Raw genomic sequence first — 51,891 nt, forward strand, 5'->3', positions numbered from 1 at the left:
CCTTACCGGATGCTTACCAGTAGGTCAGAGTACCGATTGATATTACGTTCTGACAATGCCGACCAACGCTTGACACCCTTGGGACGAGAAATTGGTTTAATCGACGATCGCCGCTGGGATCTATTTACCCAAAAACAAGCCAATATTACCACAGAAAAACAAAGATTGCAAGCCACACGAGTCAAAGAACATGATGAAATGGGCATAGCGATTGCATCTAATACCCAGCAAGCAATCAAAGGTTCAATTACCCTGAATGACTTGCTGCGGCGTCCGGGATTCCATTACGTTGACCTCGACAGGTTCGGACTGGGTAACCCCAACCTCAACCGTGCCGAGAAAGAAGGCGCAGAAATTGATATCAAGTATTCTGGCTATCTCGCTAGGCAACAAAATCAGATTGACCAAATTGCCCGCCAAGCGCACCGCCACTTACCTGGGGATTTAGATTACACAACAATTGATACTCTTTCTAAAGAGGCACGGGAAAAGCTGACTCACGTAAAACCACTCACTCTTGGTCAAGCTGCACGTATAGGTGGTGTAAACCCAGCGGATATTAACGCCTTATTATTATATCTAGAATTGCGTAGAGCTAAGAGCCAGTGGGAGTTTCCAGCGTTAGCTTAACATAAACTTGATAAAGACTGAGTATAGTAGTAGGGAGGGAGATTGGTATGATAGATGACATAAATATTAGTAATGCCATCATTAACAATTCCTAGATGAAAGTTGAGTTTAATACCAACGCTCAATCAACTCGTCTCAATAGGGCGGGGGATTGGATGTTTCATTAATAATCCTGATTTCCAGGCAGTAGGGGCGGCGTTTTCCCGTCCTAGCAACAAAGAGAGAACGTCTATGTTACAAGAAGCCAGCACCCGTCTCATAGTACCGGAACCATCAGAAGACCTAATCGCCAACGAGCCTTGGTTGATAGAAAACTATGCTGATGGCCTAATGGATGAACTCTTTGCTGATATCGACTACATTCTCGATGTTAGTAGTAATCTGCCTTATCAGACCGTTAGGCACAGTAGTCAGAACAAATCGCAATCTGTTGCTGGGGTTTCCCCCCAATCTCAACGCCAGTCGCCTCCAGAAAACGTGCTGCAAACAGTTACGATACCGCAGATTATCTTACCGAACACACTGAACCAACCAGTACAGTCAGTTGCTCAAGATAACCACAGGCAATTGAATACCGTTGTGTTTGACTCCGCCACCGTTAAACCAGTTAGTAGAAAGCGTCAGAAAAGTAGTCGTACTTTGGGCAAACTGCTGATTGTGGGAACAACTTTAGGCGTGGCGATCGCTGGTATTATTTACCTGGTACAGTCTGGAGTCATATATCTTTTAAATACCAAATTGCCTGAGTCAGCTCTTCTAGTGCCGCAATCGCAGTTACAGTTGCCTGGAAAAACAGAAATTGAGGCAGAGTTAGTTGACTACATGCTCGAAGCGCTGGCAGTTATAGATAAGCAAGGAGCAAAAAGCAATCAAAAATCTCTCAGCCCGCGATTCTTCAGTCAGACAAATACTAACCAAATAGCCCTTGCTCCTGAGCAAACAATTGGTAATCTACCAGCACTTCCACTTCTAGCTAACAATACACTACCAGCTCCTAACCGTTCTGGAAGCGTTATTGAGCGCATCTACGTTCCGGTTTATCGAGCGCCGTCGCCAATGCGCTACGCGCTCCCGGCTATTCCTGGTACTCCCAGACTTTTACCACAAGTTGCGAGTATGTTGCAGGGTTCTCAACCTAATGTTGTGAAAACTGCCCTGAATACAGTGCGACAAGCTGGCAAGCCTGTAACCGTCAACATGTTAGCTGCGGCTGTACGAGCAGAACTCCAACCTGTGGCTGCGAAAACTGCACCTATTACCGTGCGGCAAACACCCAACCCTCTGCCTGCATTACCAGTAGTTCCATTACGTGCAGCACTCGAACCATCAGAACCAACTATTACCCAGGAACAAGTATATCCGCCAACTGCGATCGCAGATGCTCCTAGTAATACCTTAGAGGGGTTGCTAGAGTTAGGCAACAAATCTGCTGCTTTATTTAAAATTGATGGCGTGACTCGCCGGATAAATATGGGTGAAGGTATCGGCTCAAGCGGTTGGACACTAGTAGATGTTAGTAATGGCGAAGCTGTCATTCGGCGTAATGGCGAAGTGCGATCGATTTACGCAGGGCAGAAATTATAAAAGTTCTTCTCTGGGCAACTTTTGCACGCACCAAAATATTGCAATGATCAACTCTAAGTTGCACATTGCGTTATATCATATTTGCCTAATTATAACGTTTAACAAAATAGCTGATACATATACATAGTTAGGGGTGTACACCTGTACATTGGTGTCAACTTTAGGTGAAAGCCAGCCTCGAACCAGTTTTTAGAGATTGTCTCGTGTCTCGTTCTCAGTCGGAGACTGGGAACGCCTAATTAGGGGCTGCCGCCTCAAGACTAGCGGCAGAGCCGTCAGGATAAGCATTTCTTGCCTCTGGCTGGGAAGGAGGTTTTAAAGGAGTTTTAGCTTAAGTTGACACCAATGATACATGTACGCCCCTACAGTCATTACCATATCTATTTATCTGGTGATTAAATACATTGTTATGAATTCGATGAATCTGGTATCTTAATTTCTACATCTCCTCTCATCGATTCTGCTTCTGCAAAAGCTTTTGCTAAATCTTCAATAGAACTCTTGCCAGCACTGAATCTTATTTCTTATAATTTCAGCTTTTAAGTGTCTTTAGACTCTAATGAAATCTGTTACCCTTTCAGACAACACCCGTCCTATTAATAATTCCTACAGAAGCTGCGCTGATTGCAGCAAAAACTTTTGTCCGAAAGGTTCTAAGTTCTTGAACAAAGGTAGCAACAATCAAGGATGAACGTATGGACTTAATTATTGTTTGAAGTTGTGCGCTCTCAAGCTCAAAACAAATAAAGCATAAATTAACAACTGAATCGTCAGCACTCTAGTTTTGAAAAATTTTAGACATAACAATTGTTAGCATATTTCCTTATTTTCTGCCCTGTCAGTGAGAAAAAGTAAATATTTCCGGGAAATAAATCTAGATTTTGCCTAATTATCTCATTAAACAGTGAAATACCCTAATTTTAAGCAATATAAGCAGAAAACCAAGTTTAGGGTGAAGAATTAAAAAACAGTCATGAGTTTTCCTACCTAAAGAGGTTTCACAGAAATAAATTTCAATGTTAAAACTAGAATTTATGTTGATTATAGTTACACGACGGTCACTATGTAAAAACCTACATCTTGCACCTATATTGTTTAAGTAAGATAACTTTAGTTAAAAAAGTTAATTTGCTAATTGATGTAATTTCAAACCTTACCAATATGAAACAACTTAACTATTTTAAAAAGAATTCCAAAAACTCTTTAATAGAAAAGTATTATCTTTACAAAGGCGAAAAATTGAACTGGCTTCAAGTAACTCTTCGGCTTGAAAGGTCAATTATTTCTATCATTCTTCCTTGGGTACTTTTTTGTACTGCATATGGAGTTTTAATATCATTTCTCTATTATTTAGGATTACCAATAGCATTTTTAAACTCCAATAGCATTCTTACTAATGCTGTTTTAAGTTTTAATATTGGTTTTACATTACTATTAGTTTTTCGGACAAATACAGCCCATGATAGATTTTGGGAAGGTCGTCAACTATGGGGAGCTTTAATTAATACATCTCGTAACTTAACTCGGGGAATTTAGATAATAGTTAAAGAGAAGACACTGCAAGATAGAGGAGAAAAAGAGGCAATACTTCGGTTAGTAACTGCTTTTGCAGTTGCAATGAAATTACATTTAAGATCAGTACCATTAGACACTCAGTTAGCATCCTTAATGTCTGAAAAACAATATTTACAGCTCCAAGATACTAATTATTCTCCACTACAAATTGCTTACTGGATAGGAGATTATTTGCAGTATCAGCATGACCGGAATTGTCTAAATGTCTATCAACTGACTACTTTACATAACTGCGTAGATGATTTAGTAGATATTTTAGGTGGTTGCGAACGCATTTTAAAAACACCACTGCCTTTGATATATACTATTAAACTCAGACAACTGTTATTAATTTTTTGTCTAATATTACCTTCGGAAATTGTTAGCTTTTTGAGTTGGTGGACTGGTATAGTAATGGCTTTTGTAAGTTTTACATTATTAAGTATTGAACAAATTGGCTCAGAAATTGAGGAACCTTTCGGGTTTGATCCTAATGACTTGCCTTTAAATACAATTTGCAATACAATCTCAAACAATGTTGAAGAATTAATCAGACTTGCTTCTAACAATGTTCGTTCTTCCTAAATCCATATGAGCAAAGAGAAATTTTTTCATCTCTTATTAATAAATAAGATTTGGGTTAAAAATGCCCAATAAGTAGCCTGCCCTTAGACATCGCTTAATAAATCTTTCGCCAAGATTTCACCGTCTCTTTGCCAATTTCGCTATCAACAGTTTGACCTCCTTCCAAGACTAGTCTGATGTCTAAGTTTTCATCTGGAGCATTTTTCAAAGCAGTGGCTAATTCTTGACTGACAGCAAACGTGCCGGTTGAACCGTCTAATTGAAAAATCTTTTCCCTAACCTTAAGCAAAAGTTTATCGACTTTCTTGGTAGTAACAAACCTATGATAGTCACCTCTGGGATATACACGACCTGCGGTGTAGAAAGAAGAGCTTGCCTGATCCAAATTTACTGTTACGAGGACTCGAATGCTCGAAGGAGTCCACAAACTAATAACTTGCTTTGAATCCTCACGGTACAAATAGCCACCTAAGGAGTTACGGTCAAAAACCCCAAGAAACTGCCCTTCAAAAGGGTCAACGATTCTTACGGGTTTCGACCAGGGCACATCCATATCGGGGGACAGTCCTGCTGATTTGACCACTGGCAAATCGCTTGATGCTTGGGCAAGGCTAGCTACCTCTTGAACAGTGAAAGCAGTACAAAGTTGAGGGGAAAGCACAGCCAAGATAGCCCCAAAAAGAAGAATTGGAATTGTCTGCGGTAACTTGATCATGAGTCAGGGATATAATCTTCAAAAACAATAATCGGACAATCTTTATTAGTCATCTCCCGCAAGACTTTTATTTAAGAGAAGCTTTGGCAATTGAGCAAATATCAGCGTCTTGGGGCGATGTCTTTTGACTGTGCCAATTTTAGATTTTAGATTAAAGAATTGAAGAATTAAAAATTATTTCGGTTCATCCCCTGCCCAAGCGTGGGTGGAACAATTCCATTATCCAAAATTCGGCTTGCCTTACATCCAAGAGCACGGGGTCAATCCAAAATCCAAAATCCAAAATCCAAAATTGATAGACTCGCCGCATTTTCTATGAGACGTTTTACGTAGCTTATTATTGATAATACGTTAGTACTAATATATCCGGTTACTTAAGTAATATTATTTAATATTGTTAAAGAGTTTGAGGTTTTTCTACAAGAGTTTGTAAATACAATTTTATTTTTGGTATACAGATAAAAGCAGACACTCCCAAACTAGCCGTGGTTGAGCGTAAGCAAGTAAGTATTTACGAGCTTGTTCTAGCTGGTTGATGATAGTAGGTTGATGCCACTGCTGCCAGTAGAATTGCTGAAGATAATCAACTAACCACAGTTGTGCTTCTGTATCTAAATCTTTATCAATTTTCTTGGCTAACTCCAAGGCTCTGCGGTAGGAAGCAGGAGCTTTTTTCAGGTCTTCAAGTAACTCAGGGGGAATAGCTTGTAATTGCTCGTAACATGCGATCGCACTTCCTGCACTACCAGCTGCTATGCTCAATACTGCCTGATTTTGCAAAATTTCCTGATGGCCTATTTGTGTGAGTACAACAGCTAAAGACTGTGCATCTAAGCGATAAAAAGGAATGCGTTGACAGCGTGACACCAGAGTTGGCAAAACAGACTCAGGTGTAGGTGCAATTAAAATTAACGTCGCCTGTCCCGGTTCTTCTAAGGTTTTAAGTAAAGCATTCGCTGCGGCTTCTGCCATTGTTTGGGCTTCTTCCAGCACTACCACATTCCTCGGTGCTTCCAAGGGTGGCCGACTTAGAAACTCGCTAATTTCCCGAATTTGCTCTAGCCGAATTACAGGTGGTGCCTTACGCTTTAGTCCTTTCTCCGCTGCTTCTAGTGCTGTCAATCGTTGTCCCTGGTATTGGTACGTTGGTTGCACCCATAACAAAGCTGGGTGATTCCCCTGACGTAAACGGTTTTGTAAAGACGCAGTGACTCCCTTGTGACTAGAAAATAGCAATTCCACAAAACACCTGGCTGCTAAACTTCTTCCTACACCATCTGGCCCCACAAATAGATAGGCTGGAGCAACTCGGTTTTGTCTGACAGCCTGAGTGAGTAATTCTATAGCTTGCTGTTGTCCTACAACTGGTGCAAATGGGTTAATAGTTCAGTACCTTTGACAAAACAAGAATATGAAAACAGAGGGCTGATGTAGTAGAGTTGTTGTCCAGAAGGATAACTTAGAAGCTACAAAATACCTATGTTTGTCATCCTAGCACTGTTGCAATTACTTCTACCGCAATTGACACTCCCCTGGCTTTGCGAATAAGTAAGCATAGCGATACTTATTCGCAATGGCATTGTCTTACAATAGTGTTTTTAAACGCAGAGGAACGCAGAGTCTTTTTGAAGAGAATTTGCTACAACAAATTTATGCAGTGTTGTATTTAGGAAGTCTCAGATGTCGTACAAACAATTTATTTATTGCTGGCAAAAATGGTTACTTTCTATCTTGGTACGTGCAGTAGTAATGATTTGTCTCACAGCAGGGATGTTAGGCATTTTGGGAAGCACTGCTCCGATGAGTCATGCTCAAGCTGTTTTTCCTGGTTCTGTTGCAGCTAATGCTCAATTAGTAAGTACCATTAGGCGCATTCAGGATCGACAGACACCATTAAAATCAACAGCGCTAAATGCCACTGTATATCACAGTCCCGATTGTAACTGTTGTGGTGGGTGGATTGCTCACTTAAAGGCACAGGGTTTTAAAATCACAGACTTTCCCACGCCTGACATCGAAACAGTTAAACAAAAGTACAACGTGCCGGATAACTTGTCATCTTGTCACACAGCAATTGTTAATGGATATGTGATTGAAGGACACGTCCCAGCAGACGACATCAAGCGTCTGCTTCAAGAAAAGCCAAATATTGTTGGTTTATCTGTTCCCCAAATGCCTGTAGGCACTCCTGGGATGGAGATGGGAAATCGAAAAGACCCGTTTTCTGTGTTTTCCTTTGATCGCAAGAACTCAGTTGCAGTATTCAATAAATATCCGTCCTCTTGATGTCAACTTTTCCTAAAACCTTACTGTTTAGAACCAGCTTTGATCAACTGCGACAAATGACTTAACCATCTGCCAAACCTGAAACCAGATGCTGCACTTGGAACATTTTGAGAAAGAAGCTCAATCGCATGGTTACAATCTTGCAGGCTTGCATCGAGTCCCATTGCGTGGTATATGTCGCGGGCATTGCAAAAAGCATCCATCGCTTCTGATTCTCGATTGATTTTTTCTAACACCAGACCTAAATTAAACCAGGCGTTTGCTTCACCATTTCGGTCATCAAGATTCCTTCTGATCTTTAATGAATACTGATGAAACTCAACTGCCTTTTGGTACTGTCCCAGAGCCTGATAAGCACTACCCAAACCACTTAAGGCCATGTCTTCCCCATTGCTATCACGGATAAATCTTGCTAGTTCTAACCATTGCTGGTAAAACTGAATTGCCAGTTGGTACTGCCCCAATGATTCATAAGTATTGCCCAAACTTCCCAGGCAAATGCATTCCCCAGTCCAATCGCCTATTTTCTTGGTTATAGTCAACCACTGCTGATAAAACTCAATTGCTTGCTCGTACTTGCCCAGGTGTTCATAAATATTGCCCAAACTTCCCAAGCAAATGCCTTCCCCAGTGCGTTGGCTTTGCCCACCTTCAGCATCGCCTATTTTCCTGGTGAGACTCAACCACTGCTGATAAAATTCAATCGCTCGCTGATATTTCCCCAGTGATTGGTAAGCGTTGCCCAATCCAGATAAAGATTTGGCTTCCTCAAAGCGATCGCCTATTTCTCTAGCTTTATCCAACCACTGCTGATAAAACTCAATTGCCAGGTGGTACTCACCTCTTGACTGGTAAGCATTGCCCAAACTTCCTAAATAAATAACTTCCTCATTGGGTTGGCAAAGCCTTTCCTGTGGAGAATCGCCTATTTCTCTGGCTTTTTCTAAGCACTGCTGTTCAAACTCAATGGACTCAATGTTATTTAGGCTGCCGGATCTAATTACTTCTGTCATTCTCTATAGAAAACGAAATTTTTGGTTCATAGGGTGTTGATTATACAATTTTCTGTGCCTTCAGCACACGATAAGTGCAACTGATTAGGCTATATACGCTTGATATAGTTTTGCATAAAAGCGTAGCGTTTTTTATTGTCAGCCAACGCATTGGCATTGCAGGGTATTGCCAAATTTTATTTGCTACGAATTAATGAAATGCTGTACTTAGTGTTAGTGTGTTAGTGATATTTTGCACCGGAAGATCCCCCAACCCCCTTAAAAAGGCAGGGCTGTTTTATTCCCTAAAACAGGTAAAATTGCAAGTGTTGAGGGGATAAAAAATCATGGGTGCGAATCTGATTGAACAGCTGCGGCAAGTAGAAGACTTCAGAACTTTAGATGATTGAAGACATCCACTTTGGTTAGTATTACTACTTATAATAATGGGCACCATGAGTGGATATATTGGCTATCGTGCGTGGGGAGATTTCCTCAAACGACATCGTGGAGTATTGATAAAGACGTTGGTAACGATTACGTAATTGCTGTTAAAAAGAATCAGCCAAAATTACATCGCCATATTCAACGCATTGCTGCTTTTCAGAAGCCAACCAGTCGTTATGTGGCTACCGAAAAAACGAGAAATCGAGTTACAACACTTACCAGAGAAGTCTTTCATGATTTGAATGGAATAAATCCACAATGGATTGGAATTAAATCTTTAATTCGGGTTGAAAGAGTCGGAATACGAGCAGGTAAACAATACCATGAGATTGTCTGTTACATAAGCAGCCTAATCGGCACAGCAGAAGAATTTGCTTGTGATATTCGCGGTTATTGGAGTATCGAAAATTGCCTTTATTGGGTTAAAGATGTAGTTCTTAAAGAAGACGATTCAACAATCCGTCTGGGTAATGCTCCGGCAAATCTCTCAATTTTGAGAGCGTTCGCTCTCAATATACTTCGCCGAAATGGTCATACTTCCATCACAATTACTCAGAGATTTCTCTCTAATGATATTGACAAACTTCTTGCCCTTGTGGAACAAAACAGCCCTACCCTTTTAAAGGGGGTAGAACAGCTTAATATCCTTTTAGGGACTTCCAATTAAAAAACTCCTAACTCCTCACTCCTCACTTTTCTATTTACCCGCCCAAAGTCCGTGTATAAATTACTTGACCTTGGGAATCATAGAGGAAAAGTGACAGGTTGGCATTGTCACCAATTACAGCTAAGGCTTCCCGTAATATTTGCAAATGATTGGTAACATCAACAACAGTATTAGAATTCTCAGAATAAGGATTAGCCAAATTATTTTGTCTTATTTGGTCATACTCAGGCGTTAACCGGACAATAATTCTTGTGTTGTCTATGCTAAATGTGCAAATCCGAATTCCATTAATACAGGTTTTATCTAGATCGATGCGGGTTTGTTGCAAACTACTAACAACTTGTAGTTTTTCTTGTGCTTGTTTGAGGGCTACTGAATAGGGTTCAATGAGGGACTGAGCTTGAGTGTAGTACAAACTATCTTGGGAAACTTTTTTAGCAGTTTGCAAAGCCTGATCCCAATATGTCACCGCAGCCAGCCATTGTTTTTTTTGCTGATAAACTTTGGCTTGCTTGGCAGTACTAATGACTTGTTGGTAGGTTTTAGCAGCTAATTGTTCTTTAGTAGCGCGATCGCGTGCCGCCACTAACTTAGGTTTATAATCTTTCAACAGCTTTTCTGCTTCTTGGTATCCAGCGCTAGTCTGGGGAATGCTATTCAAGGCATTAATGGCCACCAGCCAAGTAGACTGCACCTTTTGCCAGTCATTCAAAGATTTAGCAGTAGCTTCCCAATTTTTGGCTGCACTAGCTACAGCTTTTGCTGCGGTTAGTTTTTTCAGCCATTTTTCCTCAGTAAATATCTGTTGATTTATAGCGTGCAAATGGACACGATAATTAAGTAATTTACCTTGCACTAGTTCATAGAGTTCACTACTAGAATTTATGGTTTCTAGTGGCGCTATAGCCTGTTGCCATAAGTGTTGCCTAGCTCGTAATTCCTCTAAGCTAAATGCAACTTTTTGTGCCGCCAAGGACTCCATCTGCAAAGCCTTGACTACCTGGTTGATTTTTTCTGAACGTCCAGACAAACTTGCTTTTAGTTCTTCTGACACCTGGTAACGGGGCGACCAACTAGGAATTACATTCAAGGCTGCGTTGGCTGCGTCAAGTTGCTGTTGTATAGCTATTAATTCTTTTTCAGACTTGGCGCGGTGCATCAGTTGTGGAGATTTTGTTTTTAATTGCTCGGCGTTTTGTATTTCTTTACACTCAGACATTACACAAGGGCGAGTCAAGAAGTAAGCACCACAACCTAAGACTACAATTCCTACCAAAGTTGCACCCAGTAGGATCGGTTTGATTTGGAATGCTGGCTTTGAAGCCGATAAATTTGATGCATCTGCAAACGGGTCAAACGGTTCTTCCTCCTGAGTCTCATCGACTGATGGAAAATATGTCAGAGATGATAAGGGGGATGAGTAGGATATTGATTCCTCTGCTTCCCCTGCTGCCCTCCCAATCTCATCCTCCCATCTCCCCGTCTTCTTTAACACCAAGAAACATTTGGCATAAGGGAGTTGTTCACCAAAAACTCGGAGGAAACATTGCACCCGCTGCTCTCTGTGGGGTGCTAGAGACTGAAGTACTTCCTCAATTACTGCAAAAATTAGTTGAGCGTCAATTATTACATCTGATGCATGTTGCGTTAAAATCATTAGCTCGTCTTTATTGACGGCACACTTAACCTCGAAGACTTCAGCTGTTGAGACTTCTACAAGTAATTGTTCCTGCAAAGTTTTGGCTAAAAGCTGTAAATCTTCCTGCTGGACTGCTACTTTCATAGAGCTTTACCGCTGAACTTCTATATTATTTTGATTATCTTTAAGGGAATGAAATGAACTTTTTAGGTTTGTTGAATGCAAATGCACAGTTTAATCAACCACAGCCTGAAAATCTGAACGACCAACTTTCTAACACAAATTCTGACTTTTCACCAAAAATTAAAAAAGCAGTTATTGTTGGCGTCGCTAAATTTTCACAGCACTAGATGCAAAATTAAATAATCTGTCTTCAGATATAAATTAGAAATAAAAAATGGGAATAATAAAGTTTTTGAGTATTTTCACTGCATTATTTAGTGACAATTAAATTTACAGGAGCTACTATCCTACAAAGTTATGATTGCAGAGCAGTTGTGACAAAATTATCCAAGGGTTAAGGAAAGGATGCTATGTTAGAGGGTTTTGACAGAAATGGTAGTTATCTTCTATGCTAGAAAACTTACTGAGGAGATTAATTACCTGTTGTGGCTCTAGCACAAACAGGTTGGCTATCGAAATTAATGTGCCTCATTTACTGAATTCGATAAAATTGATCCGTGAAAAAGAAATTTTTATAGCTGCCAAAAGCTTCATTCTGTAATAAAGGTGCTGCATAAAGATTAAGACAGCATTAAGCAAAGGCTTGGAAAGTGTCAATACAAGGTGTATCAATGGATTTATTAGAGTACCAAGTTAAAGAATGGTTTGGGAAAATAGGCATTCCTGTATTGCCCTCCCAACGAATTGACCATCCTACAGATTTGAAACGTTTAAAAATTCGCTTTCCGATTGTACTGAAATCTCAAGTACATGGAGCGGAACGGGCAAAAGCTGGTGGAGTCAGGTTTGCAGAGACGACAATCGACGCGATAGCAGCTGCTCAAAATATCTTTAGTTTACCAATATGGGGCGAATTGCCAGAAGTTGTGCTGGCAGAATCCCAATACGACGCCAACCAGGAATTTTATCTAGCGGTGGTTTTAGACACTGCTGTCTGCCGACCAGTACTTTTAGGTTGCAAAGAAGCAAATATCGATTGGGAATCGGCTGGAGAAAAAATGCACTATGTCGTTGTAGAACAAGAATTCTCGCCATTTTATGCCCGACGATTGGCTTTGAAAATGGGTTTGCAGGGGACGCTGATGCAGTCGGTAAGCAGCGTTGTAGAGAAAATGTACCAGTTATTTGTGCAAAAAGACCTGGATTTAGTGGAAATAAATCCCTTGGCAGTCAGTGCTACTGGTCAAGTTATGGCTCTTAATGGTAAAGTCAGAGTCAACGAACGGGCGATCAAACGTCATCCCGATCTTGCCGAGATGGCGGCAAAAATTATCAGCCGTCATACCAGTACTGAAATAAATGGTATTTTGGGTGACTGGGATGGTGTAAAAATGCATGGAAAAATCGGTATTTTAGGTAATGGTACTGGTTCAGTGATGGCAACTTTGGATTTAGTCGCTAATGCTGGTGGCAATCCAGGTGTTTGTTTGAATCTACGTCATACTTTCCTCACAGATACTACACCAACTACCTTCCGCGATCGCCTAGAGACAGGTCTGAAAATCCTGGAGGCTGATAAAAGCATTCAAGTAATACTAATTAACTTTCTGGGTAGCATTCCTCAAACTGAGGAAGTGGCTGAAGTTATAGCCAGAGTTGTGCAGCAAGACAACAGCGAACTTCAATCACAGGTTGTACGTTCTAATGGTAATAAAAGTCGGCGAGAAGTGAATTTTTCGCCATTAGTTGTCCGTCTTGCTAGTTCTGAATTCAATGCGGCTAAAAAATATTTAGCAACATTAAAAACCCACAGCGACGCGCTCCTCGTGGTAGAAAATTTAGATGAGGCAGTAGCGGCAGCAGTTCGTCTTGCTAAACCAACGGCTCATAAGAAATAGTGACTGTTATTTTGTGACAATTCAAAAATCAAAAATTATTAATTTTTACCATCGGGCATAAATTTTTAAATTTGATGCTGAAAACAAGTACAGCTTTGCTTCTTAGGACTAAATTATATAGTGCATTCAAACTGAATATTCTTAGCTAGAGGTGGGTTTTCCGACTTTTGGAACACTCAGCATCAAGACTAGTTTTTGCAATTTCAGTAAAAATTGAATCAATATGACACTGTAAACATGTTGTTTTTATGCCCGGTGTCCTAAGGCACTAGGTTGCCAAACTTACGGTAATTTTTATGAACCTAACGCCAGACAGCAAAGTGTTAATTCAAGGCTTTTGTGAATTTATCTCAGGCACTCATGTTGATCAAATGAAAGCTTATGGCACGAATTTGGTAGCCGGTGTCAATCCTGGATGTGGCGGACAGGAACTGCATGGACTGCCAGTATTTGACTTAGTAGAGGAGGTAATAGAACAGCTTGGGGCAATTGACACGACAATTATTTGTGTAGATCCTTACGACGTGCTAGATGCGGCATTGGAAGCGATCGCATCTCATATTGGCCAAATCATTATTATTACTGCTGGCGTGCCACCTTTGGATATGGTGCAATTACTCCGCAAAGCCGAAGCCTGTGAAACCTTGGTAATCGGGCCAAATAGTCCGGGGATCATTGTGCCGGGGAAAATTCTTTTAGGTACTCAACCTAGCGAGTTTTATACCCCTGGTTCAGTGGGAATCGTTAGTCGTAGCAGCACCCTCACTTACGAAGTTGCTTACGAATTAACAAAAGCAGGTTTGGGGCAGTCGATTAGTGTCAGTATTGGTAGTGATGCGATCGTCGGTTCCTCTTTTCTCCAATGGCTGCAAATTCTTGATGAAGATGAAACTACACAGGCGATCGTTTTAGTCGGTCAACCTGGTGGTGGTAGTGAAGAAGCAGCAGCTCGGTACATTGCTGAGGCAATTGATAAACCAGTAATTGCCTATATTGCAGGTAGACAAGCACCACCAGGAAAAAGTTGGCGTCAAACTGGGACTTTAGCAACGGTTATCGGACGCGATCCTAACTTTGGCACAGCCCAAAGTAAATTAGCTGCTTTAAAAGAAGCGCAAGTTCCAGTAGCTGAACGTCCTTCTCAGATTCCAGAATTATTGAGAAAGGAGATTAACTAATATACAAAAAGCGAAACAATAATTCAGTTTCTTCTGCCAGTTCTAATACATGAGTAATGGCGATCGCTCCACAAGTCCATCACCTGATCGGCTATAGTTGTTGTGGAAAATATCTCTTTTAAAAGTGGATGTTGCCATATAGTAGGTTCTCACCACGCTTCTAGAGAGTATTAGCGATATTGGACACCCATGCTTGATGCCAGCCACGACTCTAGCTTTGGCTCAGAAGGCAATGATTGTCCAAGTGAACAGTCCTACTGCTATCCAAATGGCAGATTTCCCATGAGTATGCCTTTAATCAATATACTCATATATGAATATGCTTTACCTGTGTCATCTGTGCAATTAGATGCTTGGAAAGAGATTTGCCTCAATGTTTTAATATCATTAAGGAATTTGCAGTTAAATGTCAGCATATTCTCAATAGACCACTCAGTAGTTCTTGTAAGTTAATATTTTTAAGCTAACAGGTAATTAAAAGTTATGGAAAATACGTTAGTTGATAAAACCTTCCGTGACAGCGATGGCAAAATTGTCTTAGCTCAGATGCCAAACCTACCACTTATTGTTTGGATCGTAACTACTTTACTCGCTCTAATTTTTACAAGTGGTAAAATCAATACAGTTTTAGACGTACTAGCAAATGGCTCCTTGTTTACTTGGGCTTGGCTGGAATTATTTCAAGGCGTTAACTATTTTCGTAGAGCATTAGGTCTTGCCGTATTAATTGGGATTATCGCATTAAAAATCCAGTAGTTATAACAGACTAAAAACGCGATCGCTCTTGGCATATATAGGGAATACCATTGTGCAGATGAGAGACGCTGCCTCTGACTTGCATTACTGTTGCCTTTTGGCACAAGCAACAGCAATACAAGTCTTTGAAGGCACCATCTTTAGAGGAGCAAAAATCTAAATTTCAACTTTTGAGCAATACTTATCTAAACCCCAATCGGAGCAAATCTCTCCAACAGGCTAATTTTTGGCTGTAATGACTGGGCTTGAACAAATAGCGTACTTTGGTCACCAAAAGCAATCCAATTTTCGTTAGATAAAGGCTCAGAGGCAACAATAACTTGGTTTGGGTGCTTCAGAGAATAACTTGACCAATAAAGAGTAGGGGCTTGGGTGCGGTAAGCGTAGCGAACTGCTGCAACTGCTTGACCATCACTGACAATTATATTGGCACTAAAGCTGGTGTTGTGTTCTGATGCCAACTCAGTCAATCTTTCAAGTGTCGCACGTAAGGCATCTAACAGAGTGTTGTCTGGAGACGACTGCCACATTTCGACTAGCAGGGCGAAGATGTGTTCTGAGTCAGTCATACCTTTAATTAAGCGGTATGTAGAATCAGAGAGGCTCTCACGTATTGGTCTATAGAGAGTCTGTTGAAAGTTTGAGATTTCGCCATTATGCACAAACAACAGTTTTCCACTGCGAAATGGCTGACAGTTGCTAATGTCCAGCGATTCACCTATCCCAGCTAATCGGGCATAGCCAACAGTACAACTAGATTGTACATAGTTGCTCAACTCTTCCAGATTCGGATCGTTCCAAAGCGCGATCGTGTTTCGGTAAATGAACGGTTTACCTACTTCGTCGTACCAGCCTACACCCACTCCGTCTGCACAAACTACTCCTGATTTTAATTCCAAAGGACTGTAACTTTGTTTGTAAAGCGAATGCTTAGGTTTATACAGCAACTCATCTAATCCGATGGGATTACCAAGGTAACCAATTAATCTACACATAAAAAACGACGTTGCTGAAAGAGTAAGGAAATTTAGTTACAAGCCCCGATATCAATCGAACCTTTTAACTGTGCAATTACTGCAAATTATTACTAATTTAACAACTATTTCTTATCTTGTGTATGCTTGAACTATGACTTTAGTCATGGTTTTGTTTGTGACTTTCATTAAACTTTTTCTGGATAAATCTCAATGACCATTTCAATGTACCAAGCTTCAATACCCGTGTCTATTCGTACACTGAATAACCTTGTAAGCATTTTGGAAAAAGGTGCTATACATGCAGAAACTAAAAAAATAGATCCTTCTGTATTGCTCAATAGTCGTCTATCCCCAGATATGTTTCCATTATCAAAACAAGTACAAATTGCCTCTGACATAGTAAATAGAGGTGCTGCACGATTAGCAGGGATAGAACCACCCCAATTTGAGGACAATGAAACTACATTCTCTCAACTTATTGACCGCATTCATCAAACTATCTCTCATTTAAATACATTTAAACCGGAGCAAATTGACGGTTCAGAGCAGAGAACAATTACTATTAGTATGCGTGACCAAACTTTATCTTTTCAAGGAATGCCATTTCTCCTATATTTTGTTTTGCCAAACCTTTATTTCCATGTCACAACAGCATATGACATTCTCAGGCACTGTGGTGTAGAACTTGGTAAACAAGACTTTCTTGGTCAGCCTTAATTAGGAGCAATATCTAACGTCATCATTGCTCTAAGGTATTGGATGAAATTCTGTACTCTCTAAGAGGTTGTTTGAAAAGTGTTTTGCTGTCACTTTAGGCACTTTGAGATCCCCCATAACCCACGCCAATCGCTCCACTTGGGGAGACCCCAAGACCGCGCTGGCTCCCCTTTTTTAGGGGGGAACCGGAATCAAGATCCCCCTTGAAAAGAGGGATTTAGGAGGATCTAGAACTTTTGATACTGACAACAGGACTTTTCAAACATCCTCTAAGCTCGACTTTATCCCAAATTAAGAACTCGGTTTTCTTTATCCGACAAAAACCCTGGCTTTTTGGCAAATACTTTTTTCACGTCATAAATTATTGATGAAGATTAAAAAGTAAAGCTGCCATTCTACAAAGGTTTCAGCTTATATGTTCGCCTCAGCGTAAAAATGAATAAAGTCGAGCTTAGAGTCATGGAAGAGGGCTAAAGTAGGTATCTAAAAAGTTAAGCAATACCTTTCGCCGTCTGGGCGACGATGAAATCAACTACATCCTCTAAGCGTTCTGTACGCTTGTACACTTCGCGCTGCCGTGTTGCCCCATTCCCATGCTGCATTGTCTGCCGCACAAGCGATGAAATCTCGTCCCAGTCTCCATACTCTTCTAGCGATGGACGCACGAAGGCTAAAAACTTCCCAAGCAACTCTGACGCCGGGACAGGACGCATTGCTTCAATATCTATCAGTTCTGTATCCAATCCATAACGTGCAGCGCGCCAGTGAGCAGCACGTATAAGTTCGTGTCGTGCTGCCGGGAACGGTTCGTCTATTTTTGCTTGCTCATAACAAGTCCGTGCCAAGGCACGCACCAGTCCCGCAACCATCACCGCTTCGTCTATCGTCATGCATACATCTGTGACACGAAACTCTACTGTTGGGTAACGCTCAGAAAGACGCGCATCCCAGTATATCTTTGTGGCCTCCTCTACACTCCCTGTTGCGATTAAAGCTTCTGCAAGTGCTTGATATTCAGCAAGTGACTCAAAAATTAATGGCGGCCCTGATATCGGCCACCTCCCCCAAATTTCCGTGCGGTAACTTGCATATCCTGTATCCATGCCCATCCAAAAGGGCGAGGAAGCGGCTAGTGCCAGAAGGGGTGCTAGCCAGATTCGGGCGCGGTTCATGACGCAAATTGCCATCTGAGGATCGCTAATCCCAACGTGTACGTGACAGCCAAAAATCATTTGTTCACGGGTGAGTTGCTGATAATCTCGCATCAGCCCTTGATAGCGTTCTTTGGGTGTAATCTGCTGTTCTGACCACGAAGAGAATGAGTGCGTCCCAGCCGCAGCAATTTGGTTCCCGTCTTTAGCTGCTGCTGCAATTACTTCCCCCCGTAAACGTACAAGTTCTGCGCGGACTTCTGCTAGCGTTTTACAAACGGGTGTGCCAATCTCTATCTGCGAGAGATAAACCTCAGCTTGTACCTCTTCCCCAAGAGCTTTGTTGGCTATCTTTAAAATTTGCTGTTGACGTGAACAAAGCTCACGAGTTACCGGGTTGATAATTTGGTATTCTTCTTCGACACCGATAGTGAAGTCTTCTGTCTGAGATGCCATATAAAATGTCTCTGTAAGGGAGCAACTTTTAATATTAAACGAGGTTTTAGACGAGAAAAGTAGACAAAATGCCTCGCAAGAGTTGAAAAAGAGTCAAGGAAGCAGGCATTCTGGGCATGACAGTCTCTTAGACGTAAAAAAATTGACTCTTGTAGGACTTACACAAAAACCTCTCAAACTCTTATTCCTCTGTGTCGCGCCAGTTGCTACCCTACAGGAACGCTAAGAGCGTAGCTTGCTTCCCCGGAGGGGTACAAGTCTCTTAACCCGCCCAACACACTGGCTTCTCTGCGGACTCTGTGGTAGCCTGCGGCAAGCCGCTTTGCGTCTACGATTTTCTGTTAAGTAGTAAGACAAAATTAATTACACAAATTTCGACCTGAAACCCTTATGTAGCCTAAAACCTGATGTGTAAATATTGCTGTCCAATTACTTACCTGTGCGTAAGTCCTGTCTTGGTAGAGGCAATTATCTAACAACAATTCTTTTATCACCTTAAGTCATAGCTGAGTAATTCTCTGGGATTCATAGCAAAGAATTCAAAAAGGTAAAATTATAAAGAACCGTCAGAAAGTAATCATGTCAGCTATCCAAACAACTGTGGTTCTTGCCATGACGGCCGATGGAAAAATTAGCGCCGTAGATCCTAAAGCACCTCGTCATTCCGATGCAACTGACCAAGCACACTTGGAGTATCAAGTCTCTCTTGCTGATCTAGTCTTGGTAGGAGCAGGGACAATTCGGGCTGAAGGGGGAACCTTTACAATTCGCAATCCTGAACTGTTGGCAGCACGTGAGGTTCGGGGTCAGTTTCCTCAGCCCATTACCTGCGTTGTCTCAGGTTCCCTTGACCTATCGCTGGACTTGCCTTTTTTAAGCCAAGACATTGAGCGATGGATATTTACGACACGGAGTGGTTTGGAGCGCAATTCTGATGCAACAACCTTGCAAAAACTGGCTGAATTAATTGATTTGGGAGATACAGACCTGGACTGGAATCGGGCCTACAGCTTGATGGCAGAGCGGGGTATTCACAAAGTCGTTGCTTTGGGAGGCGGCTCTTTAACAGCTGCTCTAGTGCAGGCAAGGCGAATTGACGATTGGTGGTTGACAATTTGGCCCGTCATTTATGGAGGAAAGCACGCTCCTAGCCCAGTGGAGGGAGACGGTTTTGTTTTCAATGCTGTTCCTCATCTCCAACTCGTCGAAACTCGTCAGGTTGGAAGTGAGTTGTTTTTACACTACCGCACACTCGACTGAGAATGCGCTGCCAGAATTAAGCACTATTTATCGTTGATACTAAAAAGCGCCCCCCCTTTCGGGAGAGCGCTTTTTGATTTAGCTAAACTTTACTATTTAACCGTTGATCGCAGGAGCGGTTAGAGCTACAGGAGCAAAATCACCTGCTGCCAAATCTAAGGGGAAGTTGTGAGCATTGCGCTCGTGCATTACTTCCATACCCAGGTTAGCCCGGTTGATTACATCTGCCCAAGTCGCAATTACACGACCTTCAGAATCAATGATTGATTGGTTGAAGTTGAAACCGTTCAAGTTGAACGCCATTGTGCTGACACCCAAGGCGGTGAACCAGATGCCGATTACAGGCCACGCTGCTAAGAAGAAGTGCAAACTGCGGCTGTTGTTAAAAGAAGCGTATTGGAAGATTAACCGACCGAAGTAACCGTGGGCTGCAACGATGTTGTAGGTTTCTTCTTCTTGACCGAACTTGTAACCGTAGTTAAGAGATTCGGTTTCAGTGGTTTCACGAACCAAGGAAGAAGTAACTAGACTTCCGTGCATTGCAGAGAACAAACTTCCACCGAATACACCTGCTACACCTAATTGGTGGAAGGGGTGCATTAAGATGTTGTGTTCTGCTTGGAAGACGATCATGAAGTTGAATGTTCCGCTTATACCCAAGGGCATACCATCAGAGAAGGAACCTTGTCCGATTGGGTATACCAAGAAGACTGCACTTGCTGCTGCTACTGGTGCTGAGTAGGCTATAGCAATCCAAGGACGCATTCCTAAGCGGTAGGATAGTTCCCATTCACGTCCCATGTAGCAGAATATGCCAATCAGGAAGTGGAAGATTACCAATTGGTAAGGACCACCGTTGTACAACCACTCATCTAAAGAAGCTGCTTCCCAAATTGGGTAGAAGTGCAAGCCGATAGCGTTGGAGGAAGGTACTACTGCACCGGAGATGATGTTGTTTCCATAAATTAAGGAACCTGCAACTGGTTCACGGATACCATCGATGTCTACTGGAGGTGCGGCGATGAAGGCGATTACGAAGCAGGCGGTGGCTGCTAGCAGGGTGGGGATCATCACTACGCCGAACCAACCGATGTAAATCCGGTTGTTGGTGCTGGTGATCCACTCGCAGAATCGATCCCATACGTTGGCGCTTGAGCGCTGTTGTAAGGTTGCTGTCATGGTTTTATAAGTGCGGTTAGTTATTTATGAATCAGGCGGTTTTTTCTTTGCCTGTGAAACTACTTTACACCACTTTACAATTTTTAATCAAGTTTTATTACTTCAGTAAAGCTGATATAAGTTATTAGTTTTGCTTATTTAATGGTCATATTGGTGTTTGTAGGTGTTCCAAATACATTAGGACTTACGCGTAGGTAACGGAAAATCGTAGACGCATTCGCGGAGCGTCTATCTGTGACACGCTGCGCGAACGTAGAGAAGCGGCTTGCCGCAGGCTACCACAGAGTCCGCAGAGGAATAAGAGTTTGAGAGGTTTTTTGCGTAAGTCTTATACATATGAAATTACCCTGACTGAACAAGAGTTGATCGACTTGGAGCAGCTGCACCAAAAGATGTAGCAGCAGGTGAGCGCTACCCTAACATGAGTACTGTTAACCGTTGATCCATCTGAGTGCTAGAGTATTTTTCCGATTCTGCTTTTGATGAGCGTAGGCATCACTTGAATAGAGAGCAATGGGCTACGCCCTGCAAGAGCGATCGCTCATGTCGAATTTGCTATAAAACAGTTGATTTCAAGTTAAAAAATTTATGGATATAACTTAACTAGGCAGCAAAGAGAGCGGTAAATGCTTGTCTACGCTTTTTTAGATTTTCCTCTTTACCAGACGCTGAAGGCGATCGCTTGAATTCCAGGCGATAGGTGATTGCGCGGTGCTGCCGTTACAAGCGATCGCAATCAGAGGAAAGTTGAGGTGCGATGCCTGCGGCGGGCGGGTACGCCATCACACCCACCATTTATTTTGGGCTTTATTGAGATTGAGGTATTCTTATTGATCAGATATCTTTGGCTTGAACTGGGGTTAGAGTATGACGCTCAAAGAAATTCCAAATTGTCTGAGTTGAGTCCAAACCCAGGTTGTTATTGAACTTGTTAACATTTTTATCACTAGAAGTACCACCGTACCAAAGATGTCCCCCATTAACTACAGCCAATTGTAAAACCTCCGAACCAGCGTTACAACCGGAGTAGGAATAGGTTTTAACTTTATCGCTACTGCTCCCATTTTCAGGGGTAAATGCTACATCCTTTGCAGTATACGTGGGACATTGGTTATGAACGCGCCAAAAATTTACTACTTTCGGAATGGAAATGAGCGCTCCCTTTTGAGTTTTTTCGTCGCCCTGATAATGCACAGATTGGTCGTTTGTGCCGTTAATCATCAATATTGATACAGGAAGATGCGGTTGGCATGTTTGTTCAAGTCGCATTGGCAGAGAACCAGCAACAGAAGCAAAAGCTGCTATCTGATCAGATAGTTGACAAGTCAAAGCCTGAGTTAATATTCCACCTTTAGAAAAGCCACTAGCGTAGATTCTCCGCTTATCGATATTTCTAACTTGCTCTAGGTGATTAATTAAATTCTTCACAAAAGAGATATCATCAATCTTCCTTTTGCCGTTCTTTCTCAAGCTCCATTTATGGTCAATCCCATCAGGATAAACTACAATAAACCCTTTTTGCTCTGCTAATTCATTAAATCGAGAGACATTACTAATTGAGCGCCCGCTTCCATCGTCCCCATGAAATACTAAAACTAATGGCATCGGACGACTAGGAGAGTAAGACTTTGGTGTGTAAATATAGTAAGTACGCACAGCACCTTGCTCAGTTAATTCACCATTACTAGCACCAAAAACAACTTGGGACTGCTGGTTAGTTATTTGCTCTGCTTGAATTGATTCGCAAGCTGTTACTAAACTAATTAAGGTAAAACAAGTAAATATTCGCTTCAATAACTGATAACTTAGATGAAGATTCACGGTAAATAAAATTTGGTAAAAGTATAAGTATCTTGTCTTTCATGCTGCTATTAATAACAAAGTACATCTTTTCACTTACTGTTTAACTCATACAAATGGCTGAATAATCACCCAATTACAACTACTGAAACTCTAACTACAGATATAATCTATAGCAATCCGAATTGAATCGGGAGAAAATACGGAGATTAAAAGTACGTATTTATAAGCTTTTCAGCCTTTTGCTCTCTCACAAATGATTTCTGATTATTATAGTATTTATGTACTAATAGATGAAAATAAAGCTACCATCACCAAATCAGCCCTCATGCTTGTGGTATAAGTTTTTTTAATTTTGCTTGTTCGCATGATTGCGTTTAAGAGAATCCACAAGACTCCCTCCTTGCTTGGCGATCGCCATCACTTCTTTACGAGACGCTGCGCGGTAAGCGAAGGCGAGTGCGTATCCGTCCCTTAGGCGTCTTTGGCAGGAGAAGGACTCAGTTATGCTGTACGGCTATTACGCGAACGCTAACACAACTTTGGCGCTAGCTTGGTGGCTTCATCTCCGGTGGTAGGGGTATCACTTCTTTAGCAAATTCATCGGCTACCCCTAACACCTGCTTTGTGTTGCGGTAGTTGAGTTTAAAAATAGTTGTGCGTCCCTGTGCCTGAATGCCTACGCTCTGAAAGCTAAATTTCTGATTGCGTTCTTCTCCGTACAGGTTTTGGCCATCGTCATAGAGGATAAGCAAAGAATTGGTTTGGTGGTTTACGGGGCGATCGCATGATCAGGTATCAAAACTCTGGTTATTTATTTCTAAAGCATTCCGGAAACAGCAGGGAATGTCAGAAAAATTAAATAAAAGGACTTACTGAGTAACCAGGTCATGAGCCACCACATAATCGGTAAATTACTACAAGGGCGTTACCAAATTATCCAAAGCCTGGGTGCAGGGGTGTTTGGACAAACATACATTGCTGTAGACGTAGATTATCCGGAGAATCCCAAATGCGTTGTTAAGCAGATTAAAGTTAGCAGTTCCGAATCCGGCTACTTGGATATGCTGAGGTTACTATTTCTGACTGAAACCCAAACCCTCAAGCTTCTGGGAAGCCATCACCAAATTCCAGAATTCATTGCCTGCTTTGAAGAAAACGAGCAATTTTATTTGGTGCAAGAGTGTATTGAAGGACATGCCCTGACTGCGGAATTACCTATTGATCAACAGTGGGGGTGTCTGTGGAGTGAAAGCGAAGTTGTAGAATTTCTGATAGATGTCTTAGGTATTCTAGAATTTGTTCACTCTCAAGGCGTTATCCATTGCGATATTAAACCGGAAAACTTGATCAGACGTAATAGCAATCGCAAGTTGGTTCTGATTGACTTTGGCTCAATCCAGTCTATCGATTTTGGCATAGGTGCGGAATTGCCTATTTTTAGAATTCCTGCCACTTCATTGGGGTACATACCGCCAGAGCAATTTATTGGACAAACACAGCCCAACAGTGATATTTATGCTTTGGGTATGATTGCCATCCAGGCTTTAACTGGGTTAGAACCACTACAATTAAAGGCTGATCCTTATACGAATGAAATTGTTTGGCGTTCTCAAAACACACCAGTTAACGATTATCTAGCTGCTGTTCTCAGCCAAATGATCCGCTACGATTACCAAAACCGCTTCCAGTCTGCGGATGAGGTACTGCGGGTACTCAAACAAATAATCTGGGAAACTGAGCCACCACAAATATTAGAAACAGATTCTCAATTTCCTCTAGAAGGGGCAATTGAAGATGATAATTCTCAAAATCCGGCATCTAGGAATTTATCCCCCTTATTTACAGGAATTAAAGTCGGACTGGCGGCTAATTCTTTGTTAATGGGATTTGGTGTATATTCTTTAATTAATGCTGCACCTGCATACTCAGAAACAGAAACCTTGTATAAAGCAACACAAGAATATCAAGCAGGGGATTTACAAGAGGCGATCGCATTAGTTAAATCAATTCCTTCCCACAGCGATGTTTATCCAGAAGCGCAAGCGACAATCGAAGAATGGCAACAGCAATGGCAAGTAGCTGCACAGCAATACCAAATAGCTCAAACAGCTTTGAATGAAGGCAGATGGTCAAATGTTCTTCATGCTGCTACTAAAGTTCCAAATATTTTATATTGGCAATCTAAAACAGACAAACTAGTTCGGCAAGCATCTGTCAACATTGAAGCACAGACGCAAGATTTATTAACAAAAGCTTACGAAAGAGCCGCTGAAAAAGATTTTTCTGCTGCATTACAATATCTGCGCCAAATTCCTAAAGAAAGTTCTGCTGGTGCTTTAGTTCAAGACAAGTTGGCTGAGTACAATCGAAAGCGGCAGATCAGAGCAGCCTACTTTTTACAGAATGCTTACAAAAAAGCATCTATTGGTGATTTTGATCGGGCTGTAAAATTTCTCCGAAATATTCCCCAAGATACTCTAGTTTATGCTCAAGCTCAAGTCAAATTGAATGAGTATACTCAAAAACAACGTGTGCTGGCTGACAATCAAAAGGTAGCTTCTGCACAAAGAACAAATTCATTCGTTTCTAAAAACTCAGCTACTAGGATTGAATATCTTCAGGAAGTAAATTACCTGCAAGAAGTGAATATCCGGTAGTTATAGCAATTTTCAGATGGATAGACTTGTTACATACAGCAATTTTTAGATGCGTGGAATATGGATTATTGTAGGGGCACAATATATTGTGCCCCTACGCGTGTGGTATTTTTAATTGAAAACCCCTGTAAGTTCAGAGTAAGGACTTTAGTACTTGATTTGAGCGCTAAAGCGCTCACTACGAATCAAGCATTCTTAACTTGATAGAGTACTAAGGTGTCGTCTGCGGTGGATTGGTGGAATTAGGAACTGGGATAATTGGCACGATTATAGGCTTTGATTTTTCACCTTGCAGTTGAATTTGGGCTTGGTTGCGGGCGTCTATTGCTTGTTGGTAATTAGGCTTATATTTTATTGCTTGATCGTAAGAAGCGATCGCACTTTGATAGCGTTTCAAATTTAATAGGGCATTGCCTCTGCTATACCAACTTTCGTAATGGTCTGGTTTATAACGAACTGCCTTATTATAAGACGCGATCGCATCTTCGTATTTCTGCAAAATGTATTGTGAATTACCCAGATTATACCATAGGTTATAGTCACTTCGTTTAATTGTAGCTGCTTTATTATAAGATTTTATTGCTTCTTCATAGCGTTGGTTTTGATGCAGCGACCAGCCCAGATTATACCATGCTTGATAGTTGCCAGGATTGAATTTAATTACTTGATTAAAAGATTCAATCGCTTCTGGATAACGTTGTAAATTTAGCAGTACATTTCCTCTTGAAAACCAAGCTTGATAATAATTTGACTGGGATTGTACTGCTTTATCATAAGCCGTAAATGCATCTTTGTAGCGTTGCAAATTTACTAAGGCATTTCCCCAGTTATACCAGGCTTGCTCATAGTCTGGTTTTAAATAAACAACTTTTTGGTAGGCGGCGATCGCATCTTCGTATCGCTTAGAATTCTGCAAAGCTAATCCTTTTTTGTACCAAGCTTCATAATTATCTGGTTTGAGCTCAATCGCTTTTTCATAAGATTTAATTGCTTGGTCATATTGGTTTAAATTACTGAAAGCTTCACCTTTAGCGTTCCAAACTTCTGAGTTGTCATTATTTAATTGTAAGGCTTTGTCAAAAGAGGCGATCGCTTCTTGATATCGCCGTAAATTTCCTAAAACAAAACCCCGTCCAATCCAAGCATCTAAATAATCTGGCTGAATTTGAATTGCTTTGTCATATGCCGCTAATGCTTCTTTGGATTTTTTTAATTTATCCAGCGTTTTGCCTTGACCATTCCAGCCTTGAGCATAATCTGGTCTAATATTAACTGCTTTTTCATATACTGCTAGCGCGTCTTGATAGCGTTGCAAATCAAAAAGGGTATTTCCTTGTTTAGATAATTCTATAGCGTTATTTGAATTAATGTGATTCCAAATAAATATTGATGCTACTCCGCTAACCCCAATGAAAAATATAGCTAGTAAAATTTTACCCAATATACCTTTTTTTGGTTGAGGTTTATTTATATTTTTGGGTGGAGAAATAGGAGTTAACGCTATTGTCTGGGCAGGTGGTTGGATTAACTCTTTCAGTGCTTGTAATGCTACTGTTGCCGAAGGATAGCGTTGCCGAAAGTCGTAGCAGACCATTTTATCTAAGAATTGAGCGAATTCTGGCGTTACCGTGGCTTGATTATGCCAGATAATTTCATTAGTATCGGCATCTTTTACTATTTCCTCAGGTGATAATCCTGTGAGAGCTTGAATAGCAATTATTCCTACAGCATAGATATCACTACTTAATTTTGGCGTACCATGAGCTTGTTCTCCAGGAATATATCCAGGTGTACCTATGGCAACGGTAGCTATAGTTTGACCTTGAGGAGTAATCACTTGAGTAGTAATTTGTTTAACTGCACCAAAATCAATTAAAATTAATTTGCCATCCGGGTGGCGTCTGAGAATATTTCGGGGATTAACATCACGGTGAATTACATTTTGTTGATGGACAAATTCTAAGATTGTCAAAAGTTCTTGTAAAAGTGAAATTACTTGCTCTTGACTCAGGGTTTTACCTGGGATTAATTCTTGACTCAGGTCATGACCTTCGATCAATTCCTGTACGAGATAGAATTCGGCATTCTCCTCAAAATAAGCTAAAAGTTGGGGAATGCGATCGTGAGTTCCTAATTTATATAGAACTTGTGCTTCCGTATTAAATAAACGCCGAGCTGTCTCCAAAGTTACTGGATCAGTTGCCTGAAGTTTAAGTTTCTTGACGACACATTGAGGTGATCCAGGTAATTGAGTATCATAAGCCACAAATGTTTCACCAAAACCCCCTCCTCCCAAGTTACTAATAATTTGGTATCTTCCAACAAGTGTGTTTCCCAGCATCTCGTTTGCCTACTTAAGTGCAATGCGATCTGATTTCAATCTTGCCACAGGTTAAGCAGAAGTGAGGGAGTGGGGAGCAGATAGGGAACCGCTTGGATCATGACTTGTTTGGTGTTTCTTAATTACGAATTACGTTAGCGAGTCTTTGAGCGTCATGATAAATTAGTATGATTCCTATTAGTGATAATATTCGTTGTCGGAGTAAACCGATTATTAATTACTGGCTGATTGGCATTAATATTGCTGTATTTTTATGGGAACTTCAACTAGAATTTAGTGGTGGATTGGGCGATTTTGTCAATAGCTGGGGTGTGATTCCAGCGCAGATTAGTGGGGCAATTACAAATGCACTCTTTTTCAACAATTCTGCTGCTTGGATAATTGTAATTTGGCGAACATTTTCACTATTTTTTGGGATATTTCTGCACGGCAGTTTTAGTCAGATATTGGGAAATCTGCTATTTTTGTGGGTTTTTGGTAAGACTGTAGAAAATATTCTGGGACATAAACGCTATCTAGGATTTTATCTGGCTGCTGGGGTAATCACAAGCTTAGTCCAAATTCTGGCTGAACCGAGTTTGAAAGTACCATTGATTGGGAGCAATGGCGCGATCGCAGCTGTTTTAGGAGCATATGTGATGAAATTTCCTAAAGCTAAAATTGACACAATTTTGCCGCTAATAATCTTATATATCCCCATTCAACTCCCAGCTGTTTTCTATATATTTTGGTGGTTTGTACAACAATTATTTTATGGTATAGGCAGTTTAAATATTCCCCCCCTTGGTGTAAATCAATCGGGTGTTGTCTTCTGGGGGCAGGTTGTGGGATCATTAATTGGTGCGGTATTCATACGTCTGAACAGATGATTGATTGACCGCTGGATCCAAAGCGTCTTGCCGTTAGACATCGCTCTTAATTTCAGAGGATGTTTTGTGGCTAAAACTCCTATGTGCCTTTTGATGGATTGTATTTTTCATCTAAAAAATCCATACTCGTAAAACTAGGGGATGCCTAACTCTTCAAATCGGTATTGTTTAGTTGTGAGTTGTGTTTAAGATGACAAATGTTGATAAAATTAACTTTCAACTCACTGATGAATTAGCAGTTATGCGGCAGCGTGTAGCTAAGTTAGAGCAATCAGAAATATTTTATCAACAAGGGCAAGCAGAGCTTGAGCAGCAAGTAATAGAATTAAAAAAACAACTGGCAGTAGCACGACAAAATCCCCAGATTCAAGTTGTCGAGCATGACATTAAATGGCATCTTGAACAGAGGACACTCACAGCCTTGAATCTGCCAACAGATGTGGCAGTCACTTTACAGCAACTCCAACAAGAAATTGTACAGCGACAGCAGGAAGAAGTTTCTCTGAGGGAAAGTGAAGAACGGCTCAGGCTAGCTCTAGATGCTTCCCAGATGGGCATGTGGGATTGGAATATTGTTACCAATCAAGTTATCTGGTCAGAAAATCATGAAGTGCTTTTTGGTCTGCTTCCAGGGAGTTTTGAGGGCACTTATGAGGCGTTTTTGAAGTGCGTTTATCGTGAAGACAGGCAATCTGTAATGCAAGTTATTGCCCAGGCTTTAAGACAAAAGACTGACTACAATAATGAATATCGCATAGTTAGATTAGATAAAACTGTACATTGGATTTCTGCCAAGGGAAAATTTATTTATGACGATCAGGGACAAGCGGTGCGAATGATTGGAGTTTGTATGGAAACTACTGTGTGCAAGCAGGCAGAAGAAAGTACTCGTGAACTAACAACCCAAGTCCAAGAACAGGCAAATATTTTAAATGCTATCCTCACTGCATCAGTAGATCACATTTACATCTTTAATCGCAGAGGTTGCTATCAGTATGTCAGTCGTGATGGAGCTACTCTACTAGGCTTAAAGCCCCAGGATATCATCGGAAAAACTTTGCCAGAACTGGATTTACATACAGACCTTGTAGAGCAGATAGATAATCAACGACAAGCTGTGATGAAAACTGGGCAGCCGGTTAAGGATGAGTGTGAATATCTTACCACTGATGGGGTACATTATTATGAATACATCCTCACAGCATTACGGAATTCTAATCAAACTATTGAAGGCGTAATTAGTGTTTATCACGATATTACGGAACACAAACGGGCAGAAAAATCATTACGTGAAAGTGAAGCGCGATTTCGGCGTTTATTTGAATCTAATCTGATTGGAGTCGCTTTTTGGAATGTGGATGGCTTTATTATTGATGCCAATGATGCCTTTCTTCAACTAGCTGGCTACACTCGTGATCAGTTTGCCACCTTAGGTAGAATTAATTACAGAGAACTTACTCCTGTCGAATATAAGCATTTAGACGATCGCGCCCTCTTGGAGGTGCAAACCACTGGAGTTTCCAAAATTTATGAGAAAGAGTACCTCCACCCCAACGGGAAGCGAGTCCCAATTGTTTTAGGGATAGCCTTGCTGAATGACTCTAAGGATAATGGTGTTGCTTTTGTACTGGATATTACCGATCGCAAATCAGCCGAGAAAGAATGCGCTCACCTCCTCGAACGAGAAATGAAAGCACGCAAACAAGCAGAAATCGCCAACAAAATCAAAGATGAATTTCTGGCGGTTCTCTCCCATGAACTACGAACCCCACTCAACTCCGTTTTGGGGTGGGCGAAAATGCTGCGGACTCGCAAGTTTGATGAAAAAACCACTAACCACGCCTTGGAAACCGTTGAACGCAACGTCAAGTTACAAACCCAGCTAATTGAAGATTTGTTGGATGTGTCTCACCTCCTCCAAGGAAAATTAAACTTGAATATCTGTCCAGTCAGCTTGGTAATGGTGGTTGAAGCAGCACTAGAGACAGTACAACTAGCAGCACAAGCTAAGTCAATTCAAATTCAAACCATATTTGATTGCACTTTGGGACAAGTGATGGGTGACCCAAATCGGCTTCAGCAAGTTGTGTGGAATCTCCTTTCCAATGCGGTAAAATTTACACCGACAGGAGGACGGGTAGAAATTCGATTAGTGGAAGTTGGTAAGCAAGTTCAAATTCAGGTCAGCGATACAGGTAAGGGAATTAGCGCAGACTTTTTGCCTTATTTGTTTGATTACTTTCGCCAAGCTGATAGTACAACTACCCGGACATTTGGTGGACTAGGTTTAGGATTAGCGATCGTGCGTAAAGTTGTCGAAATGCATGGGGGAAATGTTCAAGCCGAAACCCCTGGAGAAATATCGGGTGCAACCTTCACTGTTCAACTACCACTTTTGGTCAGAAGTGAACAGGTTAAACATGAAGAGAATGAGTCTTTAGATTGTCAGCCGGAATCCTCCCGCCTTTTAAACACTCAAATTTTGGTGGTAGACGATGAACCTGATATCCGCGACTTAATTACCTTTATTTTACAAGACTACGGTGTGGAAGTAACCGCAGTATCATCAGCACAGGAGGCATTACAAGCGCTGTCTGAGTCGATACCAGATGTTTTGATTAGCGATATTGGAATGCCAAAGACAGACGGTTATATGCTGATGCGGGAAGTGAGAGCGCGATCGCCTCAACAAGGAGGACGCGTACCAGCGATCGCTCTGACGGCTTATGCAGGGGAAATGAATCAGCAGCAAGCACTAGCAGCAGGATTTCAAATGCATATTTCTAAACCAGTAGATCCAGATGTATTGATAAAGGCGATCGCTGATTTAATTGAGCCAAGCTGATATTAGGTAAGCGTCCGAAAGTCTTTCCATAACTTTAATGTTGTTTGATCATTGTCAGCTAATACAATCGCATTGTCAGTCGATACAATCGCATTGTCAGCCGATATAATCGCATTGTCAGCCGATACAATCGCATTGTCAGTCGATACAATAATTTTTCCCTGCTACCTTCTTTTACGGCGACGGTTTATCTGTAGTGTGAGCCACCGCTACCTTCAAAACGCGATCGCCCAGGTTTATAACACTACTAACGATACTGGTTATAGCGCTTCTCGTTGGGTGAGGTACAGTTTTGATCTCTCTTTTACAGGACTTACGCACAGGTCATGGAAGAACGAACCACAGAGACACAGAGAAGCCAGTGCGTTGGGCGGGTTAAGAGACTTGTTCGCGCAGCGTCTCCGATAGGAGAAGCAACTGGCGCGACACGGAGGATTAAGAGTTTGAGAGGTTTTTTGCGTAAGTCCTATTTTAAAAGGAGAGAGGCTTTGAATTCTTCCCCCTTAGAGCGTCAGGAAGGGGGTTAGGTCTATCTGCGTACTTCATTCAATTTATAAATGGCTATATCCCTTTGAGAATCGCTATAAGATGAGTAAAAGGGTCTTCTCTATCAACAATTTCAATCTTAAACACCATGAAGTGTTCTAAATTTAAGACAGCTATCTACCGTTTGCATAGAAATGACTGAGCAACGTGATGCTGACTCACCGTCAACTGATTCTCAGCAGTTGAGTAAACCGACCGATGGAGCAGCTACTAAATCGGTCGATAATTCCTGGACAAACCGCATTGCTGGTGTCTGGAACAACGCAACAACCCGCTTAACGCAACTTTTGCCCGTAGAACAACTGGCACAGACAGTTGTTGAATGGTTTAGTGTAAACGAAACTCAGGTTGCAGAGATTTTAGAGAAAATTCGAGCCGAACTGCCAACCACAGAAGCTTTAGTGATTGGTAAACCCCAAGCCGGAAAAAGTTCAATTGTCCGGGGATTGACGGGAGTATCTGCCGAGATTGTCGGTCAGGGATTTCGTCCCCACACCCAACACACTCAGCGCTATGCTTATCCTTCCAATGACCTGCCGTTACTGATTTTTACTGATACAGTGGGGCTGGGTGATGTTAAACAAGATACTCAGGTAATTATTCAAGAGTTAGTTGGCGATTTACAACAGGAGACTCGTTCCGCCAGAATCCTCCTTTTGACAGTTAAAATAAATGATTTTGCAACTGACACATTGCGACAAATTGCTCAACAGTTGCGTCAGCAATATCCAAATATTCCCTGTCTGCTGGTAGTTACCTGCTTGCATGAGGTTTATCCTGGTGATACCGTCGATCATCCTGCCTATCCGCCAGATTATCAGGAAGTCAACCGCGCATTTGCCGCAATGCAGCAAGCCTTCGCAAAGATAACTGACCGCTCTGTACTAATTGACTTTACTTTAGAAGAAGATGGCTACACTCCGGTATTTTATGGCTTAGAAGCCCTGAGAGATTCCTTGGCAGAATTACTCCCAGAAGCCGAAGCTCAGGCGATTTATCAGCTATTGGATCAGGAAGAAACTGGTAAGCAACTTGGTAACCTTTACCGCGATGCTGCACGCCGTTATATTTTGCCATTTGCAATTATGTCTGCCACCCTTGCCGCTGTACCTCTGCCATTTGCCACAATGCCCGTACTAACTGCCTTGCAAGGATCAATGGTGGGTCTGTTGGGTAAATTATATGGGCAGACACTTACGCCATCTCAGGCGGGAGGCGTTGTCAGTGCGATCGCAGGTGGTTTTTTAGCACAGGCAATTGCCCGGGAGTTAATTAAATTTATACCAGGTTTTGGTAGTGCGATCGCAGCTTCTTGGGCAGCCGCCTATACCTGGGCATTAGGGGAAGCAGCCTGCGTTTACTTTGGTGATTTAATGGGAGGTAAGAAACCCGATCCCCAAAAAATTCAGTTGGTGATGCAAGAAGCATTTCAGGCGGCGCAAGAACGGTTTAAGGGAATTAAACGTTAAGACTCAAAAATCCATTTCTCAAAGCAAACACTCACTGGATTTCCCACATAGCGTCCATAAGCTGCTATGCGTTGATAACCCACAGATTCATATAACCGAATTGCCGTAGGCTGATAAATGCCTGCAACTTTGCAACGAGTCAAGAGACATTGCCAGTGGCTTTGATATGAGATTATCTGTGTGTAAGAAACAATAAAATCATGCAAAACCGAACTTGGCAACCACCGAAATTTCTTCAACTCAACGGTCAATTTGTAACACTCAGACCCCTGATTCCAGAAAGGGATGTGGATACCTTATATGCAGCTTCACACGGCACTCCAGAAAAAGAAGCCATGTGGAATTATCTCTTTTACGGCCCATTTGATCACCCTGCCACGATGAAAGACTGGATAGAAAGAAACCTAGTAAGTAAATCCGACCCTCTTGCTTGAACAGTCTTTGAAAACTCAGCAAATATTCAGGTAGGTATTGTGGCATTAGTTGCGATCGCACCAAATCATGGTCGTGCTGAAATTGGTCATGTATGGTTTACTCCCGCAGTCCGCTCTTATTTTTCTTTAACCAGAGTGATGGAAGAGCGCTTAAACGGTTACTGCGGAATGCTATTATACGCAGGTGTTCCTGCCGCTAAATTTCAGGCGATCGCGGCTCGAAGGGCGGGCGCAAGTTGTGATTTTAGCCAAAGGCGCAGCGTCTTCAGCTTTACTTCTAAATTCTGTTTTGTTAAGTTACCAAAAATTGATAATTTATAAATATCGTTTTTTGTTAAATACTTTTAGATGCGTTTATCTCGTATTTTCAATTCATAATAACCATGAAACAAAATATTCGCAGCAATATTAATTAATAATTTGGAAAAGAGATTATGACCCAGTTAGACAAGACGGTTGTACTGATTACTGGTGCTGCTGGTGGGTTTGGACAGGAACTGACGCGACAGTTGTTAGAGGCTGGTAGCCGACTGATTTTAACGGATCTAAATGAAGTTGTGCTGCGTGAACGAGTTGAATTGATTCAGTGCCAAGTCGCAACTGGTCAAGTACTAGCTTACCTAGCTATTGATCTTTCTACCAGTGAAGGATGTGAAAACCTGTATCGTCAAGTCAAAGCACTCAATATTCCTGTCGATATTTTGATTAACAATGCTGGTATTGCGGTCTTTGGTCGCATGGATGAAATTCCAAGTGAGAAATGGGAACGTCTCATGCAGATAAATCTACTAACACCGATGCGGTTAAGCGCCCTATTTGCTGCTGATATGATTGCTCGTCAACAAGGTCATATTGTGAATATTTCATCGTTAGCAGGTTGGTGGGCATCGCCTGGATTAACTCATTACGCAGCTAGCAAATTTGGTTTGCGTGGATTTAGTGAAGGATTTTTCCATGAAGTAAAAGACTACAATGTAAAGGTTACAGCTGTCTATCCCTTTTTTAGCCGTACTCCAATTCTCCAGTGTGAACGGTTTGGAAGTTTTGCCAAGGGTAACGACGACTTTCTAGAAGATGTAGCAACCGATCCAGCCCAGGTAATGCGCGCCACAATTAAAGGAATTATTCACAATAAATTGCATGTCTTTCCCGATGCCACAGCTAAAAAAGCCCATCTTCTCAAACGATATTTTCCTCAGATAGTGAACTCGATTAATGATGCATTTCTTAGGAGGTTGAAAGTTGGTAAAGGAAAGTAGTAAAACTCAGAAGATTTTTGATAAAACTCACAAACAGCTGATTATCGGGGCTGGTTTTGTTGGATTAGGTATGGCTTGGGCACTTAAGACTGCCGATATTCCTTACGACCAAGTTGATGCCAGTGATGATGTTGGCGGAAATTGGTATCACGGCGTTTACGAAACCGCCCACATTATTTCGTCACGCAAAATTACCCAATTTAGCCATTTCCCCATGCCTGATAATTATCCCGATTTTCCCAGCGCCCAGAACATGCGGGATTATTTAAACGCTTTTACAGATTATTTTGATTTACGTCCACAGATTGAACTGAATCGTACAGTTAATTACGTCCGCCCAGTTGAAAACAATCTTTGGGAAGTGACCTTTGCTGATGGAGAACAGCGAATCTATAAAGGAGTGGTGATGTGCAATGGGCATCACTGGTGCAAACGTTTTCCTAAATTTCAGGGAGAATTCTACGGTAACATTATCCATTCTAAAGATTACAAGCATCCAGATCAGTTGCGTGGTCAGCGAGTTTTGGTGATTGGAGGTGGAAACTCAGCTTGCGATCTGGCCGCAGAAGCAGCCCGCGTCAGTGCTAAGTCTGTTCTGAGTATGCGCGAATCAGTGTGGTTTATCCCAAAGTCTTTTGCGGGAGTCCCAATTGCTGACTTAATAAAATGGTGGATGCCACAATGGTTTCAGCGGCTTATGGCTCACGGAATTATCCGCCTGAGCTTCGGGACGCACGAAAATTATGGTTTATCCAAACCCAAGTATCGAGTTTTTGACAAGCACCCGACTCTGAACAATGAAGTGCCCTACTACATCAATCATGGACGAATTATTCCTAAACCTGCGGTACGTCAGCTTGATGGTTGGGAAGTTGAATTTGTTGATGGTAGTCGAGAGGCATTTGACCTGATTGTTTGTGCAACAGGTTACTACGTTGCTTATCCTTTCCTACCCCCAGAACTTCAGCGTATTGAAGGAGCAGTAGTTAAATGCTATGGCGGTTCTTTTTTTGATGATTACAAGGGACTCTATTTTATTGGCTGGGGACAGGCGCGAGGCGGAGTTGGTTCGCTAATTGCAGCTTACGGTTCGCTGTTCACGCGCTATTTGAAACTCCAAGATGAAATCAATGTGCCTCTTGGTCTAGTTTTCAAAGAAATAGGACAACAATTGCCAAAAACCCATCTTGGAGATCCCCAACAGATTTTTAGACAATTAAAGCTCGCTGATCTTTTATTTAGCTGGCTTGTGAAAAAAGCACATCAGGTTGATAACCAATATCCCAACTTTAGTAATAACCCGCAACTTGGGTTAATAGACTGTGGTGGAAGTTTGTCTACCTCTACTCTGCATGGGTTTTAAGCTTGTTTATCCCTCAAAAATATTTAAGTACGACTACGCAAAACCGTCTCTCTGCAACAGGCGCTACGGTATACACACAAGTCATCGAATTACCCAAAACAAAAGAAAAACCTCACCTTGTCAAGAAAGGACATCCCTCTCCTTAGTAAGGCTACGGTGTATACACAAGTCTGAAATAGTTTACTCACCTGGTTTTTCGCGTCAGTTTTACCCCACCCTAACCCTCCCCTTGTCAAAGGGAGGGAACTAGATTCCTGTTTCCCCCCTTTCTAAGGGGGGATTAAGGGGGGTAATTTGACTTGTGTATACACGGTAGCCTTAGTAAGGAGAGGGACAGGTTTTACATAGTAAAACCAGGGTGAGGTATCTCAGGGGCTGCACGATAAATCTTAAATTATCTCACCAAAGACTTGTGTGTACACCGCAGCCGACGGGCGAGAGGGACAGACTTGAACTAAAAAAGTTCAAGTTAGGGAAAGGTTTATCGAACTCACGTCCTACACCTTCTCCTTTGCGGCTGGCACAATGCCAAACTTATTTAAACCTGCATCGATTTCTCTAAGTACTTTAAAATCCTCCTCTGGTAAAGGATAGCTGCTACTGCTGAACAAACCTATACTGACAGCAGGCTGCTTTTCCAAAAAAGAGAAAGCTTGGCGAAACTGATACGGCTTGGCTTTAATCGGTGAATCAAAGTGGCAGGGAATAATCCACTCAAAGTCCCAACTTGCAACTTTATCAGCCCAATCGATGGTTTCTTTGGGTGCGCGGTTGAGAATCAGCTTCTGTAAAATTGGTGCGACAAACAAACGCCCATCACCTCGTAGGGCATCAAACGATCGCTGCCAATCTGACTGCCATTTAAAGGGATACAATCCAAAATAAGCTTTCTTTGAGCGCTCTGGTGCTTTCAAAGCATCTTGCAATACCTGACTCCATTGGCGTATATCTAGTGTGCTTGGTTGAAAATACAAAGCAAACAACGAGATGCGCCGCCAACCCTTATGGTGATTTACTTCAATGTCTGCAACAATATCACAAGCATGATCCTTGGCATGGAACAGCAAAGGATATGGATCTAATAGAACGATCGCAGGTGGATCTTCTGGGATAGAAAGCACAGAATCTGTTACTAAAAGAGTATGCGATCGCTTGTGGAAAAAAGCAACTTCTGCAAACCGACCAGGCCCAAGCTCGATGGGGCCCAACATTGCATAATCAAACTCGTCAGCAAAGGGTGTTTTGCTACTATCTTCTGGGAGTACTTGAGTGCGTTTTGGGGGTAAGCCAAGCCAGCTAAGGGGGAGATTTAGCGGGAAACTCCACTGATGGGGAGCCACAAACACCTGTGCAGTCGGAAAGTATCTAGCGAAGGGGCCGACAAAGACTTTATGTTCTATACCAGAGATAGTTGGCAGGATGATGTACTTAATGTTGCCATGTTCTGTCACCAACTCATTCACAAGCCGGATGCACTCTAGAGTTGGTGCAACAGGCGCGTAGACGAGAAGACCCCCGGCTTCGAGCTTAACCACAGTCATGCGAATCGGTACAACAACGTAGAAAATGCCCTGAATCTGGTCAAAATTCCAAATTGTGTCCTTGACCACTTCTTGACGAATTGTCTGCCGCCTACCATATGGGTAGAGTGGCAAAACAGGCCATAATCCCCATGAAAAATCCTTTGGATGAATCTGTTGTGCATTGACTATGCGTTGATCATCAGCCACTCTGCAACCCCCTCCAAATTCCCGATGTTCTAATTGTTTTTATTTGCTCTCCATGAAGTTGGAGTTTAGCAAATTGTTGAGATAATAATCTAGCTTTTAATAAAACTGTTGATACACGCGCTTTGAGCGTACTGCTGTCCACCTCTACCAATATTCTTCATTGGTTTATCAATGAAGCTCAAAGGTTTATTTACAAGTCCCATTTATACCAATTTACTAAATTATAGTTACAAATCCTTCTCCCTCTGCCCCTCTTGCCACAGCGTGAAATGAGCATGCTTCTTGGGACGACCTTTTCCAGAATCTGACTTTTCACGGGATGTGGAAAAGGTTATTTTGAGGGTTTCTCAAACCCTAACTTTTACGTTACCTATTTTCATTAACTTAGAGTTATTGAGAATTAGACTGTGGAAAAAGCCACGCTGTTTCGTGGTTTGAGGACTTACCGTGAAAAGTCAGTTTCCAGAATAAGCTCCTGGTTCACCTGATAAACACAGATTTGAGCGCAACCAAACAAGAATATCTACGGGAATATTGGCAGTTTTTAATTAAAAATTGAAACAATAAAAAACCCGCTTATATGGCGGGTTGTGATGAATGTGATCAAATAGCTTATGAGAAATACGTTCTCATCAATAAATCCTTTTTAACAATGTCTTCAATCGGGACTCTCATAAATCGAGTTGGTGAGAGTAATGTAAACTTCTGCATGATCGCCGCCACCAATTCCACTATTTCTCAAGTTAATTTGACGACGTGTAGGTAAACCGCCCTTTGGAACTGTAAAGTTTACCTGTTGCGTGTCTTCTAAGTCATCTGTGTCCTTAGAAGTACCTTCAAACAGTTTTGCTGTTCCTGTGACTTGAACTGCATTATTCTGAACTATCTGTCCACGTAGTTCAACTTCAACTCGACACTCACCTCCCCAACGTAAATAAGGCACTTCAATGATTCCAGCAGGTTGCCCCTCATCCAGAATGACATCAACACCTTGTTCTAAATGACCATGTTCATTGCTAAATGGCCAGCTTTCATCATCCGTGCCGTCAATAGTAACGATTCCTGCAACTCTTCTTGTCATATCTATTTCTTTTCTTTTTAAGTAAAAGAATGTTCACCTCCTATTCTGGACAATTCAATTAAGTTACGGTATTACCCTCAAGGGTACTTTTTTGCTTTATAATTGCTTGATAATAGAAGATTAAAAACCTTTAATCTTTTATTTCGTTACCACATAACCACTTCCCCTAACGGTGATAATGTGGATCAATTGCAAGCTTTTCATCAATTTCTATCTCTACACCACTTCTAGCATCATGTATAAGATGTAGAGATATCTGTACTTTATAGACTGTATAAATAAATAACTCGCGTCCATGCACTCGTCTTTTACCGTTTTTGTGTGTACAAATTATTCATACTTGAAACGTAATTGACCTATATTTAATTGCTAAAATGCTGTGCAAGTTACTAACATAGCGGTTCTCTCTTTGATGCAACACGCGTTAGGGAATATTGCTGTACCCCTACCAATGGTACACCAGTTTGCTCAAGTCTTTTAACTCGCCCATGCGACTTGCTCCTGTATTACACGCAACTAAAAACAAAACAGCGATGACTCACTACATTTTAAAAGCCTCAAAAGAAACTGTGCATCTGGGTGGTTTCTCCCATCTGCTAAAACCAGCACTCACTATTGATTCTGGTGATACAGTTGACGTAGAAACTTATACTGGTTACTACGTTTACGACAAAGCACCACCTGAGTTTGTCACACCAGAATTTATCGACATCTGCCAAAATCTTTTACCAGAACGCAAAATTGCTGGGGGGCCGCATTTACTCACAGGGCCAATTTATGTGCGCGATGCCGAACCAGGGGATGTTTTGGAAGTACAATTAAATGCGATCGCACCTCGTTTACCTATAGGCTTCAATGCCATTCGTACAGGTTGGGGAGCTTTACCACATCAGTTTCCTCAACCTGCTTTGAGATTCATTCCTCTAGATTTAACAAACAATATCGCAGAATTTCCGGCAGGTACTGGTATAAAAATTCCTCTAAAACCGTTTTTTGGAATTCTTGGTGTCGCTACTCCAGAAACCTCTCGAACTTCCGTCCCACCAGGTTCCTACGGTGGTAATATCGACAACCGCGAGCTGCAAGCTGCTTCTCGTTTATTTTTGCCGATTTTCGTACCAGGTGGATTATTTTCTATTGGTGATGGGCATTCTGCACAGGGAGACGGCGAGGTAAATGTCACCGCTATTGAAACTTCCATGAACGGTAGAATTACCCTCAAACTTCGCAAGGATTTACAACTGACAACCCCAATTGCCGAAACTCCAACTCATATCATCACAATGGGCTTTGCTCAAACCTTAGATGAAGCCTTGGAACTAGCTTTAAAAAACATGATTGATTTTCTGGAACGCTTCATAAATTTGTTGCCAGAAGATGCTTATGTATTGTGTAGTTTAGCTGTAAATTTCCATATTACTCAAGTTGTGAACAGTCCCCAAAAAGGTGTGCATGGAATGCTACCTAAATCAATATTGTCCAATAAAATTAATTTATAATTTGCAATATAGTGACCATTTTTTATGTCTAATATTTTGATCCAACTGTTGTTAATCGGTTTAGTTTCTGGTGTTGCTGGCGGGATGTTTGGTATCGGTGGCGGTGCAATTATGATTCCAGCAATGGTGTTAATAATTGGTTTAGATCAGAAGTTAGCTACAGGAACTTCTGTGGCTGCTCAAATTTTGCCAATTGGCATTTTAGCAGCCTTAGTTTACCATCGCAACGGTAATCTTAATATCAAATATGCCCTGATTATTGCAGTTGGTTTAATTGTGGGTAACTTCTTCGGAGCATTGTTTGCAAATCAGCCGTTTATTAGCACCGAGTTAATGAAAAAGCTGTATGGCATCTTTGTGTTAATGATAGGTATTCGTTATTTACTATCAAATTGAAGAGTTTAATTAAGCTTCAGCAATATCTTTGTTAAGCCATCGCCTAGCTTTTCAATAGATTGCTGCTGTTTAGGATCTTTTAACGTGTCATCGCCATTAAAGGCTTCATAAGCTTTGGGTACGGTTACCTGGTCGGGAAGTACCAAAACTCTCATGTTTCCCAATATAGACCGCAGGTGAACTAACCCCCGCAAACCACCAAGAGCGCCTGGAGAAGTGCTCATAATGGTAGCAACTTTACCTGCAAAAGCAGTCAAAGCCAAAGGTGCTTCATTTGGAGATGGACGAGATGCCCAGTCAATGGCATTCTTCAAAACTGCTGTGAGGGAACTGTTATATTCCGGCGAAGCAATCAGCAATCCTTGATGAGAAATCATCAAGTCCTTAAAAGTGCGGGCGTTGGCAGGTAGTCCTTCTTGAGCTTCCAAATTTTCATCAAAAAGAGGTAAGGGCAAATCGCGGAGGTCTATATAAGTCACTTCTGCACCTGCTGCCTTAGCACCAGCCACCGCAATTTTTACCAATTTTTTGTTGTAAGAATCAATCCGGGTGCTGCCAGCAAAGGCGAGGATTTTGGGTGTATATGCCATAGTTGTTAGGTTGAATGGGAAGGATTAGACAGTTCAGCTGCATTATCCTGTTTTCAGGCGATCGCTATTTGCTACCTTTAAATTTTTTTTATAAACTTTCTCTAAGATTATGGTGAATTGGTCAGACTCTTATCTCGGCAAGTTACGACAAGTTGTAGGCGATCGCCTACTTCTGTTATTTAGCGTATACGTGATTATCGAGGATAACTTGGGGCGCGTTCTGTTGCAAAAACGAAGTGATTTTAAACTTTGGGGGCTACCTGGTGGCTATCCTGAGGTAGGCGAATCTGCCGAAGAATGTTCAGCACGAGAAGTTTTTGAAGAAACTGGTTTAACGGTTAAGCGTTTTGCAGCTGTGGGGTTTTCTTCCAACCCAGCCTTTGAAACTGTAACTTATCCTAACGGCGATCGCGTCCAAACCTTCAATTTGATTTTGCGATCTGTTGAATGGGAAGGCAGTCTTGCTTGCCTAGATGGAGAATCGTTAGCACTGGAATTTTTCGATTTGGCAGACTTACCTGCGTTAACGTCAAACGATCGCCCTGTTGTGGAAAAGTTTCAAGAATACAAAAAAAGCGGCGAATTTCAATTGTTCTAAAGCATTTTTTCCAAGAACTGCTTGGCGCGATCGCACTTAGGATTTTGGAAAAATTCGTGAGGAGTTGTATTTTCTGCTAAACTTTTTTGGTCGAGGAACATAATCCGATTAGCAACTTCTCTTGCAAAGCCCATTTCATGGGTAACGATCGCCATTGTCATTCCAGATAACACTAAAGCTTTGATCACTTCCAGCACATCTTTGACCAGAAAGGTAGATTTCCTTGAAGCAGAAGGGCCTAGTATGGCAACTACTTCCCCCTGGTAAAACTCAGTATCATAAAACTCATAAGGGGGATAATCTGGAGAAGTAATTATCGTCAGCGTGTCTTTACCTAAAGATGAGACAGCTTTTAGAGAATTACTATGTCCTGTAATGATGCTGATTCCTACTACTGTTACAACTAGTATCGTTAATAGTCATACTTTCTTTTTCTTCATGGACTTGATAATTATATAACTTCAGCTAGCCAAAGATTTTAGTGTGGCTAGAAGTTTTGTGCAGAAGCTTTTGAATCTGCATTTGCTTTTTAAACCACCTTATCTCTTAGCAAAAAATTTAGAAGACGGCGAACATAAGCAACCCATGATTCAGCACCAGGTGGAAAAACTGATGCATGAAGCATAATACTGCTTATTGTGTCGAAGAATAAATCAGAATCGGCATCTGCCTGAAATTCACCTCGCTCCTTCGCACGTTTTAGCACGATCGCAAAAGCTTGGCGTCGAGGCTGTAGGTATTTTGTCCAATACATCTGAGCAAACTGAGGATTGGTTAATGCAGTGCTAACAATCATGGCAACGGTTTGTTTTCCCAAAGGGTTGAGTGTAAGTTGTGCAGCACTCTCGATTAGAAAATCGATATCACCCCAGAAACTCCCTGTATCAGGTATCACAACTTCTTGTCTGAGACTTTCAATGGCATCTGCAATCAACTCTTCCTTGGAACTATATCGTCGATAAATCGTGGTTTTGCCCACTCCAGCACGAGCGGCGATCGCATCAACACTCATGTGAGTAAAACCAACCTCTATGAGTAAATCAATTGTCGCTTGGAGAATTGCCTGATGTGATTCAATACTGCGAGGTCTTCCGGGGCGTTTTTTAGCAGGTTCACTCATGTAGCAAGAACTTCATATTAATTTTTATCTCTGACAAGCTACAAATGGGATTGACATTTGTATTTAATATTATCGATACTAATAGTATCGATAATATTATTCACAGACCTATGTCTTTGCGAACTCGACCCCAATATACCAACAAAAATAGCACTCAAACTTTACGTCAAGGGCTGGAGGAATACTACGCAGTCAATTTCGATCTCACTGCTCCCAGCACTCAACCAGAGGATTTTGCCAAAATCTTGCTTGCTCATGATGCTAGTCACGTAATTTATGGCTGTGATACGGATATGTACGATGAACTTAAGATTTTGCCGCTGACATTTTGGACGAGTGACTTCAAATTTAGAGATTGGTTGCATGAGCGCCAGAATCCATCTGTAAGTGTGATGTACGAAGACTTGATCAAACGTCATGGTGTGATTGGGTTGTACAGTTCTATCTTTTTTGAATTACTACGATTAGTGCCAGAGTTGATTTCAATGTGGTTAAAAACTCGCAACCATCAGATTTTCATCCCGTTTCTTAACTTTGAACCAATGTTAGACCGTTCACTGTTAGAAATTCGTCAAGAGTTTGACCTTTTACCTTTCATCAAATAGACTTATCCTGGTTTACCCATAGAATGCTAAAAACCAGAGTTTTGGTGAGAAACCAAAAGACTCTCGTGAAGACAAACTTTCCTTGACATCTGCTGCTTTCCACATGCTATCAAAAGTTAAGGAAAGTCAAATCAAAGCTTTATTTTGGTAGCCTCCAGCAGCTTGACGCTGGCATAAATAGCATCAATATAAGGTGTGGGAATTTGAGTGAGTTTTCCCAATTCTGCCACCGCACCAACAATAGCGTCTATTTCCGTAGTGCGTCCGGCTTCAATATCTTGTAGCATTGAGGTTTTATGGGCACCAACATTTTCTGCCCCGTTAATTCGTTGTTCTAAAGTAATGCCAAATTTTATACCCAAATTTTCTGCGATCGCTTGAGTTTCGGTCATCATTTGCCGCGCTAGTTCACGGGTGAGGGGATAGCGGCAAATATCCTCTAGAGTAGCACCAGTCAGGGCACTGATGGGATTAAACGCCACATTACCCCACAATTTGGTCCAAATTTCCGTGCGAATTTGATTGCGGATTGGTGCTTTGAATCCTGCCTGTTTTAAAGTCTGCGCCAATAATTGGATGCGTTCTGTTTTACTGCCGTCGATTTCACCCAGAGTAAAGCGATCGCCTTCAATATGTTTGATTACACCTGGTTCAATGATCTCAGTTGCTGGGTAAACAACACAACCAATGGCGCGGTCAGCACCGATACTAGCTTCAATAATCCCATCTGAGTCAACAGATTGAATCCGCGTACCTTCATACTCACCGCCATGCTTGCGGAAGTACCACCAAGGAACGCCATTTTGGGCTGTTACCACCATCGTCTGAGTATCGTACAGTGTAGGGAGAAAAGGTGCGATCGCTGGCACACTATGAGCCTTAACAGTTAAAATTACTACATCTTGTGGCCCCGCTGACTGGATATCGCTAGTTGCCAGAGACGGAGTAGCAATTTCGCTGGAACCGTCTGCCATAAGCAACTTCAGCCCATTTGTTTGAATTGCCTTTAAATGAGAACCACGAGCGATCAGCGTCACTGCTTCCCCAGCCAGTGCCAGTTTTGCCCCTAAATATCCACCAATCGCACCCGCACCAACAATACAGATTTTCATTTTGTTTAGCGATAGTTAGCAAATAATTAACTAGTTATTTACCCTCAAACAGCTACGCTTTGCATCGCTTCTAGCAAGTGTTGATGAACAGATTTTGAGGCAGCTATTATCAATCCAGGCAGGCTATAGTTTTTACAAGTATACAGTGGCGGTAAAGTCGAACCGTCCAGAGTAGTTACAATCCAGCCAGCCTCTTTCGCAATAAAAGCGAGTGCTGCACTATCAATAAATTTACCCGACTTGATCACTGCTCCACTCAAGTCGCCAGTGAGAATACCATTAAGATTGGGAATTTGAATATCACTAGAGTAATCAGTCGCTATATCGATTACTTTATATCGATCTTTCAGTAAATGTGCGATCAAATTCATTCCCCATCCCAACAAAATAGAAGGTTTGGCGGATGTTATCTCTAACGGGGCACAGGCTTCTAAGTTCATCCCCAGCGTTCCTTTAAAAGCACCTTCGCCTCGAAGAGCGTAAAAATAAATGTTTTGGGCAGGGGAAATGGCAAGTACTGCTTCAAAGTCATCCGAATTTAGAATACAGAGAATAATTTGGTAATTAGAATGTCCATCCATGTAAAACTTCGTGCCATCGATCGGGTCGAGTGTGACTAAGTAATCATCTTCAGAACCGAGTTCAGTAGCACGAAAATACTTGGTGTTATTAGAACTTTCATATTCTTCCCCATAAAAGCGAATCTCTGGGAAAGTTCCTAGTAATACTACTTCTACTAGATTTTGAATAGCCACATCTGCATCAGTAAGTGCGGCAGCAAAAAAGTTTTTTCCTTGTTCTTTGGCGGGAAGTGCAGCAATTTTTGGTTGCAGAAAATGGGCATAGGCTGCTGCTACTTTGAGATGGGGGAGTAAAGTCTCCAAAATCAGTCGAGTAGTCGGTGTTGTAGACATTGCAGCAAACTCCTTTCAGAAATAATCTACCGTTGGCAGGGCGATATAATTCTATATCTAGACAAAATTACGGTATCATTTGGATGCAATGATACTACCGTTGCTATATTACTCTAATCTGTATATCTCAAAGAGCGTATAGGGAGATCGCAATTTTTATCAGAGGGTACGCACCTCATCTTCCTTCGGAAAAAAAATTATTGCAGTGAAGATCCAGATTGGCTGACAACAACTAACCCCTTCAAGAGAGTGAATGAAGGAGTAATTGTGAGTTTTAATTGATGGTTTTAGGAAAATTTTTCGAGCTTTTTCTGAGTTAATTTGGATAGCTTATGACGTTTGAGTGCTGAAGGTGCGCCGAGAGTTCCGAGAACGAGTAAGTTAAGGATAGAGGTGGGTTCAGGGACGGTGATTATGGTTGCAGAAAAACTAATAGGTAACTCACTATCTTCCAATCCAAAATTTTCAAAACCTGGTATAATTGGCGGCGTAGAAAAAACCTCTAAATAACCTGGTGTCGGCAAAAAACTAGCGAAAAATGGACTAGAATAGTTTCCTTCCGAAGTGGAATACCCAAAACCGTCACCCGTTAACTGCTGAGTATTCAGACTAATTAAATTGTCAACATTAAAAGGTTCGTTTCCCGGTATTGGAGTCCCGGCGACTTGCAGACTAGTAATTGTTTCACCATTTCGTGTACCAGTAATTCCAGAAATTAGGTAAAAACCCAAATCGTTAGGGGTGTCATTAGTGGTAAAAGTACCGTTTGCCACTATGCCAATACCAGAATAATTCCAGTTCTAACTTAAAGCAGAGGCGGGTTGCATTGTCCCGAAAACTAATCCAGTGGCGAGGGCTATGGCAGATAGTAGAGTTAGATTTTTCATGAAGGTTGTTGCGATCGCGGTTTTTGTAAAGACTTCCCGTGTATTATACGGAAATTCAATCTGTTCACTACCAAGATGGAAGTGGTACAGCAGATGCCTCTGTTGATGCAGCAGTCGATATTTTCCTTGTCTGATCGGCGGCTTGGGCCTTTTTGCACGACTAGTGCAACTTGTCAAATAGCCATGCCAAAGCAGCATCAACATTACTAACCTGCTTCCCTGGCGGTATGGCTGGACGATTTACCATAACAACCTTCACACCCAGTTCTCGCGCTGCAATAATCTTGGGCTTTGTTGCATTGCCACCGCTATTTTTACTCACGATGGTATCAATCTTGTGATCAATCAGGATTTGCCTTTCATTATTAAGGGTAAAGGGCCCGCGATCGCACAATATCATTCCCGGTGGCACTAAAGCATCATCGGTAGGAGGGTCAATCATCCGCATCAGAAACCAAATTTTCTCGCAGTGAGCAAAAGCGGCGAGTTCTTGCCTGCCAACTGTCAAAAATACTCGCTGTGCCTGATTTTGCAGAGATGCTGCTGCGGCTTCAACGCTGTTAACTTCAATCCAGCGATCGTCACTTCCTTTTTCCCAAGGCGGGCGGATTAACATTAGACGGGGTACTCCGACTTCGGTTGCAGCATCTGCCGCATTCAAGGAAATTTGAGTAGCAAAAGGATGGGTTGCATCAATTAATAAGTCGATTTGCATTACTCGTAGATAGCTAGCCAATCCAGCCACACCACCGAAGCCTCCAACGCGCAAATCGCCCAACGGAACTGATGGTTCACGGGTGCGACCGGCTAGAGACGTGATTGCTTCTAACCCTTGGATAGTCATCACTCTGGCAGCTAGTTCTGCGGCATCTCCCGTCCCACCCAGAATCAAAACGCGCATCATTGAGATAAAGGTGGAATCTTTGCCAAAATGCCCTTTTTCAGGGCTTCGGGACGCTCTGACCAAGGCAGTAAACCATCTGCTTTGGCATAGTATTGACTAGCACATTCTAGTACCGCAGATGCACTACCATCGACGGCTAAATCACCAAATAAATATGTTAATTTGCCTTTGGCAACAAAGGCAACTACACAGGAACGATTACAAGCACTCATACATTCAACTTCCTGAATTGAGAATTTATCTCGTAAATCCCAATCTTGTGCAAGCTGCTGAAGTTGGTGTAGAAGCTTTTGACCACCACTTTCACCTAAGCGTTTTCCATCTTGCCAAACGCTGGCACAAGTTTTGCAAACAAATAAAGTATGGTCAGCAACACTCAAGGGGCTAGTTGGGGAAATATTTACAGTAGTAGTCATCTGTATCTCGCAGATATGTGGGACTGATAAATCTATTTCGGCGGGCATCCTGACTCACCAATTTGGGATTTTAGATTACTTAGTTCCTTAATCTCAAATTGTTTCACAGTTGCTCCCAAGCGCCGGATTTGCACCGAACTTTCCCCGTTACCTCTGGTAGCTAACTCCCACCAGAACCGAATAACCTTATTGATCATACACTAGGGTCATCTAAGAAAAGGATATTACCAATGTTAGAAACCCGGTTTTTGCCACAGGTGCAAGATGTCAAATTATACAGTTAGCCTGATTTGGGTCTTTATCTTGCCCTATCAGAGGAGTATATGCTATTATTAATAATTGTGTGGTTAAGGACGTATAGCTCAGTTGGTTAGAGCGCTACGTTGACATCGTAGAGGTCACTGGTTCGAATCCAGTTACGTCCATTTATTGTAAATTAACTAATTATTTGTCACTGTTAACAAATTAGTGACTGCTAGGAAGCGTAGATACCCAATATCACAGATAGAGAGACGCGATTATTGGGTCTGTACAACAGTCAGTAGTTATTCTCCTTTTTCCTGCGTCTTTGCGTCTCTCATCTCTCCCTACCTCCTACTTTCTTATACTATGCAGTTTTAGCATTATCATCTAAGACTTGTTCTGCAACATTTTTCAAGCGGCTTGACCTGATTTTGCGGGCGCGATCGCTATTCCGAACACCACCCGCCATCTCATATTCACGGCTGTCTTTGCCATACTTGATAGCAACCACCATCAGCATCTTCTCAGAAAGCTGACTCAAGTTTTTTTCCATCTCTTCAATTTCAGTTCTAGAAGAGTCAACCACAGACAGAGCGGTATTATAAACATCAATTTTGTTACGTAACTGGTCAATTGACTCAATCAGTTTTTCTAGACTATAATTTTCATCAAATTTGATGTTTGGAACAATCGATTTCAGTCCAGCCGATCTTAACTGAGCTTTTTCTAAAATGCGGGATGTGCGTTTTAGACGAGACATAAATTTATTTTTTTAAGATACTTCTAGAGCTAGCTTGCCTTAGTTAAACTGCATTCCGGTTCAGGGTAACTCACAATTTTTTCTAATAAACTTTTCAGGTGATACCAGTAATTTTGCGGTATCTCATCACTAGATGTTGATTTTTATAGTAATAATTGTTTAAGTTTCATAAAAGTTTTAAGGGAGACCGCTCCCGTGAACCCGAAGACTGCTCCTGTGAACCCGAAGACTGCTCCCGTGAACCCGAAGACTGCTCCCGTGAACCCGAAGACTGCTCCCGTGAACCCGAAGACTGCTCCCATAAACCCGAAGACCGCTCCCATGAGCCCGAAGACCGCTCCCATGAGCCCGAAGACCGCTCCCATGAACCCGAAGACCGCTCCCATGAACCCGAAGACCGCTCCCGTGAACTCAAAGACCGCTCCCGTGAACTCAAAGACCGCTTCAGTTTGTTGGGGAGTGCGTAGATGCAAAGCGGCTTGTTGATGGATATTGCTGCGTAGGCAAAACTTCTGTAGGCGATCGCCTAGTATTCTGTAGGAAAGAACAATATAGGCGATCGCTTATTGTAGAAGGGCGATCGCTCATCGACAGTCTAGACAATTTCTCCGATGATTTCATGACTACTAGACCGGAGTTCGACGTAAAAAAAGTCTCTAAACCAGGCAGAAAGGAGGTTGTATGGGTGTAGGTTAGATGATAGCGATGCCTTCTCTACGAACGCGAACAGCGTGTCGCAGACAGAGGCTGTTCGCGTTCGCTAACGCCAAAGTTGGATCAGGAAAAAATAAAGGGCTTGGCTCTGCTGCCTACTCAGTAAAATCGCATTTTTGCGATAAAATTAATAGTATGCGTAACCTGATCCTAGACAATGCCAGAAACACAAATTATTTTCTTTCAGGATGATAGAGGAGAAGTTCCAGTCTTAAAGTGGCTAAACAAATTACTTAAACAGGATCGTAAGGGATATGCGAACTGCATCGCCAGAATTGAGCAATTAGCTGAGTATGGTTTTGAATTAAGACGACCCGCCGCAGATTTACTGCGTGATGGTATTTATGAACTAAGAGCCAAGCACATCAGAGTACAGTATAGAATTCTATATTTTTTTCATGGTCAAAATGTAGTGATTTTAGCTCATGCCATCATTAAAGAGGATAACCAAGTTCCAGATCGAGAAATTGATTTAGCATTAACATACAAAAATTTATTCATACTCAATTCAGAAGTTCATACTTATATCGAACCAGAGGAAGAAACAGATGAAGAAAACTAATGATGCACTGAAAATCATTAAAAGAATGATGAAAGAAGATCCAGAATTACAAGAGATGGTTAAAGAATCATCAATAAATGCTCAAGTATCTCAAATCATCTACGATGCCCGTAAACAAGCGGGACTAACCCAGCAACAATTGGCCGATTTAGTCGGTACTACCCAGTCAGTCATTGCTCGATTGGAAGATGCTGACTATGAGGGACATTCTTTGTCTATATTGGCTCGGATTGCAGCAGCTTTAAATCAAAAAGTAGAAATTAAAATGTCACCTAAAGAAGTTGCTTAAAACCCATCGTGGTTATCCCAGAACTAGAATAACAACCTCTTCAGCTTTCCCCCAACGATTACAACCGTCAGGTGTTCTCATTGCCAAAGATACCCTGGCGATCGCTCATCAACAGTCTAGACAATTTCTCTGATGATTTCATGACTAATTGCGATCGGCCACTCATGGACACCAGAGAAAGTTTGTAAATTCGATACCTGCTTGATGGTTGAGTAGCTGTAAAAGGCGATCGCACTTCGCTTAAAACTATAGATCCTGCATCCCCTTATACCAATTGACCAAAATCAGGCTACAGATGCAAGTTAAATCTAACTCTCTTAAATTACGAATTACGAATTACGAATTACAAATTATTTCCACCATCGCGCCACATCCCCAATAGCACGGGCAAGTTCTGCCGTTGCTGCTTTACCACCTAATGCAAAGATAACTGGAAACAATGCCGTAATATCTTGCAGTAAATTAGGGCGAGTGCGAAGGGATAGCTGATGAAGTGTATCTTGCCAGAGAGGGAAAAGTTTGGCATTTGGCATTTGTGACAGACCGGAAGCTAATGCACTCAGGGCATCGGCGCGATATTCCTCATCCTGAATTGCCCTAGCGGCTTCGAGTGCTTCTGGCAATAACTCTGGCAGTTTGTCGGCTAATGCACTCAGGGCATCGGCGCGATATCTCTCATCCTGAATTGCCCTGGCGGCTTTGAGTGCTTCTGGCAATAACTCTGGCAGTTTGTCGGCTAATGCACTCAGGGCATCGGCGCGATATCTCTCATCCTGAATTGCCCTGGCGGCTTCGAGTGCTTCTGGCAACAACTCTGGTGGCAGTTTGTCAGCTAATGCACTCAGGGCATCGGCGCGATATCTCTCATCCTGAATTGCCCTGGCGGCTTCGAGTGCTTCTGGCAACAACTCTGGCAGTTTGTCAGTTAATACAATCAGGGCATCGGCGCGAGATGTCTTAGACTGAATTTCCCTAGCGGCTTCGAGTGCTTCTGGTAACAACTCTGGTGGCAGTTTGTCGGCCAATGCACTCAGGGCATCGGCGCGATATTTCTCATCCTGAATTGCCCTGGCGGCTTCGAGTGCTTCTGG

At 41.8% G+C, this 51,891-nt stretch carries 51 protein-coding genes, 1 tRNA gene, 2 pseudogenes and 1 riboswitch (1 of these 55 cut by a window edge); of the genes and pseudogenes, 28 read left to right on the forward strand and 26 right to left on the reverse strand.

Annotated features, from left to right (window positions below; translation table 11 throughout):
- The 3 genes and pseudogenes from mnmG to V7K48_RS09315 all read left to right on the forward strand — a co-directional run.
- On the forward strand, window positions 1-630 hold the 3' portion of the coding sequence (gene mnmG / locus V7K48_RS09305) for a tRNA uridine-5-carboxymethylaminomethyl(34) synthesis enzyme MnmG (RefSeq protein ID WP_335071798.1). It extends 1,293 nt beyond the left edge of the window; 630 of the gene's 1,923 nt are visible here — the last part of the coding sequence; its start codon lies beyond the left edge, outside the window; its stop codon occupies window positions 628-630.
- Between the two features lie 231 nt (window positions 631-861).
- Window positions 862-2,214 (forward strand): hypothetical protein, encoded by a 1,353-nt coding sequence (locus tag V7K48_RS09310; protein ID WP_335071705.1) that lies wholly within the window; start codon window positions 862-864, stop codon window positions 2,212-2,214.
- Between the two features lie 1,161 nt (window positions 2,215-3,375).
- Window positions 3,376-4,353: pseudogene (locus V7K48_RS09315) on the forward strand (bestrophin family protein).
- A 94-nt stretch (window positions 4,354-4,447) separates the two neighbouring features.
- Here V7K48_RS09315 and V7K48_RS09320 read toward each other — a convergent pair.
- Window positions 4,448-5,068, reverse strand: a complete 621-nt coding sequence (locus V7K48_RS09320; RefSeq protein ID WP_335071707.1) for a hypothetical protein — start codon at window positions 5,066-5,068, stop codon at window positions 4,448-4,450.
- Window positions 5,069-5,509: 441 nt separating this feature from the next.
- Window positions 5,510-6,451, reverse strand: a complete 942-nt coding sequence (locus V7K48_RS09325; RefSeq protein ID WP_335071800.1) for a DNA polymerase III subunit delta' — start codon at window positions 6,449-6,451, stop codon at window positions 5,510-5,512.
- A gap of 297 nt (window positions 6,452-6,748) precedes the next feature.
- On the opposite strand from V7K48_RS09325, the gene V7K48_RS09330 reads away from it, so the two are divergent.
- Window positions 6,749-7,354: a DUF411 domain-containing protein gene (locus V7K48_RS09330; protein ID WP_335071709.1), complete on the forward strand. Its 606-nt coding sequence runs from the start codon at window positions 6,749-6,751 to the stop codon at window positions 7,352-7,354.
- A 20-nt stretch (window positions 7,355-7,374) separates the two neighbouring features.
- On the opposite strand, the gene V7K48_RS09335 is transcribed toward V7K48_RS09330, so the two are convergent.
- The gene (locus V7K48_RS09335) at window positions 7,375-8,367 is read right to left on the reverse strand and encodes a tetratricopeptide repeat protein (protein WP_335071711.1); all 993 of its coding nucleotides are present in this window, start codon (window positions 8,365-8,367) and stop codon (window positions 7,375-7,377) included.
- A 460-nt stretch (window positions 8,368-8,827) separates the two neighbouring features.
- On the opposite strand from V7K48_RS09335, the gene V7K48_RS09340 reads away from it, so the two are divergent.
- Window positions 8,828-9,460 (forward strand): ISAs1 family transposase, encoded by a 633-nt coding sequence (locus tag V7K48_RS09340; protein ID WP_335071713.1) that lies wholly within the window; start codon window positions 8,828-8,830, stop codon window positions 9,458-9,460.
- A gap of 34 nt (window positions 9,461-9,494) precedes the next feature.
- Here the strand turns inward: V7K48_RS09340 and V7K48_RS09345 are convergent, their stop codons facing one another.
- Window positions 9,495-11,243, reverse strand: coding sequence for a hypothetical protein (locus V7K48_RS09345; RefSeq protein ID WP_335071715.1), 1,749 nt, complete (start codon window positions 11,241-11,243; stop codon window positions 9,495-9,497).
- Window positions 11,244-11,296: 53 nt separating this feature from the next.
- Between V7K48_RS09345 and V7K48_RS09350 the strand changes: the two genes are divergently transcribed.
- From V7K48_RS09350 to V7K48_RS09365, 4 genes are all read left to right on the forward strand, one after another.
- Window positions 11,297-11,449 (forward strand): hypothetical protein, encoded by a 153-nt coding sequence (locus V7K48_RS09350; protein WP_335071717.1) that lies wholly within the window; start codon window positions 11,297-11,299, stop codon window positions 11,447-11,449.
- Window positions 11,450-11,893: 444 nt separating this feature from the next.
- On the forward strand, window positions 11,894-13,120 hold the full coding sequence (locus V7K48_RS09355; RefSeq protein ID WP_335071718.1) for a succinate--CoA ligase subunit beta: 1,227 nt from the start codon (window positions 11,894-11,896) through the stop codon (window positions 13,118-13,120).
- Between the two features lie 296 nt (window positions 13,121-13,416).
- Entirely contained in the window at window positions 13,417-14,298 is an 882-nt protein-coding gene (locus V7K48_RS09360; RefSeq protein WP_334977246.1) for a succinate--CoA ligase subunit alpha, read from the forward strand.
- A 483-nt stretch (window positions 14,299-14,781) separates the two neighbouring features.
- A complete protein-coding gene (locus V7K48_RS09365; RefSeq protein ID WP_335071720.1) occupies window positions 14,782-15,054 on the forward strand; it encodes a hypothetical protein in 273 nt (90 codons plus the stop codon).
- A 185-nt stretch (window positions 15,055-15,239) separates the two neighbouring features.
- On the opposite strand, the gene egtC is transcribed toward V7K48_RS09365, so the two are convergent.
- The gene (gene egtC, locus V7K48_RS09370) at window positions 15,240-16,049 is read right to left on the reverse strand and encodes an ergothioneine biosynthesis protein EgtC (RefSeq protein WP_335071722.1); all 810 of its coding nucleotides are present in this window, start codon (window positions 16,047-16,049) and stop codon (window positions 15,240-15,242) included.
- Window positions 16,050-16,241: 192 nt separating this feature from the next.
- Here egtC and V7K48_RS09375 point away from each other — a divergent pair, with 192 nt between their 5' ends.
- On the forward strand, window positions 16,242-16,748 hold the full coding sequence (locus tag V7K48_RS09375; RefSeq protein WP_335071724.1) for a DUF1993 domain-containing protein: 507 nt from the start codon (window positions 16,242-16,244) through the stop codon (window positions 16,746-16,748).
- A gap of 491 nt (window positions 16,749-17,239) precedes the next feature.
- Here V7K48_RS09375 and V7K48_RS09380 read toward each other — a convergent pair whose 3' ends face one another.
- Window positions 17,240-18,355: a carboxylate-amine ligase gene (locus tag V7K48_RS09380; RefSeq protein ID WP_335071726.1), complete on the reverse strand. Its 1,116-nt coding sequence runs from the start codon at window positions 18,353-18,355 to the stop codon at window positions 17,240-17,242.
- Between the two features lie 579 nt (window positions 18,356-18,934).
- Here V7K48_RS09380 and V7K48_RS09385 point away from each other — a divergent pair.
- Window positions 18,935-19,615 carry a RibD family protein gene (locus V7K48_RS09385; RefSeq protein ID WP_335071728.1) on the forward strand — a complete coding sequence of 227 codons (681 nt, stop codon included), beginning with the start codon at window positions 18,935-18,937 and terminating at the stop codon, window positions 19,613-19,615.
- A gap of 96 nt (window positions 19,616-19,711) precedes the next feature.
- On the opposite strand, the gene psbA is transcribed toward V7K48_RS09385, so the two are convergent.
- From psbA to V7K48_RS09400, 3 genes are all read right to left on the reverse strand, one after another.
- Window positions 19,712-20,794 carry a photosystem II q(b) protein gene (gene psbA / locus V7K48_RS09390; protein WP_335071730.1) on the reverse strand — a complete coding sequence of 361 codons (1,083 nt, stop codon included), beginning with the start codon at window positions 20,792-20,794 and terminating at the stop codon, window positions 19,712-19,714.
- Between the two features lie 834 nt (window positions 20,795-21,628).
- Window positions 21,629-22,615, reverse strand: coding sequence for an extracellular catalytic domain type 1 short-chain-length polyhydroxyalkanoate depolymerase (locus V7K48_RS09395; protein ID WP_335071732.1), 987 nt, complete (start codon window positions 22,613-22,615; stop codon window positions 21,629-21,631).
- A 527-nt stretch (window positions 22,616-23,142) separates the two neighbouring features.
- Window positions 23,143-23,349 carry a hypothetical protein gene (locus V7K48_RS09400; protein WP_335071734.1) on the reverse strand — a complete coding sequence of 69 codons (207 nt, stop codon included), beginning with the start codon at window positions 23,347-23,349 and terminating at the stop codon, window positions 23,143-23,145.
- 135 nt (window positions 23,350-23,484) lie between these two features.
- Here V7K48_RS09400 and V7K48_RS09405 point away from each other — a divergent pair, with 135 nt between their 5' ends.
- The gene (locus tag V7K48_RS09405) at window positions 23,485-25,254 is read left to right on the forward strand and encodes a serine/threonine-protein kinase (RefSeq protein ID WP_335071736.1); all 1,770 of its coding nucleotides are present in this window, start codon (window positions 23,485-23,487) and stop codon (window positions 25,252-25,254) included.
- Window positions 25,255-25,465: 211 nt separating this feature from the next.
- Here V7K48_RS09405 and V7K48_RS09410 read toward each other — a convergent pair whose 3' ends face one another.
- Window positions 25,466-27,595 (reverse strand): serine/threonine-protein kinase, encoded by a 2,130-nt coding sequence (locus tag V7K48_RS09410; protein WP_335071738.1) that lies wholly within the window; start codon window positions 27,593-27,595, stop codon window positions 25,466-25,468.
- Window positions 27,596-27,762: 167 nt separating this feature from the next.
- Between V7K48_RS09410 and V7K48_RS09415 the strand changes: the two genes are divergently transcribed.
- The 4 genes from V7K48_RS09415 to V7K48_RS09430 all read left to right on the forward strand — a co-directional run bounded on the left by V7K48_RS09415 (window position 27,763) and on the right by V7K48_RS09430 (window position 33,324).
- Window positions 27,763-28,464, forward strand: coding sequence for a rhomboid family intramembrane serine protease (locus tag V7K48_RS09415; protein ID WP_335071740.1), 702 nt, complete (start codon window positions 27,763-27,765; stop codon window positions 28,462-28,464).
- Between the two features lie 190 nt (window positions 28,465-28,654).
- Complete coding sequence (locus V7K48_RS09420; protein ID WP_335071742.1) at window positions 28,655-31,309, forward strand: PAS domain-containing hybrid sensor histidine kinase/response regulator; 2,655 nt, start codon at window positions 28,655-28,657, stop codon at window positions 31,307-31,309.
- Window positions 31,310-31,381: 72 nt separating this feature from the next.
- Window positions 31,382-31,717, forward strand: a complete 336-nt coding sequence (locus V7K48_RS09425; protein ID WP_335071744.1) for a hypothetical protein — start codon at window positions 31,382-31,384, stop codon at window positions 31,715-31,717.
- Between the two features lie 272 nt (window positions 31,718-31,989).
- Window positions 31,990-33,324, forward strand: coding sequence for a GTPase family protein (locus V7K48_RS09430; protein ID WP_335071746.1), 1,335 nt, complete (start codon window positions 31,990-31,992; stop codon window positions 33,322-33,324).
- Here the strand turns inward: V7K48_RS09430 and V7K48_RS09435 are convergent.
- Complete coding sequence (locus tag V7K48_RS09435; protein WP_335071748.1) at window positions 33,321-33,467, reverse strand: hypothetical protein; 147 nt, start codon at window positions 33,465-33,467, stop codon at window positions 33,321-33,323. The genes V7K48_RS09430 and V7K48_RS09435 overlap by 4 nt on opposite strands.
- A 57-nt stretch (window positions 33,468-33,524) precedes the next feature.
- On the opposite strand from V7K48_RS09435, the gene V7K48_RS09440 reads away from it, so the two are divergent.
- The 4 genes from V7K48_RS09440 (at window position 33,525) to V7K48_RS09455 (ending at window position 36,380) form a co-directional block, all read left to right on the forward strand.
- On the forward strand, window positions 33,525-33,758 hold the full coding sequence (locus V7K48_RS09440; RefSeq protein WP_335071750.1) for a hypothetical protein: 234 nt from the start codon (window positions 33,525-33,527) through the stop codon (window positions 33,756-33,758).
- 39 nt (window positions 33,759-33,797) lie between these two features.
- On the forward strand, window positions 33,798-34,079 hold the full coding sequence (locus tag V7K48_RS09445) for a hypothetical protein (protein WP_335071752.1): 282 nt from the start codon (window positions 33,798-33,800) through the stop codon (window positions 34,077-34,079).
- A gap of 113 nt (window positions 34,080-34,192) precedes the next feature.
- A complete protein-coding gene (locus tag V7K48_RS09450) occupies window positions 34,193-35,017 on the forward strand; it encodes an SDR family NAD(P)-dependent oxidoreductase (protein WP_335071754.1) in 825 nt (274 codons plus the stop codon).
- Window positions 35,001-36,380: a flavin-containing monooxygenase gene (locus V7K48_RS09455; RefSeq protein WP_335071757.1), complete on the forward strand. Its 1,380-nt coding sequence runs from the start codon at window positions 35,001-35,003 to the stop codon at window positions 36,378-36,380. The genes V7K48_RS09450 and V7K48_RS09455 overlap by 17 nt, the downstream gene beginning before the upstream one ends.
- A 497-nt stretch (window positions 36,381-36,877) precedes the next feature.
- Here V7K48_RS09455 and V7K48_RS09460 read toward each other — a convergent pair whose 3' ends face one another.
- A complete protein-coding gene (locus V7K48_RS09460; RefSeq protein WP_335071759.1) occupies window positions 36,878-38,110 on the reverse strand; it encodes a DUF4336 domain-containing protein in 1,233 nt (410 codons plus the stop codon).
- Window positions 38,111-38,768: 658 nt separating this feature from the next.
- Window positions 38,769-39,191, reverse strand: a complete 423-nt coding sequence (locus tag V7K48_RS09465; RefSeq protein ID WP_335071761.1) for a hypothetical protein — start codon at window positions 39,189-39,191, stop codon at window positions 38,769-38,771.
- A 533-nt stretch (window positions 39,192-39,724) separates the two neighbouring features.
- Here V7K48_RS09465 and V7K48_RS09470 point away from each other — a divergent pair.
- Together V7K48_RS09470 and V7K48_RS09475 are read left to right on the forward strand one after the other, a co-directional pair.
- Window positions 39,725-40,690: an acetamidase/formamidase family protein gene (locus tag V7K48_RS09470; protein ID WP_335071763.1), complete on the forward strand. Its 966-nt coding sequence runs from the start codon at window positions 39,725-39,727 to the stop codon at window positions 40,688-40,690.
- A 24-nt stretch (window positions 40,691-40,714) separates the two neighbouring features.
- A complete protein-coding gene (locus tag V7K48_RS09475) occupies window positions 40,715-41,086 on the forward strand; it encodes a sulfite exporter TauE/SafE family protein (RefSeq protein WP_335071765.1) in 372 nt (123 codons plus the stop codon).
- A gap of 5 nt (window positions 41,087-41,091) precedes the next feature.
- On the opposite strand, the gene V7K48_RS09480 is transcribed toward V7K48_RS09475, so the two are convergent.
- On the reverse strand, window positions 41,092-41,676 hold the full coding sequence (locus V7K48_RS09480; RefSeq protein ID WP_335071767.1) for an NADPH-dependent FMN reductase: 585 nt from the start codon (window positions 41,674-41,676) through the stop codon (window positions 41,092-41,094).
- Between the two features lie 109 nt (window positions 41,677-41,785).
- On the opposite strand from V7K48_RS09480, the gene V7K48_RS09485 reads away from it, so the two are divergent.
- Window positions 41,786-42,274, forward strand: a complete 489-nt coding sequence (locus V7K48_RS09485) for an NUDIX domain-containing protein (protein WP_335071769.1) — start codon at window positions 41,786-41,788, stop codon at window positions 42,272-42,274.
- Here V7K48_RS09485 and V7K48_RS09490 read toward each other — a convergent pair.
- Window positions 42,271-42,471 carry a hypothetical protein gene (locus V7K48_RS09490; protein WP_335071771.1) on the reverse strand — a complete coding sequence of 67 codons (201 nt, stop codon included), beginning with the start codon at window positions 42,469-42,471 and terminating at the stop codon, window positions 42,271-42,273. The two genes, V7K48_RS09485 and V7K48_RS09490, sit on opposite strands and share 4 nt — an antisense overlap.
- 332 nt (window positions 42,472-42,803) lie before the next feature.
- Window positions 42,804-43,394 (reverse strand): TetR/AcrR family transcriptional regulator, encoded by a 591-nt coding sequence (locus tag V7K48_RS09495; protein ID WP_335071773.1) that lies wholly within the window; start codon window positions 43,392-43,394, stop codon window positions 42,804-42,806.
- 44 nt (window positions 43,395-43,438) lie between these two features.
- On the opposite strand from V7K48_RS09495, the gene V7K48_RS09500 reads away from it, so the two are divergent.
- Window positions 43,439-43,999: a hypothetical protein gene (locus tag V7K48_RS09500; RefSeq protein ID WP_335071775.1), complete on the forward strand. Its 561-nt coding sequence runs from the start codon at window positions 43,439-43,441 to the stop codon at window positions 43,997-43,999.
- A gap of 131 nt (window positions 44,000-44,130) precedes the next feature.
- On the opposite strand, the gene V7K48_RS09505 is transcribed toward V7K48_RS09500, so the two are convergent.
- From V7K48_RS09505 to V7K48_RS09530, 6 genes are all read right to left on the reverse strand, one after another.
- On the reverse strand, window positions 44,131-45,111 hold the full coding sequence (locus tag V7K48_RS09505; RefSeq protein WP_335071776.1) for a 2-dehydropantoate 2-reductase: 981 nt from the start codon (window positions 45,109-45,111) through the stop codon (window positions 44,131-44,133).
- A gap of 44 nt (window positions 45,112-45,155) precedes the next feature.
- Window positions 45,156-46,025 carry an inositol monophosphatase family protein gene (locus V7K48_RS09510; protein WP_335071778.1) on the reverse strand — a complete coding sequence of 290 codons (870 nt, stop codon included), beginning with the start codon at window positions 46,023-46,025 and terminating at the stop codon, window positions 45,156-45,158.
- Window positions 46,026-46,312: 287 nt separating this feature from the next.
- A complete protein-coding gene (locus V7K48_RS09515) occupies window positions 46,313-46,798 on the reverse strand; it encodes a PEP-CTERM sorting domain-containing protein (RefSeq protein WP_335071780.1) in 486 nt (161 codons plus the stop codon).
- Window positions 46,799-46,825: 27 nt separating this feature from the next.
- Window positions 46,826-47,089, reverse strand: coding sequence for a hypothetical protein (locus V7K48_RS09520; protein WP_335071782.1), 264 nt, complete (start codon window positions 47,087-47,089; stop codon window positions 46,826-46,828).
- Window positions 47,073-47,813, reverse strand: a complete 741-nt coding sequence (locus V7K48_RS09525) for a cobalt-precorrin-6A reductase (RefSeq protein ID WP_335071802.1) — start codon at window positions 47,811-47,813, stop codon at window positions 47,073-47,075. The genes V7K48_RS09520 and V7K48_RS09525 overlap by 17 nt, the downstream gene beginning before the upstream one ends.
- Complete coding sequence (locus V7K48_RS09530; RefSeq protein WP_335071784.1) at window positions 47,813-48,232, reverse strand: DUF1636 domain-containing protein; 420 nt, start codon at window positions 48,230-48,232, stop codon at window positions 47,813-47,815. Before V7K48_RS09530 ends, V7K48_RS09525 begins: the two co-directional genes overlap by 1 nt.
- Before the next feature lie 22 nt (window positions 48,233-48,254).
- Window positions 48,255-48,428: riboswitch (cobalamin riboswitch) on the reverse strand.
- A 155-nt stretch (window positions 48,429-48,583) separates the two neighbouring features.
- Between V7K48_RS09530 and V7K48_RS09535 the strand changes: the two genes are divergently transcribed.
- Window positions 48,584-48,657, forward strand: a tRNA-Val gene (locus V7K48_RS09535).
- 182 nt (window positions 48,658-48,839) lie between these two features.
- Here V7K48_RS09535 and V7K48_RS09540 read toward each other — a convergent pair.
- The 3 genes from V7K48_RS09540 to V7K48_RS09550 all read right to left on the reverse strand — a co-directional run bounded on the left by V7K48_RS09540 (window position 48,840) and on the right by V7K48_RS09550 (window position 49,856).
- Window positions 48,840-49,235, reverse strand: a complete 396-nt coding sequence (locus tag V7K48_RS09540; protein WP_335071786.1) for a hypothetical protein — start codon at window positions 49,233-49,235, stop codon at window positions 48,840-48,842.
- 143 nt (window positions 49,236-49,378) lie between these two features.
- The gene (locus V7K48_RS09545; RefSeq protein WP_335071789.1) at window positions 49,379-49,708 is read right to left on the reverse strand and encodes a hypothetical protein; all 330 of its coding nucleotides are present in this window, start codon (window positions 49,706-49,708) and stop codon (window positions 49,379-49,381) included.
- Entirely contained in the window at window positions 49,680-49,856 is a 177-nt protein-coding gene (locus V7K48_RS09550; protein ID WP_335071791.1) for a hypothetical protein, read from the reverse strand. The genes V7K48_RS09545 and V7K48_RS09550 overlap by 29 nt, the downstream gene beginning before the upstream one ends.
- A 250-nt stretch (window positions 49,857-50,106) precedes the next feature.
- On the opposite strand from V7K48_RS09550, the gene V7K48_RS09555 reads away from it, so the two are divergent.
- The 3 genes from V7K48_RS09555 to V7K48_RS09565 are packed head-to-tail and all read left to right on the forward strand — an operon-like array spanning window position 50,107 to window position 50,933.
- Window positions 50,107-50,511, forward strand: coding sequence for a type II toxin-antitoxin system RelE/ParE family toxin (locus V7K48_RS09555; RefSeq protein ID WP_335071793.1), 405 nt, complete (start codon window positions 50,107-50,109; stop codon window positions 50,509-50,511).
- Window positions 50,498-50,800, forward strand: a complete 303-nt coding sequence (locus V7K48_RS09560) for a helix-turn-helix transcriptional regulator (protein ID WP_335071795.1) — start codon at window positions 50,498-50,500, stop codon at window positions 50,798-50,800. Before V7K48_RS09555 ends, V7K48_RS09560 begins: the two co-directional genes overlap by 14 nt.
- On the forward strand, window positions 50,793-50,933 hold the full coding sequence (locus tag V7K48_RS09565; RefSeq protein WP_335071797.1) for a hypothetical protein: 141 nt from the start codon (window positions 50,793-50,795) through the stop codon (window positions 50,931-50,933). Before V7K48_RS09560 ends, V7K48_RS09565 begins: the two co-directional genes overlap by 8 nt.
- A gap of 217 nt (window positions 50,934-51,150) precedes the next feature.
- Here the strand turns inward: V7K48_RS09565 and V7K48_RS09570 are convergent.
- Window positions 51,151-51,891: pseudogene (locus tag V7K48_RS09570) on the reverse strand (hypothetical protein); the annotation flags it as partial.

The organism is Nostoc sp. (assembly GCF_036919615.1).
Lineage (GTDB): Bacteria > Cyanobacteriota > Cyanobacteriia > Cyanobacteriales > Nostocaceae > Nostoc.

What these genes read in the sequence shown, in the direction of transcription:
- V7K48_RS09550 (WP_335071791.1), bottom strand. Translation starts at nt 49,856, where the DNA reads ATGAAATCATCGGAGAAATTGTCTAGACTGTCGATGAGCGATCGCCCT.
- V7K48_RS09465 (WP_335071761.1), bottom strand. Translation starts at nt 39,191, where the DNA reads ATGACAAGAAGAGTTGCAGGAATCGTTACTATTGACGGCACGGATGAT.
- V7K48_RS09500 (WP_335071775.1), top strand. Translation starts at nt 43,439, where the DNA reads ATGGGATTGACATTTGTATTTAATATTATCGATACTAATAGTATCGAT.
- psbA (WP_335071730.1), bottom strand. Translation starts at nt 20,794, where the DNA reads ATGACAGCAACCTTACAACAGCGCTCAAGCGCCAACGTATGGGATCGA.
- V7K48_RS09345 (WP_335071715.1), bottom strand. Translation starts at nt 11,243, where the DNA reads ATGAAAGTAGCAGTCCAGCAGGAAGATTTACAGCTTTTAGCCAAAACT.
- V7K48_RS09360 (WP_334977246.1), top strand. Translation starts at nt 13,417, where the DNA reads ATGAACCTAACGCCAGACAGCAAAGTGTTAATTCAAGGCTTTTGTGAA.
- V7K48_RS09405 (WP_335071736.1), top strand. Translation starts at nt 23,485, where the DNA reads ATGAGCCACCACATAATCGGTAAATTACTACAAGGGCGTTACCAAATT.
- V7K48_RS09470 (WP_335071763.1), top strand. Translation starts at nt 39,725, where the DNA reads ATGACTCACTACATTTTAAAAGCCTCAAAAGAAACTGTGCATCTGGGT.
- V7K48_RS09510 (WP_335071778.1), bottom strand. Translation starts at nt 46,025, where the DNA reads ATGTCTACAACACCGACTACTCGACTGATTTTGGAGACTTTACTCCCC.
- V7K48_RS09320 (WP_335071707.1), bottom strand. Translation starts at nt 5,068, where the DNA reads ATGATCAAGTTACCGCAGACAATTCCAATTCTTCTTTTTGGGGCTATC.
- V7K48_RS09350 (WP_335071717.1), top strand. Translation starts at nt 11,297, where the DNA reads ATGAACTTTTTAGGTTTGTTGAATGCAAATGCACAGTTTAATCAACCA.
- V7K48_RS09415 (WP_335071740.1), top strand. Translation starts at nt 27,763, where the DNA reads ATGATTCCTATTAGTGATAATATTCGTTGTCGGAGTAAACCGATTATT.
- egtC (WP_335071722.1), bottom strand. Translation starts at nt 16,049, where the DNA reads ATGTGTAGATTAATTGGTTACCTTGGTAATCCCATCGGATTAGATGAG.
- V7K48_RS09560 (WP_335071795.1), top strand. Translation starts at nt 50,498, where the DNA reads ATGAAGAAAACTAATGATGCACTGAAAATCATTAAAAGAATGATGAAA.
- V7K48_RS09475 (WP_335071765.1), top strand. Translation starts at nt 40,715, where the DNA reads ATGTCTAATATTTTGATCCAACTGTTGTTAATCGGTTTAGTTTCTGGT.
- V7K48_RS09410 (WP_335071738.1), bottom strand. Translation starts at nt 27,595, where the DNA reads ATGCTGGGAAACACACTTGTTGGAAGATACCAAATTATTAGTAACTTG.
- V7K48_RS09525 (WP_335071802.1), bottom strand. Translation starts at nt 47,813, where the DNA reads ATGCGCGTTTTGATTCTGGGTGGGACGGGAGATGCCGCAGAACTAGCT.
- V7K48_RS09480 (WP_335071767.1), bottom strand. Translation starts at nt 41,676, where the DNA reads ATGGCATATACACCCAAAATCCTCGCCTTTGCTGGCAGCACCCGGATT.
- V7K48_RS09555 (WP_335071793.1), top strand. Translation starts at nt 50,107, where the DNA reads ATGCCAGAAACACAAATTATTTTCTTTCAGGATGATAGAGGAGAAGTT.
- V7K48_RS09485 (WP_335071769.1), top strand. Translation starts at nt 41,786, where the DNA reads ATGGTGAATTGGTCAGACTCTTATCTCGGCAAGTTACGACAAGTTGTA.
- V7K48_RS09420 (WP_335071742.1), top strand. Translation starts at nt 28,655, where the DNA reads ATGACAAATGTTGATAAAATTAACTTTCAACTCACTGATGAATTAGCA.
- V7K48_RS09335 (WP_335071711.1), bottom strand. Translation starts at nt 8,367, where the DNA reads ATGACAGAAGTAATTAGATCCGGCAGCCTAAATAACATTGAGTCCATT.
- V7K48_RS09365 (WP_335071720.1), top strand. Translation starts at nt 14,782, where the DNA reads ATGGAAAATACGTTAGTTGATAAAACCTTCCGTGACAGCGATGGCAAA.
- V7K48_RS09355 (WP_335071718.1), top strand. Translation starts at nt 11,894, where the DNA reads ATGGATTTATTAGAGTACCAAGTTAAAGAATGGTTTGGGAAAATAGGC.
- V7K48_RS09310 (WP_335071705.1), top strand. Translation starts at nt 862, where the DNA reads ATGTTACAAGAAGCCAGCACCCGTCTCATAGTACCGGAACCATCAGAA.
- V7K48_RS09375 (WP_335071724.1), top strand. Translation starts at nt 16,242, where the DNA reads ATGACCATTTCAATGTACCAAGCTTCAATACCCGTGTCTATTCGTACA.
- V7K48_RS09495 (WP_335071773.1), bottom strand. Translation starts at nt 43,394, where the DNA reads ATGAGTGAACCTGCTAAAAAACGCCCCGGAAGACCTCGCAGTATTGAA.
- V7K48_RS09330 (WP_335071709.1), top strand. Translation starts at nt 6,749, where the DNA reads ATGTCGTACAAACAATTTATTTATTGCTGGCAAAAATGGTTACTTTCT.
- V7K48_RS09450 (WP_335071754.1), top strand. Translation starts at nt 34,193, where the DNA reads ATGACCCAGTTAGACAAGACGGTTGTACTGATTACTGGTGCTGCTGGT.
- V7K48_RS09505 (WP_335071776.1), bottom strand. Translation starts at nt 45,111, where the DNA reads ATGAAAATCTGTATTGTTGGTGCGGGTGCGATTGGTGGATATTTAGGG.
- V7K48_RS09530 (WP_335071784.1), bottom strand. Translation starts at nt 48,232, where the DNA reads ATGACTACTACTGTAAATATTTCCCCAACTAGCCCCTTGAGTGTTGCT.
- V7K48_RS09540 (WP_335071786.1), bottom strand. Translation starts at nt 49,235, where the DNA reads ATGTCTCGTCTAAAACGCACATCCCGCATTTTAGAAAAAGCTCAGTTA.
- V7K48_RS09380 (WP_335071726.1), bottom strand. Translation starts at nt 18,355, where the DNA reads ATGGCATCTCAGACAGAAGACTTCACTATCGGTGTCGAAGAAGAATAC.
- V7K48_RS09440 (WP_335071750.1), top strand. Translation starts at nt 33,525, where the DNA reads ATGCAAAACCGAACTTGGCAACCACCGAAATTTCTTCAACTCAACGGT.
- V7K48_RS09385 (WP_335071728.1), top strand. Translation starts at nt 18,935, where the DNA reads ATGTCAGCTATCCAAACAACTGTGGTTCTTGCCATGACGGCCGATGGA.
- V7K48_RS09430 (WP_335071746.1), top strand. Translation starts at nt 31,990, where the DNA reads ATGACTGAGCAACGTGATGCTGACTCACCGTCAACTGATTCTCAGCAG.